Origin of the sequence: Mesomycoplasma ovipneumoniae ATCC 29419, assembly GCF_028885435.1 — a bacterium.
GTDB classification, from domain to species: Bacteria; Bacillota_I; Bacilli_A; order Mycoplasmatales; family Metamycoplasmataceae; genus Mesomycoplasma; species Mesomycoplasma ovipneumoniae.
This window is the reverse complement of the sequence record NZ_CP118522.1, coordinates 922,742-980,412: the sequence shown is the minus strand read 5'-3', so window position 1 is coordinate 980,412 and position 57,671 is coordinate 922,742. Positions and strand designations below refer to the sequence as shown.

Sequence of the window (57,671 nt, the reverse complement as noted above, 5' to 3'; positions counted from 1 at the left end):
CCCTTTTTATTTATAAGAGATTCCATTGTGATGGTAAATCTGTCGACATTAGGCATCAAAGAGCAAATTCCGTTTGATAATTCTTCGGGTAGCATAGGAATTACCATGTGAGGCAAATAAATTGAAGTTCCCCTTTTTTGGGCTTCAATATCAATTGCTGAATCCTGTTTTACATAATGGGCTACGTCTGCAATATGAACTTTTAAGAGAAAATTTCCCTCTTTTGTTTGTTCAATAGAAATGGCATCATCAAAATCTTTTGTATCGTCGCCATCGATTGTTACCACAAGTTCATTTCGTAAATCTACTCTGTTTTTGTCGATATTTTTTATTTCTTGTTCAATTTTTGAAGATTCAGCTAGAACTTCTGTGCTAAATGTATCAGCGATTTCTGATTCAATTATAGGAATTTTTACATGTAAAAAAGGCTCTGATTTGTGTCCAATTTTTTGAATAACATCTAGTTTTAGCACATTTTTTTGATAATCAATAATTTTTACTTTATAAAAATTATTGATTTCTAGATCTTGAGTTGAATTTCAACGAAAGAAAAAATTCCCCTTAAAATTAATAGGTTCAAAATCTCAAAATTTATCGTTTTTAACAACTTTTCCAATTAAAAACTTAGTGTTTCGCTGAATAATTTTAGTAACAACACCGAAAAATTGATCACTTTTGAATCTGTCAACATAAATATTAATTTTGACTTCATCGCCCTCAAGAGCATTTGCAGTAAATCTTCCGGGTATAAAAATATTATTTTTTTGGGCTGGATTTTGTTTATCTTCAACAAAACCAAACGAGGATTGGGTAGCACGGAAAATACCAACCCGAGTTTCTATAAATTTAGGTCAATAATATTTGCCTTCTAGGGTTTTGAAAACCTGGAAATTTTCAATTAAAGCGCTTATTTGGTGTGTCAAATGTTGATTTAAGTCAAAAGGAACGTTAAATTTTCTAACAATTTCAATAAAAGTCTTTTCGTTTTTAAGAAAATTTTTGAGTTTTTCTTGAGATATAATTTCCATGAATTTTACAACAACCTAATTACTAACGATAGAGCTAAAAAAATAAAGCCCAATATAAACATTGCTCATTTTGTGAACTTTTTGATACCACGTTCTTTTGATACTTGGAATAAATCCAAATCACTCGAACCGATTAGCGCTCCTGAGAATGAGTTTGAATGTGGTGACATAATTAGCGAAACTAAAACAATCAGGAAACCAAAAATCGCAATAAAAATAACTAAAACTGTTTTTAACATGATTAACAACCAAAAATAAGTTAAATTATACTATAAAAAGCTAATTTCTAAGCCAAAGTTTTCAAAAAGAAAATTAAAAACTTAAAAAAATTAGAAATTTTATTAAATTCTTTTACTTCAACAATAATATTTTGTTTTTTAAGTAAGTCAATGTGATTCAAAAGCTTGTTTAAAATTTTACCTTTAAAAAATAAATTGGTTTCATACTGAAAAAATAAAGATCTAGCATCTAAATTCGATGTCCCAATCATTCCGATATTATCATCAATAATTATTGCTTTTCCGTGAAAAAAGATTTCCTTAAAAAAGTAAATTTTAGCACCTTTTTTAAACAGTTTGTATGCAAAATAGTGATTAAAAGTTTTGATCAATAAAATGTCATTTCTGCCTGGTATAAAAATTTCTACCTCTATTTTTGCAAGTAAAACGTCCTTAAGTGCGTCAATAATTTTTTGTGTTGGCACAAAATATGGCGAAAAAAGCTTAATATTTTTTTTGGCCGAATAAATACTTTTTAAAATAAAGCCCTCAATTAATGAGTCGGGTAAATTTGGTCCATTTTGAATAACAACGCCTAAATTTTTTATTTTAGTAGACTGGATGCTGTTTTCTTCAAGTTTGCAAAAATTATTAATTTCAGATTTAGAAATATTTTTTTTACCTCACTTTGACCAGTGAAATAGGAAATTTCGGCAATAGCTTTCGACAATTTCGCCTTCAAGTCGAAGATTTAAGTCCATTCAGTATCCATAATTTTTATCAAAACCTGAGTATTCTTCAGAAATATTATTTCCACCAGTATATACAATTTTTCCATCAATTAGAAAAACTTTTCGGTGGTTTCTATAAAAACTTTGACCTGAAATAAAAGGTACTTTGAAGGCATTAAACAAAAGAACTTCAATTTTTTGACTTCTTAATTCAAGTCATTGCCGTGTTTTTATGTAGTAAGTACCAAAAGAATCGACGATAATCTTAACTTTTACACCTTGTTTGCGCTTATTAATTAGCAATCTTTTTAATTTTTTTCAAATAAAGTCGTTTTTTACAATATAAATATCAATAAAAATGAATTTTTTTGCCTTTTGAATGTCGTTAAAAAGTTTTTCAAAAAAACTATGACCATCAACAATTAAATCGCCGGTAAATTTTTGAACAGGAGATAAAAAATATTTACTTGAATAAACCAATAAATCTCGATCAGTTTTAGGAATTTTTTCTAACAACTTTTCATCAGTTTTACTTGAGCCAATAAAATATTGATATTGTGAAAAATAATGCTTAACATTTTGGTGATTTGAGTATTTTCGCCCTAAAAAAATATAAGCAATTGGTCCGATTATTGGCAAAATAGAACAAGCGATCAGCCATGAAATTTTTGCTTCATGTCTTCTTCTTTGTAGCAAAATAAATAAATTAAAAAGCGAGGTAGAACTATAAACTGAAACAAGTGTTAAAATCGCGATTCAATCAAGATTTCTAGACAGAAAAACATATATTATGTAAATAGTTCCGCTAAAACCCGCAAGGAAAATTAATAAAAAAAAATAGTAAAAAATCCATTTTGCTCTTTTGAACATTATGGTATAATTTTACTATATTTCTGAACTTTCCTTTTGATTTTCGTTAAGTTTTTCGGTAATTTGCTCCTTTATTTCATTAAATAATTTTTCATTATTTTCAAGTAACAGCTTCAAATTCATTTTTCCTTGAGCAATATTTTCGCCATTGTATGCAAATCATGATCCTTTTCTGGTAAGAATTCCTAATTCTTCTCCTAAATGAATAAGTTCAGCAGATTTTGAAATACCTTTTGCAAAAACAATTTCAACTAATGCTGTTTTAAACGGGATTGCAAGCTTATTTTTAACAACTTTTATTTTTACGCTATGCCCTGTTATATCATTTCCTGTTGAAATTTGTTGGACTTTTCTAACATCAAGACGAATTGAAGCGTAAAATTTTAGCCCTCTTCCACCTGGGGTTGTTTCTGGGTTTCCAAAAATTACTCCTACTTTTTCACGAATTTGATTAATAAAAATAACTGTTGTACCGTTTTTATTTAATGATGCAGTTATTTTTCGAAGCGCTTTTGACATAAGTCGTGCTTGCGCCCCAATTACTTGATCTTTCATTTCGCCTTGCAATTCTGCCATTGGCACTAAAGCGGCAACCGAGTCTACAACAATCAAGTCAATAGCTTTTGTTTTTGCTAATGTGTCGACAATATCAAGAGCTTGTTCACCTGAATCTGGCTGAGAAAGAATTAAATTATCAATATCGATTCCTAAATTTTTTGCATATTGAGAATCAATTGAGTGCTCAGCGTCAATAAATGCCGCAATTCCGCCGCGCTTTTGAACTTCGGCAATCGCATGCAAAGTAATAGTTGTTTTTCCTGATGATTCAGGGCCGTAAATTTCAATAATTCTACCTTTTGGGAATCCGCCAATTCCCAGAGCCATATCAATGGCCATACTTCCAGAGGAAAAAACTTCAGTGTCAATTGGTGGTTTTTCACCTAAAACCATGATAGATTCATTTCCAAATTTTTTCTTAATATCACTTAAAGCTTGTTTTAATAGTGATTTGTCGTTTATTTCAGTCATTTTTGTCCTTTTTAAATATTGGGTTAAATAATTTTCTTGTTTTTTCTTATTTTAAGTTAATTTTTTTTGTAAAAAAACCTCAAAAGTAGGAAAAATCGACCAATTTTCCTATTTTAAGAAAAAATTAGCAGTTTTTCTTAAAATATTACGCTAGGGCGGAAAAAGAAACATTTATTTTTGTCCTAGCAAGAATTATTAGCTTAAAATCCTAAAAATCTAATAAAATTTATAGTATGAAAAAAATTTCCATTGGTTTTACTAATAAATCTTTTCGCAACGATTCACAATTTATTCAAGAAAAAGTTTATAATGGAATGAATCATCAAATTGATTATTCAATTTTATCAAATTTTGATTTTGTTCCAAAACTAATATCTGATTCAAAAGAAGTGATTATTTGAGAATGAATTGAAGGATCTAATGTCGAAATTACCACTGAATCGCTTGAAAAAATCGCCTGTCAATTAAGGGCAATTCATAATTCAAATTTAGTTTTTCCGCCATCTAACCATGCATTTCGGGTAGAACAATATTTAAAAATTCTAGCTGAAAAAGGGATAAAAAACCCTACAATCGAAAAATATAACCCATTTATCAATGAAATTTTGGTAAATATGGACAAAACCAAACCACTTCATAATGACTTGTGATTAATGAACATGGTTGAAAAAGACAAAAAAATTTATTTTTTAGATTGAGAATATGCATCAAAAGGCGACATACATTTTGATCTTGCATATTTTATAGAATCTGCAAGGTTAGATGATGACCAGGAAAAAATTTTTCTTAATTTCTATGGAAAACTAAATTATAAATTAATATTATTACACAGAATTTTCGTTCTTTACCTTATAATTTTATGAGTAAATGCACAAGAAACTAAATACTTTGACGACACCCCTTACATGGAAAAATTAGATAATTTATACGAACAATATAAATTATGAAAGGAATAAAATGAGATTTATTGATCAAGTTTCAATAGAAATTCAAGCAGGTAGGGGTGGTGATGGGGTAATATCATTCCGCAGAGAGGCTCATGTTGATAAAGGTGGGCCAGATGGCGGAGATGGTGGTAATGGAGGTTCTATTTATTTTATTGGAGATTCTGGTCTAAATTCGTTATTTCCGTTTTATCAAACTAAAAAAATTTTCGGAAATAACGGCGAAAATGGTAGATCAAAAAATAGGACCGGAGCTAATGGCAAGGATATTTTTGTAAAAGTTCCCCTTGGAACACAAGTGTTTTCAAAAAACACTTTGATTTGTGATGTAGTAACTCAAAAAAAATATTTGATTGCCCGTGGCGGCAAAGGCGGTCAGGGCAACACCCGTTTTAAGAATTCAAGAAATAAAGCGCCCCGAATATCTGAAAACGGTGAAGAAGGTCAAAAATTAGTTCTTCAACTTGAACTCAAAGTCATGGCTGATATTGGTCTAGTCGGTAAACCAAATGCCGGAAAATCGACACTTTTATCATTAATTTCTAACTCTAAACCCAAAATTGCTAATTATGAATTTACAACTATTGTTCCGCAACTGGGCATGGTAAAATCTTACAATGATTCATTTGTTGTCGCGGATTTACCCGGTTTAATTTCAGGAGCAAGTTTGGGAAAAGGAATGGGAATTGTTTTTTTAAAACATATCGAACGTTGCCGGGCAATTGCTCATGTGATTGACTTTGGTAGCCCAGAAAAAAACCCGATTGATGATTTTAAAAGTATTAATGCCGAGCTAGCTAATTTTAGCCAAAAATTACTAAAACTAAACCAAATAATAATAGCAAATAAATCTGATTTACCCAGTTTTAAAAAAAATTTTGAACTTTTTCAACAAGAATTTCCCGAAATTCCCGTAATTGAAGCCAGTTTGATTTCAAATAACAGTGTTGAAATTCAAAATATTAAGAGAAAAATGTTTGAACTTATTTTGCAAGCAAATCAAACCGAAAATATTGAACAAACAGAAGAAAAGGAAGATTTTGTTGAATATAATCTTGAGGCACCATTTCTAATTACTAATAAATTTCCAGGATTTTACGAGGTTAGTGGTGAGTTAATTAAAAAAATAGTTAATAAAATACCATTAAATTCTCAGGAAAATATTTTTAGATTTAACTCGAAAATTAAAAATATCGGCTTGTGAAATGAACTTTTAAAACTAGGAATAAAATCAGGGGACACTGTTAAAATTTATAATTTTGAATTTCAATGAAGTTAAAATATTTTGACCTTTATTAATTTTTTTGAGCTAATTTAATTTAATTTTTACAGGAGATATAAAAATGGATGATTTCCGTAAACCTGCAAGATCATTGCGTAAAAAATTAAAAGATCCATCAGAATGGACATTTGTTCAAAAAAAATCACTAGTTGCTTTTTTATTCCTATACCATAAAACTAATAAACTCCATTCACAAAAAGAAAAAGTTTATGAAACTTTAGGAATTACAAATAAAAATGATGATTTACCAATTTCAGCGATTGATAGAGCTCTTTCACTCTTAGAACCTAGATATACCAAGCTTTTAATCAAAGAATTTATTGATAATGACCGTAACTGAATTAAAAAATACTGGTCTAAATCAACATATTATAAAAATATGCACAAAGCAATCGACCAATTTATTATAATTTTAAATCTTTAGTTTATGAATTTAGATCTTATTCCAAGCCAAAGCCCTGAAATTCAAATTGCAAGAAGCTATGGCCAAATTTCTTTTAATTATGCATCAAATTCATCACCTAATGGAATTAGACAATTTGTAAAAATCGAGCGCGACATTGTTTCAAACAGATATACAGTAATTGTTACTGTTTTTTCAAAAATACCGGGAAAAGTGGATGTTTATGTTCAAGTAAATAATTCAATTCCTGCAGGCCCAAAAGTTTTAGATTTATTGCCCGAGCGATTTAATCAAGCAATTTTTACTTTTGGCGGCCTTGATGGCGAAAAAAGTAAGGATAATGCTGACAAATTTCAAAAAATAGATAATATTTTAGTGTATTTGACAAAACATAACGAGCAACAAATGATGCTTGACAATGTGGTAAAAATCCGCAACTTTTCAGATGTACGCAAAGAATATTCTATCCAAAATCAAGGGATTGGCTTTAAACTATTAAAGTCAATAAAAATGGCAAATTTAGGAGCTGATGCCTCGCTTGAATTTTCTAAAACTTATGAAAAAATCGACGAACAAACAGTTTATTTTTTCCCTGTTAAATTTATTCAAGAAAAACATAATATAAATATTTTTAAGGTTGGGGTTGATCCTGAGACTTTTCATGCCGGAAATATCGATCGCCAGATCAATATTTCTGACTTAAAATTGACAAATCTGCCAATAAAATCAGCCACAGCAGCAAAAAATTTTTTAAATTTATCCTTCCAATTTCGCCCAGATATCTATAATAAAAACACAAAACCTGAAATTGTCGAGGGAAAATACATAATTGGGGATATTTTTATAACTTCAAGTACCTTTTATGATTCAAAAGAACGGGTTGTTTTTAGTGGAAATTCACAAATTTCCCAACAAGGATTCATTATTCCTTATAATTTTTCAGGATACTTAAATCCAAAAGTTGAAATGTCAATTAATTCTGATTTTGAAAAAATCAGTGTTGGTTTTTCGCAACAAATACACAAAAAATTGATTGACTATGAAAAGAAAAAAGGAATTTACCGTCTGAAAATCACAAATTATCCGACTCCTTTTATAAAATCTGACGAAATTAAAATTTCTAATCAAGATTTTAAATATGTTGCAACTAATTTTTTAACAATTGAGCAGCTCAGAGATCTTTCTTTTACTAATTTTAAAGAGGATGAAGAAAATCAGTTAGAAGAATAGATGCAAATTACTGCTAAAATTTTATCAGGTCTTCTTGCAACAGGAATTATTGTCGGCGGCGGAATTCTAGGTTGATACTTGTATAACTCAAGAGTTGAAAAATCACTATCACCCTTAAAAAAACAACTAGATTTTGAAGTCAAAAATGAGTCAGAATACAAAGAAAACGATGTTTTTCCCAATATTTATGCCAATGATTTTTACGATACAATAAAAGTAAAACAAGGAAAAGTTTATATTGATGAGTGACTAGTTGAAAATGTTATCAAAGAAATTATTTCAAAAGTTAAAGTATCATTTGGATCTTTGAATTTTCGGTACAAAATTGATGAAAATCAGCAAACAATTTATATAGAAATTCTCTGAAAATATAAAAAGAATAAATTAAATCGAAATTATAAAATTAGCCTATATCAAGATATTTAGTGCTAAATTGTAAAAAAATAAAATAATAGTATAATTATTTTTGTCATATGCCAAAAATAATTGCCCACATTGATATTGATACTTTTTTTGTCTCATCAGAAATTAGACTTGATCCAACATTACAAGGCCAGCCAATTGCTATTTCTCGAAAAGAGGATTTTGCAATGGCTGTTTCTATTTCTAAAGAGGTCAAGCAAAAAGGCTTCAAAATCACAGATAAAACCATATATATTAAAAAAAAGATCCCAAATTTGGTCGTAATCGAACCAAATTTGGCTTATTATCGCTTTTTGTCAAGGCAATTTTTTGATTTTATCACTAAAAACTTTACAAAAAAAATTGAAATTTACTCAATTGACGAGTGTTTTTTGGATTTGACTGATTATTTTCGAGAATTTAAGACAATTTATCAAATGTTGCACTATATTAAGAAAAAAGTGCACAAAGAACTTAAATTACCAATTTCAATCGGCGTTGCTCATAATAAATTATTAGCAAAAATGGCCACAAATTTAGCCAAACACACACGAGAAAAAATCACTGTTATTTCAAGGGATAAAATCAAACCGCTTATTTATTCCCAAAAAATCGAAAAACTTTTTGGAATAGGAATGGTCACGGCTCAAAAACTAAAAAACATTGGAATTTTTACCATCAATGATCTAGTAAAAGCTGGAGTTGATAATGAAAAAATTATTCAAGTTTTAGGCGTTCAGCGTTATGGATTTTTTCAATCCTTGACTTCAACAGGTGACAATATTGTTTCAAACAAGCCTGAGAATTTTAAAAGTGCCTCACATTTTCGCACTTTTTCGCCTTATGCTAGTCCAACAAAAACAGAAACTCTACTTTTAATTTCAGAATTTTTACCAAGTTTGGTCGCCAAACTAGACCAGTTTAACAAAGGGGCAAACCGTGTTGAAGTATATTTTAAGCTAAAAAACAAAGAACAAAACCGTTTTTTTACAGATTTATCTCAACCTTCAAATAATTATGATTTGTTGTACAATAATTTAATTGCACTTGCAAACAAAATCGATGATTTTTCATTATTATTAGGGTTTGGAATTTGTTTGTCAAAAATTTCTGATTATGATATAAGTATGTTAAATACAAGTCCAAAAGTTAAGAATATTATTGCAAGTGTAAATAAAAAAATAGGTTTGAAAAAATTAGTTGTGCTAAAATCATTTAAAAATTAGGCCATTTAAAGCAATGAAATATTTTTATTACTTCTATTTTAAGATTTTTTTAGCAATTGCACTAATTTTATCTTTGGTTGCAATTTGAAATTACACACTAATTTTAGGCTGATTTTTCTCTTTTTTTAGTGTTGCATCCTTTTTGCTTTCAAAACACTTATTTTTTAGCGCCATCACAAAAAAAGCAAAAAATAAAGAAAAAACCTCTTCATTTTTTGCTTTTTTTATTTATATTATATTAATTTTGTTTCAAGCTGGAATTTTGATAGCTATTTTTTTTATTAATAAATCATTTCAAAGAGCTGCTGAAAATAACTTGGATTTTTTACTTGGACCAATAAATATAATTTCTTTTATTTTTGGTTATACAATTTTTCCAATTAGTGCTATAATTTATTTTTTATTATCAAAGCGCAAAAAAATAAAGGAGTAAAAATGGATTTTTTTTCACACTGAAATCAACCGCAATTATTTACTCTTTTTATTTTAGTTATTTTTGTAATAATTTTATCAATTATTATCTTTTTTCACATAAAAAAAGCAAAAGTTGATAAAGCTCCTTCAGCAATAGTTTTATTTGCAGAATCATACTTTTTATTTATTGATGATCTTGTTGAGTCTTCCGGTGAAGGTTATGTAAATAAAGCAAAACCTTACGTTTTTTCTCTTTTTACCTTTTTTTTATTAGGTAATTTATTATCACTGGCAGGTCTTGAGCCAATTTCTACTTCAATTTCGGTAACCCTAAGTTTAGCGATAATTAGTTGACTAGGGATTTTTGTTGTTGGATCAATTTTTGCAAAAAGATATTATATACTTGAATTTGCAAAAAATCCACTCAAAATAATAGGGGCGCCCGCTCCATTAATTTCACTTTCTTTCAGGATGTATGGGAACATAATTTCAGGTTCTGTTTTCTTTTTAATTATTTATTCAGGTGTTCTTTGACTTTACCAAAAAATCCCGCTAGGTGCTTTTGGTAATTTTAATTTACCGGTTGTATTAATTTTCCCACCGTTTCTTATCTATTTTGATATTATCGGCTCGTTGATACAGTCATTTATTTTTGTAATTCTAACTGTTTCATACTGAGGAATGGAAGTAATTCACCCACCACAAAAGCAAAAAACTGAACAAAAAACATTGAACATTGTTCAAACTTAATTATTTTGGAAACAAAATAATTAAGCTATTATAGATTTATTATAAAAAAAGGAAAAAAATGGAATCTGTTATAAATTTCTCGCAAAAAGTTGTTCAAAATTTTCAAGAAACTGCAGTTAACACTGCTAATTCAGGACTAAATGCGACTGCATTTGCATATTTAGGTGCTGGACTTGCAATGATCGGAGTTATCGGTGTTGGTGCTGGTCAAGGCTATGCTGTTGGAAAAGCTTGTGATGCTATTGCAAGAAATCCTGAAGCACAAAAAAAAGTTTTTCGTGTGTTAATAATTGGAACAGCTATTGCAGAAACATCATCAATTTACGCGCTTTTAATTGCCTTTATCCTAATTTTCGTACAAGGTTAATCCAAAAAATTTGTAAGAAATGCAACCAAGTATTAATCAATCATTAAGCGAATTGTTTAAAGGGATAATCCCTAATGTTTATGTAGTTGCTGCAACACTTGCTAGTTTTTTAGTTTTATTTTTAGTTTTGACTTATTTTGTCTATCGTCCACTTAAAAAATATATCAAACAACGTAAAGATTTTCTCCAAAATCACATCGACTCAACAATTCAATCAAATAATGAAGCTAGAGAATTAGCAAAACAATCGCAAAATCATTTAGAAGAAACAAAGCAATATTGCATTGATTTAAAACATGAATCTCAACTTGAGGCAAATAAGCTTATCGAAGACTCTAAAAAACAAGCCACCGAAGAAGCTCGTCGCCTTATTTCTGAAGGTCAAAAAGTTTTAACCGAATATGAAAAAGAAATTGTAAAAAAATATCAGGAAAATATTATTAATGTTGCTGCTGATATAAGTAAAAAATTCTTGATAAATCAAGAGCAAAACAACAAAGACTTACACGAAAAAATGGTTTTAGATCTAGAAAATTTGCTAAAATCTGAGAAAAATATTAGAGAATAAAAATGCACCCACAGGTAAAAAATATTTATGGATATTCTGAGTCGCTCTTAGAAATTTCAATATCTGAAAAAAAAGTAGATCAATTTATAAATGATAGTTTTTATATAATTGATTTAGTTAGCGCCAATTCTTCTTTAATTTCGATTTTGACGTCACATTTTATTTCAAAAAGTGAAAAATATACTTTGATAGAAAAAATTTTTGACTCAAAAATTGACACTTATATGATAAATTTTCTTAAAGTAATATGCAAAAACAATCTTTTTTCACATTATAATCAAATTTTAATTAAATTTATAAAGCTTGCAAATGCTTATTTAGGCCAAAGTTGGGGTCAAATTCAAAGCGCATTTCCACTGTCACCATCAGAAATTGCTAAATTTGAAGACTTAATTTCCCAAAAATTAAATAAAAAAATAGTTTTACGACCAAAAGTAAATCCAAAATTAATTTCTGGAATCAAAATAAGCATTGATAACCATATTTTTGAACATTCACTCTCATCACAGTTGCGCTCACTCAAGCAAAAACTTATAAAAAATATATAAATTTTAAAGGTTTTTTAACATGAATAAAGATATAAATTTAACCGCAATAATTAAAAATGAAATTAAAAATTTCGAATCCAAAATTCAACATGATGATATTGGAAAAGTTATTGTTGTTGGAGATGGAGTTGCGCTTGTTTCTGGGATTGAAAAAGTAAAATTTGGTGAGCTTGTTCAATTTGAAAATAGTGTTTTTGGAATTGCACTTAATCTTGAGCAAGATTTAATTGGTGTTGTTATTATGGGAAATGAAAACTCTGTTTTTCAAGGCTCAACTGTCAAAAGAACAAAGTCTGTCATTTCAATTACAGTTGGTGATCAACTTTTAGGACGTGTTGTTAATGCACTTGGTCATCCAATTGATGGAAAAGGTGAATTTGACAATAGTATAAAATCTGAAATTTTTACAAATGCACCTTCAATAATGGACAGAAAAAGTGTCGACCGCGGACTTCAGACCGGAATTTTAGCAATTGACTCACTAGTTCCGATTGGAAAAGGACAACGTGAGCTAATAATTGGCGACCGTCAAACTGGAAAAACAACAATCGCTATTGACACAATTTTAAACCAAAAAGGCAAAAATGTTTACTGTGTTTATGTTGCAATTGGCCAAAAAAATTCAAGTGTAGCCCAAATTGTTGCCCTTCTTGAAAAAAAAGGTGCCCTTGACTATACAACAGTTGTGGTTTCAGGAGCTAGTGAATTATCACCTTTACAATATTTAGCCCCATATTCTGGAACCTCAATTGCCGAATATTGAATGCATAAAGGCAAAGATGTTTTGATAATTTATGATGACTTATCAAAACATGCTATTGCATATAGAACGCTCTCACTTTTATTAAGAAGGCCACCTGGAAGAGAAGCTTTTCCTGGGGATATTTTTTACCAGCACTCATACCTTTTAGAACGCTCATCGCAATTATCTGATGAAACAGGTGGCGGTTCGATCACCGCTCTGCCAATAATTGAAACTCAAGCTGGCGATATTTCAGCTTATATTCCTACAAATGTGATATCTATCACCGACGGTCAAATTTTTGTTCGCGACAATCTTTTTAATTCAGGGCAAAAACCGGCAATTGATATAGGTCTTTCAGTTTCGCGGGTAGGTTCAGCAGCTCAATCTAAATTGATGAAATGAGCTTCTTCATCATTAAAATTAGAACTGGCACAATATAATGAACTTAAGGCTTTTGCACAATTTGGATCTGATTTAGGACCAAGTTCGCAGTTAATTCTTGACCGTGGGAACAAAATTTATGAACTTTTAAAACAAGAAAATCAGCAACATTTTTCCCAAATTCAGCAAATAATGCTGTTAATTTTAATTAGAGAACATCTAATTGACCAGTTGCAACTTGAATCTATGCAATCTTTTAAGTCAGTTTTTCTTAAATATTTAGATACAGATTCTGAAATTAAGTCAATTTTAGAAAAAATTGATCATAATGTTAATTTAAAAACTGACGATTTAAATTTAATTTTAAATTCAGTAACAAAGTTGATTGAAAATTTTAATTCAGGTCGAAGTTTTTAGTTGGTTTTTTTATAAAAGAGAGCAAAAATGCCTAAATTAAATAGAATTCGCGCAAGATTTACCCAAATTCAAAATATAAAAAAAATTACTGGCGTTATGGAAATGATAGCTAATTCAAAAATTCCCAAAATTAAACGTCAATTTAAGTCATCTCAAGAATATTTTGAAAATTTAGACCATATTATGCAAAATATTTTGGCAAATTTATGCAAAACACCTGAGGAGCTAGTAGCATCAAACTCTGAAAAAAATCTTTACATTGTTTTTGGTTCAAATTTAGGTTTTTGCGGTGCCCTTAATAATCAAATTTTGAAAAAAATTAGTCCTAATTTAACAAAAAATGATGAAATCATTATTTTTGGCAAGAAAATTCATAACTACATATCACTAAGGTATCCTAAAAATATTATCGAATATTTTCCTGGAGTTGAAGAGACGAATTTTTCTGAACCAATTCTTCAAGTGACAAACTTAATAAATAAGGCAATTTCTGAAAAAAAATATAAAAATATTTTCATTTGTTATAATAAATTTATAAATATAATTCAATCAAAGCCAAATATTATAAACTTATTTGATTTTGCAAAAAATAAAACAAAACAAGAGGGCTACGGAATTGAATTTGAACCCAGTGCAGTTGAAGTACTCAAAAAATTAATTCCTTTTTATATAAAATCCCTTTTAGAAAAAATATTTATCGAATCTAAATTAGTTGAGACATCCGCCCGTCGAACTTCAATGGAAAGTGCAACAGATAATGCCCAAGATATTCTTCAAAAATTAGAACTTGAAATAAACTCTAGCCGCCAGTCGATGATCACCCAAGAAATTATCGAAATTATCAGCGGAAAAATGTAGCAAAAGTAGGTGAAAAAATGAAAAAACAGATTAATATAGGTCATATAGTTCAAATTTTTGGTCCTGTTATTGATGTTCAATTTCCAAACGAGCATATGCCTGCAATTCTTTCAGCCCTTGAAGTTGAAGTTGACAATCAAAAAATCGTTTTTGAAGTTGCCCAACATTTAGGCGAAGGAATTGTCCGTGCAATTGCAATGTCAATGACTTATAATTTATCAAAAGGTTTAGAAGTAAAAGACACAGGTTCACAAATTTCAGTTCCGGTTGGAAATCAAGTCTTATCACGAATGTTCAATGTTTTAGGAAATCCAATTGATGGCGGTCCGGCTCTTGATTCAGTTGAAAAAAAACCTATCCATTCAGCTGCCCCGACATATTTAGAGCAAAAAGCCGTAAGTGAAATTTTAGTTACCGGAATTAAAGTCATTGACTTATTAATTCCGTTTGTAAAAGGTGGAAAAATCGGTCTTTTTGGAGGAGCAGGAGTTGGAAAAACCGTTTTAGTTCAAGAACTTATTAATAATATAGCAACTAAACACGGTGGACTTTCAGTTTTTGCAGGAGTTGGTGAGCGTTCGCGAGAAGGAAATGACCTTTATTTTGAAATGAAAGCTAGCGGTGTTTTAGACAAAACTGCCTTAGTTTTTGGTCAAATGAATGAACCTCCTGGTGCCCGAATGAGAGTTGCTCTTTCTGCCTTGACAATGGCCGAACATTTTCGTGACCAAGATAATCAGGACGTTCTACTTTTTATTGACAACATTTTTCGATTTACCCAAGCTGGTTCTGAGGTTTCAACACTTTTAGGTAGAATTCCATCAACAGTTGGCTACCAACCGACACTTTCAACTGAAATGGGTCAACTTCAAGAGCGAATTACATCGACAATTAGGGGATCAATAACTTCAGTTCAGGCCGTTTATGTTCCTGCTGATGACATCACAGACCCGGCGCCTGCAACTACATTTTCGCACCTTGATGCCAAAACAGTTTTAGACCGTGGGATAGCTGCTCTTGGAATTTATCCTGCGGTTGATCCTTTGGCGTCATCTTCAAGAGCTTTAGATCCTAGCGTTGTTGGAAAACAGCATTATGAAGTAGCTAAAAAAGTAGTCCAAATTTTGCAAAGATTCAAGGAATTACAGGATATTATCGCAATTTTGGGTGTTGACGAGCTTAGTGAGTCAGATAAACAAGTTGTTGCAAGAGCCCGCCGAATTCGAAACTTTTTATCCCAACCGTTTTTTGTGGCTCAAAAATTTTCAGGAATTGAAGGCCAGTTCATTAAAATTGAAGACACTGTTAATAATTTTAGCGAACTTTTATCTGGCAAATTTGATAATGTCCCTGAAGAAGCATTTTTATACGTTGGGACAATTAATCAAGCATTAGAAAAGGCAAAAAAGATGGGATGAAGTGAAAACAATTAATCTTAAAATCTTTAGTCAAAAAGGAATCATTTTAGAATCCCAACCAGTTTCAGTTACTGCAAAAACACAACTAGGATACCGTGTTGCCCAATACGGAATCACACCTTTTTGCGGAATAATTTCACCATCGGTTTTGTATGTTTTAAACGAAAAAGAAGAACTCAAATTTAGAATTACCGACGGTGTTATATATGCTTCTAAATCTGAGGTTTTAATTTTTACCCAGGGGGAGCTGCATCCCGCTTAATATTAATAAATTTTTAAATTTTATGCTAAAAATGAGAAAAATTGCTTGTTTTTCCCATTTTTTTCCTTTTTTGGTCAAAAAAAGCTTAAAAATTTAATTAAAAATATGAATCATAAAAACCGCGGAATGTTTCTTGAAAAAATTATTAACAACACAATTGAATTTTATTACCAAAACGACATTGCGATTTTTCACAAGAAAAATCTAGATATTGGTTTTAAAGCAGTTCAAAAAGATTTGACTTTAAATGATGCTTTTGTATTAAAAAAGTCAACCGTTGATTATTATGGAATTTACAAAGGAATTTTTGTTGCCTTTGAAGCCAAAAGTACCAATGAAAACGTCTTAAATTTAAAGCAAATTCCAGAACATCAAATCAATTATCTACATAAAATTAGAAAACATTTTGGTTGTGCATTTTTCATCATTTTTTTTAAACAGCTTGAAAAATTTTACATTTTAAGTGTAGACAAAATCGATTTTTCAAAAAAGTCAATTTCTGCTCATTTTTTAGAAAAAGAAGGCATAGAAATCGCACTTACATACCCTGGAATCATTGATTTTATTGCTTATATTGATCAAATGATTTAAATTATTGTTTATTTTTTATTTTATGGTATAATTTAATTTTTAATTTATATTAGCTCAAAATATCATTAAAATGGATTCAGGTAGATGTGCTTTTTTAAGTTCTATCTGTTAGAAATTTTAAGTAGAAACAACAAACAAAAGGAAATATTCATGGATAAGGCAACAACAGCTAAACAAAACCAAAATATCGAACAAAAAGATAGCCAAATGTTGAACATTGGTGAAATTTCTACTGAAAACTCAACGGAAATTCCTATCGTTTCTAAGCAAAAACTATTAGAAGCTGGTGTCTATTTTGGTCATAAATCATCACAGTGACACCCTAAAATGGCACAATTTTTACTAAAAAGAAAGCGTAATGAAACTCACATTATTGACGTTTTAAAAACTCAAAAAATGTTAGAAATTGCTTATAAATTAGTTGAAAAATTTGCCCAAAAAGGTGCTAAATTTATTTTTGTAGGTACAAAAAAACAAGCAAAAAAAGCCATTGAAGAACAAGCAATCCGTACAAATTCAATATACGTTTCTGGTCGTTGATTAGGCGGAACTTTAACAAACAGTCGTACAATTTTGTCACGTCTTAAAGCAATGGAAGAACTTGAGCAACAAACAGCAGAAAATTTTGAAGGTTATACAAAAAAAGAAATACTTTCAAAACAAAAACAATTAGCTAAATTACAAAAAAATCTTAACGGAATTAAAGGGTTAAAAGACGTTCCACTTTTTTCATTAATAATGTTAGTTGCCGATCCTTTAAAAGATATAATTGCAGTTAAGGAAGCCCGTAAAAAAGGAATTAAAATTATCGGGATAACAGATTCAAATGTTGATCCATCTTTGGTTGACTTTGGAATTCCAGCTAATGATGATTCAACTAAATCAATCACATTAATTTTTACTATTTTAGCTGATGCAATTTCATCAGCAAAAGGTGGTAAAAAACTTTTTGCATATCAGCCTGATGAGCAAATTATTTTGCCAGAAGATCCTGAAAAAGAGCAAAAACAACAAAGATTTCGCCGTAATTCATTCGATAAATTTGAAAAATTTGATAAATCAAAAAGCAAACCAGGCGATAAAAAAGTACAAAATCCTAGCCAGTCTAGCGAATCTAAAATTGCATAATTAATAAAAAAGGAGTAAAAAATGTTAAAAATAGATAAATTAGCAAAAATTAAAGAATTAAGAGAAATTACGGATGCTCCTTTTGTTGATTGCAAAACAGCTCTTGAAAACTCTGATTATGAAATAAATGGTGCTATTAAATGACTTCACGAAAATGGAAAGTCAAAAGCACTAAAAAAAGCTGACCGTATTGCCGCTGAAGGTCTAGTTTTAGCAACTAAATGTCAAAAACATGCTTTAATTTTTGAACTTAATTCTGAAACAGACTTTGTTGCTAAAAACCAAAATTTTGTAAAACTTCAAGGTGAAATTGCCCAATTACTTCTAGAAAATGACTTTGATAATTTAGAAACTGCCTTGACTATTAAAAATCAAGATTCCCGTACAATTGCAGAAATGTTAATCGAATCTACAGCAACTATGGGTGAAAAAATAACTTTGCGTCGGGTACTAAAAACCAAAATTTTAGAAGGACAAAAAGTTGGACTCTATACACACTCTAACGGACAAATTGCTTCTGTTGTTGTTTTAGATGGTGGAAATTGCACTGTTGCAAAAGATATTTCTATGCATGTTTCAGCTCTAAATCCAGAATTTAATTTTGAGTCCGATGTTACTCAAGAAAGACTTGCAGAGATCAATCAAAAAGTTGAAGATTCACTTGCCTTAGATAAAAATTTTGAAAAGAAACCTGAAGAAATTAAGCAAAAAATTAAACGTGGTAAGATTGAAAAAGAATTGTCAGAATTCGTTCTTGAATTTCAACCTTTAGCAACTGATAGTGCCATTACTGTTGGTAAATATTTAGAACAAAATTCTGCTAAATTAGTCCAAGCTGTTCGCTTTGAAGTTGGTGAAGGCATCGAAAAACAAGCTGTCGATTTTTATACAGAAGTTAATTCACAAATAAAAGAAGCTAAATAATTATTAAACTTAAATCAAAAAATATAAAGAAAGGTATAAAATTTTTCCTGTTTTTTTAGGAAAAATTTTCTATTTTTAAAATGTTAGATTTTTTGACCAATAGAATCCAGTCATCTTTAAAAAAAATTCAGAAATCTGTAACCATTAATGAGCAAGATTTAGCAGAAATTATTCGTGAAATTCGTCTTGCTTTACTTGAGGCTGACGTTAATTTATTAGTTGTCAAAAACTTTATTGCTCAGGTTAAAAATCAGGTTTTAACAAACGGGCTGACTTCCAAACTTAATCCCCAACAGGAATTTTTGAAAATTTTACACCAAAATTTAGTTTCAGTTCTTGGAGTTAGTGCAAAACCGATTAATTTTTCCAAAAATCCAACAACAATAATGCTAGTTGGTCTTCAAGGTTCAGGAAAAACTACAACTACAGCAAAACTCGCAGTTTATGCTCGGCAAAAAAATTTTTCAAAAAAAATTTTACTAGTAGCATGTGATACTTACCGTCCTGCGGCGATTGATCAATTGAAACAATTAGGAAAACAAGTTTCAATTGATGTTTTTTATATCGAAAAAACTCCTGTTGAAATTGCAAAAGATGCCCTAATTTATAGCAAAAATAACAATTATGACCTTGTTATTTTTGACACCGCCGGTCGTCTTTCAATTAATTCTGAATTGATGACTGAGTTAGTTGAAATTAAAAAAGCTGTAAAACCTGATCAAATTCTTTTTGTTCTTGATGCCCTTTCTGGTCAAGATATAATAAATGTTGCCGAAACTTTTCATAAAGAAATTAATTTAACTGGCTCAATTATTACAAAATTAGACTCAAATGCTCGTGCAGGTGCGGCCCTTTCAATTACACATTTGCTTAAAATTCCAATTTTATTTATTGGTTCAGGTGAAAAAATTTCTGCCTTAGAACTATTCCATCCTAACAGAATCGCCGATCGAATTTTAGGTATGGGCGATGTAATGTCGCTTTTAGAACAAGCCGAAGAAAATATTGACAAACAAACCGTTAAAAAACTGTCTCATCGTATGTTTTCTGGTCAATTTAATTTAGATGACCTTCTAAATAGTCTTGCTCAAATTCAAAAAATTGGAAAATTTTCGAAAATAATAAAAATGATTCCTGGATTATCGGGCAAAATTAATTCAAGTCAGATTGATGAAGTTGAGGAAAAAATGAAACTTTATAAAATTTTAATCTCATCAATGACTCTTGAAGAACGAAAAAAACCAAAACTTTTAAAAAATCCATCTCGCAGGAATCGAATAATTCGCGGTTCAGGTCGAACAGGTGCTGAATTTAACCGTTTAATTAGTGAGTTTGAATCAATGTCCAAAAGAATGTCTGAATTTTCATCAAAAAATATTAATTTTGATTCATTTTTTAAATAAAAAAGAAAATTAAAAGGATAAATTATGGCCAAATTTGAAAACTACCAATTTTTTATTAATTATCTAAAGAATTTAGGATTTATTTTTCCTAGTTCACAAATTTATGGAGGTTTAGCAAATTCTTATGATTATGGCCACCTTGGTGTTCTTTTAGCTAAAAATATTGAAAATTTTTGGGCTGATTTTTTCATAAACAAAGATCTTAATGCCTTTTTTATTGACACAAAAATTTTGCTAAACCCAAAAGTTTGGCAAGCCTCAGGTCATCTTGAAAACTTTAGCGACTTGCTAGTTGAAAATAAAATTAATAAAAAACGTTATCGTGTTGACCATTTGTTTGAAAATAATTTTCCAAATTTAATTTTTGAAAAATTAAATCAACAAGAAATTCAGCAATATTTGGCTAAAATTGAAAATTACGATGGATCAAAAACTGACTGATCTATTCCTAAAAATTTCAATCTTTTATTCCAAACCGAACAAGGTGTTGTTGAAAATGAAAAAACAACATTATATTTGCGACCTGAAACAGCACAGGGAATCTTTATAAATTTTAAATCACTTTTAAGATTTACTAAAAACACTTTGCCTCTTCGAATTGCCCAAGTCGGAAAATCGTTTCGAAATGAAATTTCACCTGGAAATTTCATTTTTAGGACCCGTGAATTTACTCAACTAGAACAGGAAATTTTTGTCAGACCTGAACAAGCAGATGAAATTTTTCACTCTGAAATTGAAAAAGTTCAACTTTTTTTATCCAAATTAGGTTTTTCGGCAGATTCAATCCGAATTAGCAATCATCAACCCGAAAAATTAGCTCATTATGCAAAAGCAACCACTGATTTTGAATATTTTTTCAATTTTGGCTGAGGTGAACTAATCGGAATTTCCAACCGTGGAAATTTTGATCTTAAAAACCATATGGCTAAAAGCGGTGAAAATCTTGAATTTGTCGATTCTGCAACCGGTCAAAAAATTTTGCCTTACATAATCGAACCATCAATCGGCCTAGACAGACTTATGTTAGCGATTTTAGAGCAAAATTTTGTTCATGACATCGAAAAAGACCGTTATTTTCTTAAATTTCCTTTTATTTTAAGCCCATATAAAGTTGCGGTTTTACCGCTTTTGAAAAAATTTTCACCTCAAGCAGAAGAAATATGAAAAATGCTTGTTAGCCACGGAATTGCCGCAACTTTTTCAAACACAGGAACTATTGGAAAAAGATATTATTATCAAGATTCAATTGGAACTTTTTTTTGCATTACAGTCGATGAAGAAGGAATTCAAAACCAAAGTGTAACAATCAGATTTCGCGATACTTGTGAACAAAAAAGAATAAAAATCACCGAAATTATCCAATTTATAGAGGAAAATTCTTCAAATGAATAAGCAGCAAATTTTAGCTCATATTTTAAAAAACACCGATATTTACGGGTTAATTTCACAAGCAATCCAACTTTCGCCCAATGGAAGAAACACATTTGTTGGACTTTGTCCATTTCACGAGGACACAAATCCGTCACTGTCAGTTTCAATTTCTAAGCAAATTTTTAAGTGTTTTTCTTGTCAAAAAGGTGGAAATATTGTTAGCTTTGTAATGCTTTGAAAAAATTTAAACTTTTTTCAAGCTGTTGAATATCTCAACAAAGAATACAATTTAAACCTTGAATTAGCAAATAATTTGGCACCTGTAAAAGTTTATTCTGAAATTGAACTTCAAGCACTGCGCGCTTTTGAAAATTCAGTTTCGCTTTATCTTTTAGAGCTACTTACAATTACATCAAGAGCCAAAAAAAGCCCTAAAAACCGACAAGAATTGGAAATTTACAACTTTATAAATTCGCGAGGACTTAGTCGCGAAATCATTCAAAAATTCAAAATCGGATTTGCACCAAGTTCATTTTTAAAGCCGCGACTTGTTGATTCAAAATTATTTGATGAGGAAACTTTGAAGGATTATTCACTTTTAAATCAACAAGGTTTTGATTTTTTTCAAAATCGAATTGTCTTCCCTATTGAAAATTTAGAAGGAAAAGTTGTTGGATTTTCGGGCCGTTGCTTGCCTAATACTAAATGTGAACCAAAATATTTAAATTCACCATCAAGTAAGCTGTTTTCTAAATCTGAAATTTTCTACAATTATAAAAACGCAATCGCTGATAATCCCAAAGAAATTTTTATTACTGAAGGTTTTTTTGATGTTATTGCATTTTACAAGGTCAATATTAAAAATGTAATTGCGCTTATGGGTACTTCTTTGACTAAAAAACACTGTGAATTATTGAATAATTTTACAGTTGTCATTGCCCTTGATGGTGATCGGGCTGGTCTTGAGGCTACCTTAAAATCGGCACTCATACTTTCGCAAAACCGAATTAAAACTTACATTATATCAGGTTTTGACGGAAAAGATCCTGATGAGTATTTAAATAATTTTGGTGCCGAGAGTTTTTTAGAAAAACTTTCAGACCGCAAAAATTGCTTTGATTTTGCCTATAATTTTTACAAAAATCAAATCAAAGAAAATTCTAGTGATGAAATTACCGAATTTGTCAACAAATTTACACCGTTTTTACAAAGTTTAAATGCTCAAAATAACCCATTACTAGGCGTTTTTTTGAAAAAAATTTATGAGGACTTAGGTATTGAAAAAAGCGCTTTTCGCTGAAAAAAACAAATTCAGTACCCATCTAAACCTGGTCGGGAACTTGAAAAAGAGTGAGATATTTATGAAAATAAACAACTAAATAAAAGGAATAGATATGAAAACCAGGCGTATCAACTCGAATATGGTGAGTTAAGATTATTTTTAATTGTTTTGAAGGATTTTCTCGAAGGTGATCAGGAAAAATTTAAACAGTTTAAAAGGTTAAATTTTAAATTTTCAGATGCACTTAATAATAGATTTGTTGAAAAATTATACCCTAGTGATAGCAAAAATCCCGAAATTCGCAGGCAAACTATACAAGAAATTGATAAAGCAGGCGATTCATTAAAAGAATATTTATTAAAAGAATATTCACGAATATCAGATCATGACTTTAAAAATTTTAATATACACGAAAAAACAATAGATGACGTTGAATACCTTGTTGAAAGTATTAATGAAAGAAGAAAAAGAGAAAACAACAATAATTTATATCAAAGTTCAAAATATAATGAAAATGATTTTGTAATTGATATGTATAACGATGAAATTTAAGGGGGCGGCGATAATGAAAATTGGTAATAAATTAGCAATAAAAGAACCTAAAAATTCCCAAAAAGCTTATAGTTTTTCTGAAAAAACTACAAATTCAGCAACTAAAACTGCTGAAAAAAAGGTAAAAACTTCACGTAAAAAAACAAAGGAGCCAATCCAAGTAGATTCTAATTTAAATTTGAATGTCGATTCTGACAGTTTGAACACTAAAAATTCAAAAAAAACTATTGCTAATGAAAAAAGAAAAAACTCATATGAACAAATTGAGACTTTTTTTAATGTTATTAAAACAACTAAGCATCAATCTGATTTTCTAAAAAGTATCGAGGCATTCCGAACTAAAACTTTAAATCAATTATCAAAAAATATTAACTCAACCAATAAAACTTTAAAAGCAAAAGTTAAAGTTTCTTCAACCACAAAATCTAAAACCATAAATAATGAGGTTTTAGAATTAGAACAAGAAAAATTAGAAAAATCCAAAAAAAAGACAAAACAAACAAAAACAACAGCAAAAGACCAAAAAACCTCCAAAAATAAGGAACTTTTTGAAGATAACCAAAAACTGGAAAACTCTGATAATCTTTCTGAATCAGCTAATAGTCCCGAGTCACGTTATCAATTTGTTATTGAAAAGTTACAAGAACAATTAGAAAAAAAACAAAAAGAAAAGCAAGCAACGAAAAAAAGTTCGAAAAAAACTGCTGAAAATGTCTTTTTAAGTCACGAAGATGTTTATAAATATATCGAAAATTTAAGCCTTTCAGTTTCAGAGGACGAATTAGACGAGTTTTTTCAAATTTTAATTCAGAAAAAAATAATTAGAGATGAATTGGACAAAGAAGATCTTGAAGACGTTTCAAGTTCAGATTTTGCTGATCAAATCAGTCAAAAAAATTCTAAAAATAAATCAAAGAAAAATCTTGATAATTTAGATGATGACAAAGATTTGAGTCTAGACAGACTTGATGATCAAGAAGATTTTGACGATTTGTCTCAAGATGACAGTGGCGAAATGGAATTTGGCCACTCGGTTGATGAATCGCTAAGAATTCAAGATATTGACGATCTTGATTATATCAATGATGAAACCTCAAGTCAATTTCGCAAACCTAAAGTTTACAGCGATGATGTTTACCGAAATAAACTCACCGACACAAATGACATGATCAAATGATACATGCGTTGAATCGGAAAATACGGAAAATTATTAAGTCAAGAAGAAGAACAAGAACTGGCCCGTAAAATGCAAATTAAAGGGCGAATCGGCAAAAAAGCTCGTGATACCTTAATAAAACGTAATTTAAGACTGGTTGTAAACAGTGCAAAACGCTATAAAAATCGTGGTTTAAATTTTATTGACCTAATTTCTGAAGGTAATTTAGGAATTATTAAGGCCGTTTCAAAATATGACCACACTAAAGGATTTAAATTTTCAACTTATGCAACTTGATGAATTCGTCAGGCAATCACAAGAGCTGTGGCTGATCAGGCAAGACTAATTAGAATTCCGGTTCATATGGTCGAAACTATTAATAAAATTAACAAAGCTGAACGAGAATTACAGCAAGAAAAAGGACTAAATCCAACAGCCGAAGAAATTGCTCAGCGTCTTGGACCTGAATTTACAGCTGAAAAAGTCCGTTATATTAAAAAAATAAATGTTGACCCGATTTCGCTAGATAAAGCAATTTGGAAAGAAGAAGATAGCTCATTTTCTGATTTTATTAAGGATGAAAATTTAATTTCACCAGCCGAATATGCCGAGCGCGAAGAAAAAGCTAAAGTTTTACTTGAAATAATCGAGTCAACGCTTGACTATGACGAAAAAGATTTTATCAAACGCCGTTATGGAGTTGGAGTTGATGAAAATGGTGTCCCATATCAAGCTCATAGTTTTGAAGAATTAGCTGCCATGCGTCGCGTTACAAAGGAGCGAGTACGTCAAATAGAGGGTAAAATTCTTAAAAAATTAAGAACCCCTCAAAAAAGATGGTCACTACGTGATTTTAACTAAAAAAGTATGAAAACAAAACTAATTGGCGATTTTTTGCTTGAAAAATTTCCCTTAGAAAACTGTCAAGACTGAGATAATTGTGGTTGAAATCTCTTTTTTGATACTGAAATTTCTAAGGTTCTTATTTGCATTGATCTTACAAAAAGTGTTTTAGATTTTGCTATTAAAAATAATTATAATTTAATAATTTCCCATCATCCTTTCTTTTTTTATCCCACAAAAAAGGAAGAATTTCAAAATTCGCCATACAAGAGAAAAATTTCCAGCCTTTTAAAAAAACACTCAATTAGCGCGCTCGGTCTCCACACGAATTTTGACTCAAGAGACAACCAAACCGCATTTTCAATCGCAAACCAGTGAGATCTAGATGCAAGCAGCGCTATAAAAATCGATGATTTTAACATTTTAATTGAAAATAATTTAAAGGTCTCAGAAATTTTAAAAAGAATTTCACTAAATAGCAATTTAGCGACTTTTCGAGCTAATTTTTCACAAGATTTTTTGCCAAAAAAAGTGGCAATTCTTCCAGGTTCAGGCGGAATTTTAGCATGTCTTTTAGCAAAAAAACAAAAAGCCAATCTTGTTATAACTTCTGATCTGAAATGATCAGATCAGCTCACGATCAAGCATCATAAAATCAAAGTTTTAGAAATTCCCCACCTTATTGAGCAAGTTTTTACTGATAAAATTGCCGAAATATTACAAGAAAAATTTAAAAACATCGAAATTTACAGTTTTAAATTACCTGAAATTTTAAGCGAGGTTAAAATCAAATGATAAAAATTGGATCACATGTACCTTTTAAAAAACCAGATTACCTTTTTGGTGCAATCGATATTTCTCTAAAAAATAAAGCAAATACAGCAATGATTTTTTTAGGCCCACCTCAGTCAACAATGAGAACTCAACCTGAAAATTATAAATTTGAACAGTATGTCGCTGAATTTTCTAAGCAAATTCCGCCCGCTGATATAGTCGTTCATGCTCCTTATATTTTAAATTTGGCTAATCCATTAAAAGCTAATTTTTCTATTGATTTTTTGGTCAAAGAGATTGAAAAAATGAACTTTATAGGGGCAAAATTCTTGGTTTTGCACCCAGGTTTTTTCACAACCTATACAAGATTAGAAGCAAAAAATCAGCTTGTAAAGTCACTTAAAGTTATACTTGAAAAAACAAAAAATGTTGAAATTTTACTTGAGACTATGGCCGGAAAAGGGACTGAAATGTGCTCAAGTTTTGAGGAAATAGTCGAGATAATTCAAGACCTAAATTCAGAAAGAATTGGGGTTTGCCTTGATACTTGTCATGTCTGAGATGCTGGTTATGATCTTAAAAATTATACTGAATTTCAACAAGAATTAATAAAAACTAAAATAATAAATCATATAAAAGTTATTCACCTAAATGATTCAGCAAATCCGCTTGGTTCAAAAAAAGACCGTCACGCTAATATTGACAAAGGTTTTATTGGTCTTGAAACTCTTCAAAAAATTGTTCATGACCCACTTTTTGATAATATTCCAATCATTTTAGAAACACCTTATGTTGATAATAAGCCAATTTATGATCAAGAAATCGCCCTTTTATTGAAAAAATAGCACTAATTTTGGAGAGTTTTTCTATGACTGATAAAAATAAAATTGATTTTTTTGATGAACTAAAACAAAGAGGAATTTTAAAAGATATCACTAATCCCGATAGATTTTTGAATCTTTCTTCTGAAAACGGAATTTATATCGGCTTTGATCCAACGGCGCCTTCACTTCATTTGGGTAATTACATTTCAATAAATCTTTTACAGCGTCTTCAAAATTTTGGGATTAAAGTTCTTGCCGTTGTCGGTGGAGCCACTGGAATGATTGGCGATCCGTCATTTAAACCTAATGAGCGAAAATTACTTGATTTTGAAAGTGTCAAAAATAACACTGAAAAAATAAAAAACCAGTTAAAATCGTTTAATTTGCCTGTTTTTGATAATTTTGAAATTTACAAAGATATGAATATTTTAACCTTTTTGCGCGATATTGGGAAAAATATTAATATTGCTTATTTGTTGGCTAAAGATTCTGTTTCTTCGCGGATCGAATCTGGACTTTCATTTACAGAATTTTCTTATCAATTAATTCAAGGTTGAGATTTTAAATTTTTAGCCCAAAATCACGACATAATTGCCCAATCAGGGGGGTCTGATCAATGAGGCAACATGGTGACTGGTCTTGATTTTATTAAAAAATCAAACTTAAAAAATAAGGACAAGACCTTTGTTTTTACAACAAATTTACTTACTGATGAAAATAACGAAAAATTTGGAAAAAGTCTTGGAAAACCGATTTGGCTTGATAAAAATATGTATTCACCTTTTAATTTATATCAATTTTTATTGAATCAAAGTGATTCACAGGCCGAAAAAATTATGCTCTGGCTGTCATTTTTAGATCTAGATTCAATCAGGCAATTAATTTCTTTGCACAATCAAAATAAAAAAGACCGAATTTTACAAAAAGAACTAGCAAAAGAGGTTGTTTTTAACATTCACGGGAAAAAAGGGCTTGAAATTGCAGAAAAAATAACCCAAATTTTATTTAATAAAATAAATTATTTTGAAATAACTTTTAATGATAAGTTGGAACTAAAAAAAATTTTGCCTTATTTTAGTGCAAAATTTTTTGACCAAAACAGCCTAATTGAATTTGGTATTTTTAGCTCAAAACGTGAATTAAATGAATTTATTTCACATAAAGCTCTGGAAATTAACGGCATAAAAATTGAATCTTCTTCTGAAATTAATACTAGTTTAGCTGATCAAAATAACCTCTTTTTAATTAAAAAAGGCAAGAAACAATTCTTTATTTTCGAGCTAATTTAAATAAAACTACAAAAAATATTTTATAATATTATAATAAAACTTGATTTACATAAGGGAAATATGGAAGTTGACAGTGTTCGTGAAGATCTAAAAAAATGACAAAATAAATTGCTTGATGTTTCCAAAAGAAATCGATTAATCAATTTTAATTTAAACATCCCAACAAAAACAAGGCCAATAAAACTTGGAATTTTACTGCCTAATTTTAATGATTTTCTTGATAATGTTGTCGAGGCTAAGGCAAAAATATTTTTTCGTTACCCTGAAAAAAAAGCTAAAAAGCAGTCAACTTCAAAATCTAAAAATTTTACACCTCTAACACTAGAAGAACTTCAAGACCAATTAATAAACACTAAAAACATCTCAAATTTGATAATATCAGACTTTCCCGTTGAGCAAGAGAATTTAATTATTAAAAATTTGTACTCAAAATTCAAAAACTTCAAAGAAGAAAAAGCGATAAATATTCTTTATCTTGGTATTGGATTTTTGAAATGATTTGAAAAGGATGATGAAAAAACCCCTTATTATAGTCCTATTTTTTTATTTCCTGCGCAACTTAGCCGAATGTTAGAACAAGGAAAAGAGAAATATTGACTTGAATTTCTTGATAATTCATCATTAAGTATAAATTTAACTCTTCTTAAAAAATTGCAAATTTTAAACTTAGATAGCCAGTTATCTAAATTTAAAATCGATACATCAATCTCAATTAGGGAAAATTTTCTAAATTTTGAAAAATTATTTCACAAAAATAACACTAATTCAAACTGAGAAATAATTCGCTCAATTCAATTAAGCCTTTTTGATTATAGTAAAATTGAAATTTACACTGACTTAGTTGAAAATGAAGAAAAAATAATTAACAATCCTTTTTATAATGAAATAATTGGAAATTCTACCCCAAAACCAAATAATTCTGTTGCCCTTATCGGTGAAAATAATCAAGATACTGTCGTCGGTTCTAGCTCTAATAATGATCTTGCCCCGTCAGATTATTTTCATATTTTGCCGGCCGATTCATCTCAGGAAAAAGCAATTCAGGCAGCAATTCGTGGTGAAAATTTCATTCTTGATGGTCCTCCTGGAACTGGAAAGTCCCAAACAATTACTAATATAATTAATGAATTTTTAGCTAGAAATAAGACAGTTTTATTTGTTTCAGAAAAGTTAGCCGCACTTAATGTTGTTTATTCAAACCTAAAAAAAATTGGACTTTCTGATTCAGTTATAGCAATTCACAACGAAAATATCAACAAAAAAGATGTAGTTGACAATCTTTTAAGCACGCTCGAAAAAGGGGTTAATTCAATATTATTGAATGCTTCAGAGTCTGCTTTAATTGAAAATAATTATATTGAATTACGTCAAAAACTGAATAATTACGGCGAAAAACTTACTCAAATTCGTCCTCCGTTACAAAAAAGTGTTTATGATTTAATTGCTGAATATCAAAATTTGATTGATATTCCAAATTTTGAATTTTCAATTTCAGAAGAAAAGCTAAAAAAAATTGACTATTTTGCCCTTCAAAAAATTGAATGAGGGCTTGGTGATTTATTTCAGAAAATAAAAACTATCAACTTTAATTTAAAAAAACACCCTTGATATGGTTTTAGTCAAAAAACTATTGACGAATTCAAAAAAGACAAATTTAAAACATGAATTTTAAGCTTGACAAATTTAAGTCATACTATTTTCAATAACATCAAAGAGTTTAATTTTTTCTTGATGCATCCAGATCAACATTTAAATAACATTCTTTACTTGTTTGATTTTTTAAAAATTTTAAATAACTTAGAAAAAATTGATTTAGCTGAGCTCGAAAAGTTGCAAAATTTGTCCCAAGAAATTCAAAAATATTCACAAATTTTGCAAATCCAGTCAGAAATTTCAGACTTAGAAAAAAAACTTTACGTTCATTTTAAGCAAATTCCTTTAGACGTTCCTATCAAAGAGTGTTGTCAAATTATTGAAGATCATCTCAATAAAAAACTTAAATTTTTAGACTTTAGATACAAAAAAATTAAACAAAAATTAACTCCGTATTTTAAGAAAGATTTTTCTGACACAACTTTTCTTGAAAACTCATCAGAAATTATTACCTTAAAAAACAAAAAAATCTCGCTTGAAAAATGGCTTTCAACCCTTTTGTTCAAACCTGGTGAAACAAATCCTAGCCAAATCCAGTCAAATTTTTATCAATTAAAGTTTTATAAAAAGTTAAAAATCTTGAATGATACAACAAAAATAAAAGTTCAAGACAAGCAATTTGTTGATTTTTTCCTTGATTCAAAATATACAAGAGAGCTTTTGAATAAAAAATTATTTGAACCTGTCAGTCAATTTGTTGATATTTGGCGAAAATTTTCGCTTGAATTTGATTCAAAAGAGGTTAATTTTAACTTTTTAGAAAAGAAAAAATTTGAAAACAATCTTCAGACAAAACTATATAAAATCGACAAAATTCATGAAATTGCCCAAATTAACGCCAATATTTCCCTTTTATCTGATTTTGGAATTGACGATTTTATAAATAAAGCAATTGAGGCAAACTTAGACATTGATTTTTATAAAACTTTTGCAAAAAAATTTTACAAAATTTTAATAGATCAAATAATTAGCACTGAATTTCATAATTATGACTGACAAACACTAAGTTCAAATCAAAATAAATTCGAGCTTGCCCAAGAAAAATTAGATTTGCTGTCGGCAAAAAGAGTTGATGCCATTCTTCTTGAAAAAATTCCCCAAATTGACTCAGTTTCTGAATATACTCCAGAAATTAGGATTTTAAGACAAGAAGCTAATAAATCTCGACGTTTAATGCCATTTCACGAACTTTTTGTCAGAATTCCGAATTTATTAAGAAAATTAAAGCCCTGTTTGATGATGTCGCCGCTCTCAGTAAGTTCCTACATTAAAAATAGTGATATGGAATTTGATCTTGTTATTTTTGATGAGGCTTCACAAGTAAAACCCGAAAGCGCAATTGGAGCAATTGTCCGCGCAAAACAATATATAATTGCTGGTGACAAAGAGCAAATGCCCCCAACAAATTTTTTTGACACAATTCCTGAAACCGAGGATGAAGAATCTGATTTTACCGACTTCAATGTTTCAGATTATCTCTCAATTCTTGATGTCAGTCAAACATTTCTAAAATCTTACAGACTAACATGACATTATCGCTCAAAGTTTGAAGAATTGATTCAACCTTCTAACATTGAAATTTATAATAATGATTTAGTCACTTTTCCAACAAGTCAAAAACCTCATGATTTACAAGGTATTAAGCTTGTAAAAGTTGAAAATGCGCTTTATAAAGAGCGAAGAAATGAAAAAGAAGCAGATACTGTTATTGAAATATTAGACCAAATTCTTACAAAATATCAAAACAAATTTTCGATAGGAATTGTTACAACTAATTCAGTACAGCGAAACCTCATTTCATCAAAATTAGAAAAATTTAAAGCAAATAAGCCTTATTTTTCCCAGTTTTTTAGCGATGAATCATCTACCGAAATTTTTGTCAAAAATATTGAATCAGTTCAAGGTGACGAGCGCGATATAATCATTTTTTCATTAAATTTTGGTCCTAATGAGCAAAACAAAGTTTCACTTCATTTTGGAGCCATTAACCAAAAAAATGGTTACAGACGTCTAAATGTTGCCTTTACTCGGGCAAAATATTCAACAATAATGGTTACATCACTTGATCCTGAGCAAATTGATTTAGAAAAAGTCCGCACACGTGGTGCAAGTTTTCTTAAAAAATATCTAGAAATTGCTAAACATAATTTGTTTGTAGAAAACAAACCGGATAATACTTCAGAATCACAAGTAAGTTTTGAAGATTCTGTCTACAAAGAATTAACCAATATGGGCCTAAAAGTTGTAAAAAACGTCGGATATTCAGATTACAAAATCGATTTAGCAGTCTTAAATCCGCAAAATGAAAATAGTTATTTACTAGGAATTCAATGCGATGGGTCTGGTTATTTAAAGCATAAAAACGCCCGTGATCGTGAAATTTTGTGAAAAAATGTCCTTATGTCTCGCGGTTGAAATATCCTTAGAATTTGATCACTAGATTGATTCCAAAATAGAGGCAGTCAACTTAAAAAAATAAAAAAAATAATAAAAAAACTTAAATCTCAAGAAGAAAAACCGCTGGGTGTTGAAGAAAATCCTTCTGATTTATTGCCAAAAACAGCTGAACAACTTAGCGCCCCATTAGCTATTGTTAAAAAAAGGCAACCAATTGATTTTAGGTCCTTTTTTGAAAAAAGATTTTTATTTACGGATGAAAATTTGACTGACTTATGAAATCAAACTAAAACCGAATATTCTTTTTTTGAGGAAATTTTTAAAAGAGTTAAAATTCTCAGTAAGCTAGAACACCAAAAAATTGTCCTTTGATTAAACGGAAATTCAAAAATTACCAACTCTATAAAAGCAAAAAGCGTGAAAATTGCACATAATTTTATAGAAAACAACGTTATTTTTGAAAGTCCATCGCATTATTTTTTAAAAAATGTAACAAAATATAATTTTTTCCTTGAACCAAAAAGACCAATAAGAGAAATACATTATTTTGAAATTAAGGATTTGATTATAACAATAATTCAAAAAACTAAATCAATTTCAAAAGAGGATATATATTCATTAATTCTCGAAGTAACCGATTTTTCTTTCCTAAAGAAAAAGACTCGCGACTATTTAGATCAATGTTTTCAAAAATTACTTGATGATAAAATAATTTTTGAAAACAAAGGAGAAACTTTTTCCTTAGTAAATCCTTAATTTTTCCCTTTTTTCAAAAAAATCATTAAAATTACATTATTAAGTGAAAAACATACGTTTTTAGTGCTCATGTGGTATAATTTATCTTTAAATATTGAGGTTTGGTCTAATGAAAAAAGCTTTAAAAATTCTCTTTCAAACATCCACACCATTTCTCTTATACGCTGGAATTATTTCAAGCGCAGTTGTTTTTAGTGCAAAAAATACTAATTTATCACCAAATTTGTTGAAAAAATCAGAAACTGGGTTGTTAAAAGAATTAAAATATTTAGCATTAGGCGATTCGCTTAGCTCAGGTTTTGATTGAGAAAGTAATCTTGACGGCCGCGGAAAAATGACTGACGGTTCTATTAGCGGGATCTCTTTTCCTGCTTTTTTCGCCAATTTTGCCCAAAGTATTCAACCTAATTCTGTAAAATCTTTTAAAAATTTAGCACTAAATAATTCCTCAATTTCAGATTGAATTTATCTTCTTGATCCAAAAAATAATATTATAAGTGATGAAAATCTTGTTAATTTAAGGAGCCAAACTTACAATTCTTCAAATTTTGCCGACACAATTCGCTCAGTATTTGAAAATTTTAGTGGCGATTTTTCAAACTTAAGAAATGAAATCCGAAACGCTAATTTAATTACAATTTCAATTGGTTTTAAGGACTTTCTTAATACATTTAATAGTACTTTTTTTGACAATGTTCTTTCAGGTAATACATCCCAAAATTCATACGAGACAATAGCAACAAATATTAATTACGCATTTGTAAAAATTAAGCATAACTTGAAAAGGTTAATAACTTTAATTAAAAATATTAATCCTGAAACTTACATAAATTTAATTGGATATTATAATGAACATACAAAAATTGATAAATTTTTAAATGATTTACTTAAAAATTATTTGCTAGAATTTGAACCTAATTTACTTTCAGTAAGTCGTCTAAACGATGAAATAAAAGAAGTCTCACAACAAATGGGCGTTAATTTCATAAATCCATTTTTCGAAAAATCTTGAGATGGAAAATCAGACCCGTTTTTTGATACAAATTTAGATTTCAGACCTCAAATAAAAGCTAACAAACAAATAGCCCAAAATTTAATCATTTCATTAGCTTTGTCCCCAAAAAGTCTTAATAAATCTACAAAACGCGATGAAAACGATGAAATTTTACTAACTAATTTTTCTGCTAATAACTTAGATTCTCAACAACTAGATTTTGGCTCCAACAAGGAAATTTTAGAAAAAATCACTGTTAACGGTTCGCTTCAAAATTTTATTAATGAAAATTCTAGTTTTGAAGAAAAAAGCATCAAAGATCTACATACAATTTCATTTCAGCAGCCAGAATCAGCAAATTATGCCAGTGCTTTGACTCAATTTGTTGGCTTTTTTGATTCTGAACAGAGCGATATTGTCAACGTATTTAAAGATTTAATTAACACTTTTTCCAATAGATCTCAACCAAATTTTGAAGCATTCAATAACGTTGTTGAAGTAATTTTAAAAAGTGATTTTTTCACAAATTTAACACAGTATGCTCAGCAATTTATTGCAAATTCTGCTACCCAAAATGTTGAACAAAATGAATCTGATGACAATTTAGACCAAGAAAGTTCTGACTTATCTGCATCAAACCAAACAAAAACATCCCCTGATTTATTAAGTTTTTTGAAAGAAAAATCCCTTTCTCAGGAAAATATTCTCGGACTTTTAAAGGAAATTTTGTCTAGCGAATATGTTCAGAGCCACCACACTAAAACAGTTAATTTATTTTATAATTTACTATTTAACCAACCGGCAATTTCTAAATTATTAGTTAGCTCAATTTCAACTCAAGAAAATATCCAGCAAGTAATAAAAGAAGTATTTCAATTTAATTCAGTTCAAAAATTTGTCACTTTTATTTTTACAGAACTAATAAACAATAATCAAGATTATGTATCAGCTAAATCTTTTAGTCAAGTATTGTATTTATTTTTACAAAATTCAAATAATTACAATAAATCAGTCGCTTTTATTAAAAATTTTGTAATAGAAGCTCTTAAAAGACCTAATTTTTTGAATGCTATTTTTGAGACTTTATCAACTCAATTTGGCTTTAATATTGAAAAAGAAGACATAAATTCGCTTATAACTTTGATTACAAGCGTTAGCGACATATTAGTTAATACTAAAACTTTCAAAAATTTAATTGATTTGTTATCTAATGAAGTTATTTTTGGAATAAAAAGTGGTGTAAGCAATAATCAGACCGATTTTTCTTTCTTTTCGAATATTCTTTCTAATTTAACCAATAAAGTTAGTGATTTTATCAAAGATAAGGCAAATATTTATAATCTTTTCCAAGATATTATCTCTTTTTCACCTTCAGCTAAACAACTAGATTCTGTTAAGTCTTTGCTTGGCAAATTTTTACCATTTATTTCAAAAATTAATTTAAGTTTTATTCTTGACAAAAATTCTGAGAATTATCAGGCTTTAAATTTAATTTTTGAGTCTTTTTCAGATTTCCTGGCACAAGACAACTTTAAAGAATTAAATGATTTAATTAGTGCAATTATGGACGATGTTTTCTTGGTTAATAACTATAAATATCAAAATAGTCACGATTTATACGGTATAATTTTTAATTTATTATCTAATAATTCCCAAAAATTAAAGCCAATTTTGTATAAGTTTATTGAACAAAACCTTAACAACACCAAAGTTTTAGATGCACTTAAGTCTCTTTTTGCTAAAATTTTGCCACACGAATTTCTTGAGAAACTTGACCAAACCAATCAGTCAAATTATTTTAAAAAGCTAATTGACTCTGTTTTTGAGGTTATTTCTGAATTAACTATTGAATATAATACCAAAATTGAGCTAACGAAAAACAACGGTTTTATCAAACAAATAGACAAAAAATTAGAAAATAATTTAGATTTTAATCACTTATTAGACAAACTCAAAAGCAAAAAGTCATAAAAAAACAACTACTATTTAAACTCAATGCAAATAGAAAACTCGTTTTTATTTACGTTGAGCCTAAAAAAATATATGAAGTTTTAAAAGAACAATAACCAAAAGCCCTAAATTTGTAGATTTCTAAACGGGTAAATTTAAGACATACCATCATATTTAAAAATATAATGGAAAAATTCGCATTTTCTGATTTTTTTATAGCAAAAACATAACTAATTCCCCCTTAATTCTATCTCAAAATTTATTAATTTATTCTTAGTGAGATTTATTATAACATAATTTTTTCCTAGACCAAGCATTTTTTTTTTTTTTTGCAAAATCTTAATTTTAAAACTATAAAAATTAAGGTTTTAGCGTCAAAAAACCCGGATTTACCGGTATTTTTTCATATTTATATCCACTAAAAAGTGAATTTTTGTCATCAAACAGGTAAACTTGGGACAAACTTAAAAGCAAAAAACCATAAATTTAAATTTTTTTAATTTCAAAAAATTTTAAATTATTTTATTCATGCAATAGACTTTTTAGTGTATTTTTTTTCATTTTTGATTTTACAAACATATCAACTTTTTCTTGTACATTTTGAAAAAAATTAAAAACTTTTTGGTCAAGTTTTACAATTTTTCCTTTTTGGTCAATTATATGGCTAGTTTTGTGCTTTTTATTTTTAACAAGTCCAAAAATAGGTGCCTGAATTCCGATATTTTTTAGAACACTTGCAATCACGTTGACTTGATTACTTGCGCCGTCAACCAAAATTACATCGGGTTTAAGCGAGTTTTTAATTTTAAAGTATTTTTCAAACCCTTGTTTCATATAGTTCGTGTCGCCCTTTTTAGACCCGGAAAAATTAAAAAAACGACTATAACTAGGCTCATATGATCCATCGATGTAGAAAATAATTCCTGTTGTTGGGAAATTTTTTTCTGTTTTTTGGGCAGTTTTTTCAACATTTTGTACAAAAGTTAAAAAAGAATTGTCTATTGCCATTATTTTGTTGGCACTTTTTATTTTCAGATTTTGCTTAATTAATTCCAAAATTTCAAAATTTTGGACTTTATTTTGATTTTTAGCTTGACTAGCGATAAAATCAAAGTGATTTTCCTTTAAATTGTCCAAAATTTGCTTATATTGTTTACTTTTTGCAATTTTTAGCTTAATTTTGCTGTCAAAAAAATCCAAATATTTATCAAGGCTAAAATCAACTATTAATTTGTCAGGCGAAATATGATTTTTATAGTATGAATTTAAAAAATTAACTAAAGTCTCAAAAGTATTTAGAACAATTTCGAGATAAAAATGCTTGTTTGATAAAAAAATACCGTTTCGGTAAAAGGCAAAACTGACAACCAAAGAGTCAGAATCAAGACTAGAAAAACAAAGAAAATCAAGATTTTCTGCGTTATTTAGGTCAATATTTTGCTCTTGACTTCTTGCATTTTTAAGTCCACTGATAGCATCAAAATATTCTTGGGCCAGTTCAAAGTGAAAATTTTGCTTAGCAGCTTCTAATTTTTCCTCAAGAAGTGCGATTTCGTTCCTTTTTTGCAGTAAATTTTTGCAAAAAAGGAACTTTTGTCGAAAAAATTCTACATCTTGATTAGAGGCTTTTTCACCTTTTTCATATAAGGCTTGGCTTTCAAGAAACTTTTTTAAGGCAAAAGCGTATTTTTTACTTGGAAAAGGGCCATAAAAAAAGACATTTGGATCATTTTTCCTTCTAGGAACTTTATAAACGAGCGTAATTTTTAATTGCTTAATTAATTCTAATTTTATATAAGGATATCCAGAGTCATCTTTTAGTTTGATATTATAAATTGGCTGATATTTGCTAATATATTCTTTTTCAAGGATTAGTGCTTCTTTTTCGTTAGCAACAATGTCATATTCAATTTTTCTAATTTTTTGTATTAGCAAGAAAGTTTTATAAGAATTTGTTGACCCTTTTGCATATTGATTGACTCTTGAGTGCAAATTTTTTGCTTTGCCAACGTATAAAAGTGAACTATTTTCATCATAAAAACGGTAAACACCTGTTTTTTTAGGCAGATTTGTACTCTTAATTAGTTGGTCAAAATTTTCCATAATAGTCCTCTAATAATAAAATTATAATTAATTTTTTCAAATACTGTTATGATTTAGCAAAAATTTGATATAATTATTATTTAAACTATTGGATTACTTGGAGGAAGAATATGGATTTTGAATCCTATAAAAGAACGGCAGAACCTAAAATAAAACAGATCAAAAAAGTTAGCAAAATTTTTTTAGCACTTTTTTTCACCTTTTTACTTGTTTTTATCGGCCTTTTGACTTATTATATACTTCAAGTCAATGGCGATGAAGGATTTCGAACCGAATTTGTCGAGGCAACTTGACTTGCAATAGCATTATTGTCAGCTGTAATTGCAATAGTTTTTTTAGTTTCTTTTTTTATCGGAATTTATAAAATAAAAGCGATGAAAAAAGTTGAGAAAAATATCGAAAGTCAACTAAAAGAACTTTAAAATTTTTAATTTAAGTTCAAAAAAACCCTTGAATTTATTGCCTTTTTTATTTCTTTAAAAAAAATTAGCACTTTTTGCTTGTGAGTGCCAAAAAATATGTTATACTATTTGTTGTCAAACAAAAAAGACAAATTTTATTCTTATTTTTTTAAATGAAAGGAAAACATAATATGGCAAAAGAAATAATTTTAGGTATTGACTTAGGAACAACAAACTCAGTTGTTGCAATTATCGAAAATCAAAAACCTGTTGTTCTTGAAAATCCTAACGGAAAAAGAACAACTCCTTCTGTTGTTGCCTTCAAAAATGGTGAGGAAATTGTTGGTGATGCTGCAAAACGTCAACTAGAAACTAACCCTGAAGCAATCGCATCTGTTAAAAGATTAATGGGTAGCGATAAAACTGTTCGTGCTAACCAAAGAGACTACAAACCTGAAGAAATTTCAGCAAAAATTCTTGCATATTTAAAAGAATATGCTGAAAAAAAGATTGGTCACAAAGTTTCAAAAGCTGTTATCACAGTTCCTGCTTATTTTGATAATGCTCAACGTGAAGCGACAAAAAATGCCGGAAAAATCGCAGGATTAGAAGTTGAAAGAATAATTAACGAACCAACAGCAGCCGCACTTGCATTTGGACTTGACAAAACAGAAAAAGAAATGAAAGTGCTTGTTTATGACTTAGGTGGTGGAACTTTTGACGTTTCAGTTCTTGAATTATCTAACGGAACTTTTGAAGTTTTATCAACAAGTGGTGATAACCATTTAGGTGGTGATGACTGAGATAATCAAATTGTTGAATGAATGGTTAAAAGAATTAAAGAAGAGTACGATTTTGATGCAAAAAGCGACAAAATGGCACTTACTCGTCTAAAAGAAGAAGCTGAAAAAACCAAAATTAACCTATCAAATCAAAGTGTTTCAACAATTTCCTTACCATTTTTAGGTCTAGGAAAAAATGGTCCAATTAACGTTGAACTTGAACTAAAAAGATCAGACTTTGAAAAAATGACAGCTCACCTAATTGACCGAACAAGAAAACCAATCGTTGATGCCTTAAAACAGGCTAAAATTGAAGCAAGTGAGCTTGACGAGGTTCTTCTTGTTGGTGGATCAACACGTATGCCAGCTGTTCAGACAATGATTGAACACACTTTAAATAAAAAGCCAAATCGTTCAATAAATCCTGATGAAGTTGTTGCAATTGGAGCTGCAATCCAAGGTGGAGTTCTTGCTGGTGAAATTAGTGATGTTTTATTATTGGACGTTACTCCTTTAACTTTAGGAATTGAAACCTTAGGTGGAGTTTCAACCCCATTAATTCCAAGAAATACAACAATTCCGGTAACAAAATCACAAATTTTCTCAACAGCTGAAGACAATCAAACCGAAGTTACAATTTCTGTAGTTCAAGGTGAAAGACAACTTGCTGCTGATAATAAAATGTTAGGACGCTTTAATCTTTCAGGAATCGAGCCTGCTCCTCGTGGTCTTCCACAAATTGAAGTTAGTTTTTCAATTGACGTTAACGGTATTACAACTGTTTCGGCAAAAGATAAAAAAACTGGAAAAGAACAAACAATTACAATTAAAAATACTTCAACTTTATCTGAAGAAGAAATTAACAGAATGATTCAAGAAGCCGAAGAAAATCGTGAAGCTGATGCAATCAAAAAAGATAAAATTGAAACAACAGTTCGTGCCGAAGGTCTTATTAATCAACTTGAAAAATCAATAACTGATCAAGGTGAAAAAATTGATCCTAAACAAAAAGAACTTCTTGAAAAACAAATTCAAGAACTCAAAGATCTTTTAAAAGAAGAAAAAATTGACGAACTAAAAACAAAATTAGACCAAATTGAGCAAGCAGCCCAAGCTTTTGCCCAAGCAAGCGCTCAACAAGCTAACAGTGCAAGTGAAACTGATTCAGATTCAAACACAATTGATGCTGAAATCAAACAAAATTAAAACCTAAAATTTATAAAAAACACACTTGCTTTTTGGCGGTGTGTCTTTTTTATATTAATATTTAAGACTTTTGCTTTAAAAAGTCTTAAATTTTTATTATTTTTCCCAAAATAATAAAAAAGTTTTTAAATTTAAAAAAGGAAATGTCAATTTTATGGCAAAACAAGATTACTATAAAACTTTAGGAATTGACAAAAACGCAACATTATCTGATATTAAAAAAGCCTATCGAAACTTAGTTAATATTTACCACCCTGATAAAAACACAAAAAAATCTGCTGAAGAACAAAAACAGGCCGAAGAAAAATTCAAAGAAATTCAAGAAGCTTACGAAATTCTTTCTGATGATTCAAAAAGAAGTCAGTATGACCGTTATGGCCATTCTGCATTTGATCAACAAGCCGGCGGTGGTTTTTCTGGATTTGGCGGTTTTGATTTTGCTGATATTTTTTCAAGTTTTACTTCGGGTTTTGGCTTTGGCGGCTCAAGGCGAAGCCAAAAATATAGCGGCCCTTTAAAAGGTGAAAATTTAACCGCCCGAATTTATATTAGCTTTATTGAGTCAATTTTAGGAACAAAAGTCAGCCAAAAGCTCACTAAATATTCTCAGTGTGACCAGTGTAAAGGTACAGGTGCAAATTCTGATTCAGACATAAAAACTTGCTCCAACTGTCATGGACAAGGTGTTCAAACCGAAGTTATTAACATTCCCGGATTTGGCCGTATGCAAAACCAAACAACTTGCTCGGTGTGTTCAGGTAGTGGAAAAACTGTTACAAAAAGTTGCAAAAAGTGCCGTGGAAAAACAATAATTGAAACCAAAGAAGAAATCGAAATTTCAATTCCCGCCGGAATTAGAGACGGAATGTTCATTCGGGTTGCAGGATTTGGTGGCCCTGGTCATAAAGGTGGACCTTCTGGGGATCTAAATATTGAAATTAATGTCCGCCCGCACAAATACTTTTCAAGATCAGGGAATGACATTCATGTAGAGATGCCAGTTTCGATAGTTGATATTATTAATGAAAATAAAGTTGAGGTTCCTAGTCCAACTGGAATGAAAAGTTTACAGCTTTATAGTCATTATAAATCAGGTCAGACGGTAATTATTGCCCGAGCAGGTGCGCCTGATCCCCAAAATCAACGAATAATCGGTGATTTACGGGTAAAATTAGTTTTTTATGTTCCTGAATTTAACAGTCGACAAAAAAACGAACTCAACCAAGTTTTTAGCCAAATAAAAGATAAAGTCAAAGCAAAATGGCTAAAAGAGTTTCAATAATTTAAAAAACAATTTATAATTTCAAATAAATTGTTTAGGGAATCAATTTTATATGTCTTTTAAAAAAATAAATATTGCAATTGACGGACCTTCAGGGGTTGGAAAATCTAGTATTGCCAAGCAAATAGCACTAAAATTTAACTATTTATTTATAAATACAGGTGCACTTTATCGTGCGGTTGCCTTATTTTGCCAAAATCACAAAATTAATGCTGAAAAAGAAAGTCAAGTCACAAAAAAATGAGATCCTAATGTTTTGTTACTTGATGCAAAAGGTGATGTTTGGCTTGAAAATCAAAATGTAACTGAATTGCTACGTGATGATTTAATTTCAAAAAATGCGGCAATAATTGCTCAGTATGGCAAAATTCGCGCTGATATCACCCAGCTTTTACACGATTTTCAAAGAAATAACAAAGGAATTGTCGTTGAAGGTCGCGATACAACTTATAATATTATGCCAGATGCAGATTTAAAAATTTTTCTTTGAGGCGATGCCCAAACGCGCGCAAAAAGGCGCTTAAAGCAAAATGCTTGTTTAAATTTGGAAACAAATTTTCCTGAAGTTCTAAAATCAATCGAGCGTCGGGACTATCTTGATATGTCACGGAAAATAAATCCACTAAAAAAAACGATTGATTCAATTTTTATTGACACAACCAATTTTAATCAAGATGAAATTGTCGAGCAAATTTCTAAATTAGTCCTGAGAAAAATTTCGCAACTGGAAAATTAATTTCTTTTTTACTTTAATTATGAAAAACTTAGTCGCCCTTGTTGGCAAAGCAAATGTCGGAAAATCAACACTTTTTAATCGAATAGTTGGAAAAAAAATTTCAATTACCGATCCAACCCCAGGTGTTACAAGAGACCGAATTTACGAAAATGCGCGCTGAAATAGCAAGGATTTTATCTTAATTGACACAGGTGGAATTCAAATTGAAACCAAAAATTTTCAAGAACTAATCAGAATTCAGCTTCAAATCGCAATTGAAGAGGCCCAAATTTTAATTTGAGTTCTTGATGGAACAGCCGGAATTGATTCTGAAGATCATTTTGTCCTGAATTTATTGCGAAAATCGCAAAAAAAGATAATTTTAGTGGCAAATAAACTTGATAATTCCAAAAATTTTGATCCAAGTATTTATGAACTTGGATTTGAAAAAATTTTTGGAATTTCAGCCCTGCACGGCCAAGGTGTTGGTGATTTACTTGATTTTTTAGTTGGTAATTTTGAAAAAACTGCTAAAAACCAGCAATCTTTTTTTAAATTAGCAATCATTGGCAGACCTAATGCTGGAAAGTCTAGCCTTTTAAATCGAATTTTAGGTCAAAATCGTTCAATAATTTCTGACATTCCCGGGACTACGCGTGATTCGATTTCGGGACTGTGAAAATTAGAAGGCCAGACTTTTGAAATAATTGACACTGCCGGAATCAAAAAAAAATCTAAACTAGTAGAATCTGTTGATTTTTACGCGCTTATACGTGCTTTTCGGTCTTTGGATGATGCTGATTTGAGTTTGATTTTAATCGATGCTACCCAAGATATTCATCATTTTGACCTTAGAATTGCTGGATATGCCTGAGAAAGAAACAAACCGATTATAATTGTTATTAATAAATGAGACTTGATCGAGAAAAATACCTTAACTCAACAGCAATTTGTTAAAAAAATACGTGAAAAATTTAAATTTCTCGATTGAGCCCCAATAGTTTTTATTTCAGCAAAAACCGGTGAAAAAATTCACAAACTTGCTGAACAGATTTTTGAAACTAAAAAAAATTTGTCAAAAAAAATACCAACAAACCACTTAAATCAATTTTTAATGGAAATTCAGCTAATTCAACCCCACCCGAATGTCAATGGGAAAAAGGTATTTTTTAATTTTATTAGCCAAATTAGCGCTAAAATTCCGAGTTTTGTTTTTTTTGTAACTGACAAAAATTTGGTTCATTTTTCATACCAGCGCTATATTGATAACCAAATTCGAAAATATTTTGATTTTTTTGGCTGTCCAATAAAAATTATTTATAAAAATATAAAAAAAAGTGGTAAAATAAGTTAAAATTAAAGCGATTTAATAAGAATGGAGCACAAAAAATGAACAAAAAAGAACTAATCGAACAAATTGCTACCGAAACAAATTTGCCTGTTAAAAATGTTGAGCTTGTTTTAAATCAATTTTTTGGAATAACAGCTGATGTTGTAAAAAAACAAGGCAAATTGGTTATAAATTCTTTTGGAACATTCCAAGGAGTTTTTAAACCTGCCTCTTCATCTTTTAATCCGCTCACCAAAAGTCAGATTACAGTCGAAGCTAAAACAACAATAAGATTCAAACCTTCAAAAGTTTTAAAAGATTATATTGCCTAAAAAGGTTGTAAATGTTCAAAAAAAAACGAAAAAAAGGTAATTTTAAGTATAAAACTGCAAATCAAGTAATATATGGTAATGTTGTTTTACAAAAACTAAAAGAAATTAAGTACGGTAAAAAAATAGCCCTATTTTTACTTCTTTTTACTCTGGTTGCTGTTCTTGCCTTAATAATTATTTTTATTGTTTTTCATTTTGCTGGAAGTGGAAATAATATCCAGGAAGTCGTTTCGCGAAGCTAAATGGAAAATACAAAAATTCGCAATTTTGCAATAATTGCCCATATTGACCACGGAAAATCCACTCTAGCTGACCGAATTCTTGAGTTTACAAACACAGTTTCAAAGCGTGAATTAAAAGATCAGCATCTTGATTCGATGGACCTTGAAAAAGAGCGAGGGATCACAATCAAACTAAATGCTGTTCAAATACGTTATAATTCTTATATTTTTCACCTAATTGACACCCCAGGACATGTCGATTTTACTTATGAAGTTTCCAGGTCACTTGCTGCAACCGAAGGTGCACTGCTTTTAGTTGATGCAAGTCAAGGAATTCAAGCCCAAACTTTAGCCAATGTTTATTTAGCCCTTGAGAATAATTTAGAAATAATTCCAATTATCAATAAAATTGACTTGCCTTCGGCAAATGTTGAAAAAGTTAAGCAAGAAATTGAGTCAACAATTGGAATTTCAGCACAAAATGCAATTCTCATTTCAGCAAAAAACGGCATTGGGATTGAAAATGTCCTCGAGGCAATTGTAAAATATATCCCGCCTCCTAAATATTCAAGCGAAAAAGATCCTTTAAAAGCTTTGGTTTTTGATTCTTATTTTGATATTTATCGTGGTGTTGTAATTTTTGTTCGGGTTGTAACTGGAAAAATTAGTGTTGGAAATACTTTTAAATTTATGGCAAATAATTTAAAATTTTCCGTAATTGAACTAGGAATTTCTAATCCAAATCAGGTCAAAAAAAATGAACTAGTTGCTGGCGAAGTTGGTTGAATTGCCGCCTCAATCCGTAATGCAAAAGATGTAAATGTTGGTGATACAATAACTTTGGTCGAAAATCCGGCCGACTCGCCGCTTCCTGGTTATAAAAAAATGGTGCCGGTGATGTATACAGGATTTTATCCTATTGATTCACAACAATATAACCTTTTAAAAGACTCGCTTGAAAAAATTTCGCTTTCAGATTCATCAATAATTTATGAGCCAGAGTCATCAAAAGCGCTTGGTTTTGGTTTTCGCATCGGGTTTTTAGGCCTTTTACATATGGAAATTTTGCAAGAACGGCTTGAAAGAGAATTTAATGTCGGCATTATTGCAACCGCACCTTCGGTAGAATTTGAAATAACTCGCACTAACGGTGAAATTCAAAAAATTTCCAATCCAAGTTTGTTTCCTGAACCTAATTTTATTAGTGAAATTAGGGAACCTTTTATTTTAGCGAAAATTTTTCTTCCTGATGAATTTTTAGGGGCAATTATGGGACTTTGTCAAGATCGCCGTGGAATTTACGTTGATCTTGAATATATTGATGATTTTCGTCGCCGTTTAATTTATAAATTACCTTTAGTTGAAGTGATTTTTGACTTTTTTGATCGTCTAAAATCACTTTCAAAAGGATATGCTTCCTTTGAATATGAGCTAATTGGATTGCAACCTTCAAAATTAGTTAAGTTAGATATTTTACTTAATGGTCAAAAAATTGATGCCCTTTCAATGATAGTTCATAAAGATTTTTCTTATCCAAAAGCGCGTGATTTAACGCAAAAATTAAAGGAAATAATTCCAAGACATTCATTTGAGGTGCCAGTTCAGGCAGTTATTGGTTCAAAAGTTATTGCCCGTGAAACAATTAAGGCTTATCGTAAAGATGTTACTGCCAAATTATATGGTGGTGATGTTACAAGAAGAAAAAAACTTTTAGAAAAGCAAAAGGCCGGAAAAAAACGAATGAAATCATTCGGAGTTGTCGATGTTCCTCAAGAAGCATTTTTAGCAATTTTAAAAACTAACATTAACGAAAAATAGTGTATAATTTTACAAAAGGGGAAAAATTTAGGAAAAATATATTAGTTTTTTCTACTTTTGTGAAATTATGAAAAAAAGACAGAACTTTAATAACAGCAACTACCATAAACGACCTAGTTTTACAAATTCAGCCTACCGTGAGTCAAGGTACTATAAAAACGTGCAAAATCGTCCTAATGTTCAAGAAGATTTTGATGATTCAGATGAATATTTTGCCCAAAAAAATCATTACCGACCAGAATATAGAAGTCCGCAAAATTATTCAAACCATTTAATCGAAGAAAATTATTATCAGGCAATGGAACAAAAAACTCTTCAACAAGAGGCAAATGCTTTTATTTCAAAAGAAGTGAGAAAAATTTTTGGGCTTGAATTAATTTTTTTACCACTAAAGGCACTTTTTTGATTGCTAGCTTTTTTAGCAATACTAACTGTTTCATTGCTTTGAGTTTATGAGTATATTCCAAGTTGAAATTATGAGCAAAAATATTTACCACTTTTGATAATTCCGGGAATTATCGGTGCAATTATAATATTTTTATTTGTAAAAACCATGCTAGACTACCGAGCAATTAAAAAATCAGTTGAATATTTCCGCTCACAGCTTCGAAATAATTCTCACAGACTTGAAATGCCGCCAATGATTCCTTGATTAGTTAAAAAATTGAATCAAAAAGAGGTAAATGCAATTTGATTGGCTGCTTTTAGTTTGCTTGGAACAGCAATTTTAGGTTTAGTTTATTGAATTACTTTAAAATATTATCCAGAAAAAAATATTCAATTTTCAACCGAATTTATTATAAGCATGGTCTCAACTGGCGGATTTTTTATTTTAATGCTTGTTTATGACTTAACGCTTCGTCGGCGTTTATCAAATATTGAAGCAATTTTTGGGCATGTTTACCGTAAAAATATTAATATTGAATCAATCCGCTTTCGTCGTCACATGCTTTGAGCAATTTTTACAATAGTTATTTTCCTAATTTTAAGAAAAATTGCAAAACGTAAAAAGATAATTACTTAATTAATAAAGTCAAAATTCAAAAACATCCTCAAAATGGATGTTTTTTTGTTTAAACTAATATAAATATTAGATTTTAGTTTCTATTAAGGTCAAAGTGTTGTCAATAAATAATTGTTCCAAGTTTGACAGTTTGACGGCAAAATTAACTTTTTAGTGAATATAAATATGCAAAAATGCTGGTAAATCCATATTTTTTGACCTAAAATCTTAATTTTTATTATTGTAAAATTAACTTTTTGCAAAAAACAAAAAAGTAAAAAACATAAATAAGTTAGTATATAAACTAGTCCCGAGTTTCCCAGTTTTAAGGCAAAAATTCACTTTTTAGTGAATATAAATATGAAAAAACACCCGTAAATCAGTGTTTTTTGATTTTAAAATCTTAATTTTTATTACTATCATTTACTAGCATTTTAAGTAATTTTATGGTATAATTATAGATTATGAAAAAACAAAATAAAGATGGTTTTATTGAAATAAACAAATTGTTTGGCAAAAAACCTAAATATTTTAAGGAAATTTCAAACGTGAAATTTGAAACAAGTTATTTGAAAACAATCAATTAACTGAGGTTGGTTTAGTAACGATGTTGTAAAAATTAAGGCAAAGGGTTGAATTTAACACTTTAGATCAGCAAATAACATTTAAAAATCGAGATGGCGTTCCTAGTGACCCGAATATTTGAAATAGGTATGATTTTTACTTTGATATCTTAATAAATCACTAAAAAAAATTGTAAGTAACTTTTACCAAAAAACTTAAAAAACTGCCTAAAACCAGATGCTTTTTTAAAATTACCTTATGAAACTGGGAAACTTGGGAAAAACATAAATAAGTTAGTATATAAACTAGTTGTTTGAATTTTTTTCTACTAATTTTAAAAAAAAGTTTTATAATAATGGTATGAAAAGTCCAATAAGTACTAGTGGGAAAAACAAATCTCCACGCAAACCAAAAAGAAAATATACAATTAACGATCTTTCTGAAAATGATCGTGGAGTTTATCAAGACATAATGGAGACTGTTCTTAGAAGATCCGGAATTGACCCTGCAATTATTTTTGAGGAGCTTAAACGACGAAAACAAGAACTAGAACAAGAGCAAGAACTAGAACAGCAACAAGGAAAAGATAAAGAACAGGATAAAGATAAAATCGAAAATTAGGCTAGTATAAAAACTAGTTGTCTGAATTTTTCTACTAATTTTCAAGAATTTCTACTTAATACTTTATATAAAATAGTTGTGTTTTTACCTTCATTTAATAGAAAAATTATTAATTTTAAGATATTTAAAAATTTAATTTTTCACATGCCCTTTAATTAAATAACTGATTCTATTAATAAAATCATCATAATCATTTATTATTACGGAATTTTGGATTTGAGTTTCTATTGGTTTTAGTATATTTGAAAATTCAAGAGCATTGAAACAATTATCAAGGTGAAAATTAGCGACCGTTTTATAATCCTCAAAATTTTCAATTTCATTTATATTATTGTGTTTAGATTTATTTTCTAAATTTAAGCAAGCAAAATTGATAATTACAATTAAAACTTTATTAGGTATATGTCTAAAATCTGATTGATTTTCAGTTGAAAGTTTTGCATATTTAAGAAAGTTCTTATAATTTAATTTTTCCCATTTTTTGTTGATTCTATTTTTAGAAAAATAAGGAATCTGTTCAAAAATAATTAAGATCTGAAAATATAATTTATCATTTTGACTACGAATATTGGCGGTTTCTCCAAGCATATTTTCAAAATAATTTATTGAATTTTGTAAATAATTTTGCACAACAAACTTAAGACCTATACCAGCAATTATTTCGTTTTTATATTCAATTCCAATATCTACTTTTTTATCATAATACCGGCCGATCATTTTAGCTTCTTTTTGAAATTGATTTCCGTTATCAAAACCTAATGAATATATTTTAAAATCTTGGTCTAAGTTTTGCAACATTGAATTAGCAACAAAACTATGAATTATCTTTATTTTTTCATTCGATCTTGACGACCCTTTATGAAGATAAGATATAAAACTTTCTTTAATTATTTCTAAAAAGTCATTATTTAATTTTTTCATTTACGTCCCTAACATAAAGTCTAAATATTTTTTAACATCTTTTGTTGAAAAAGTATAATAACCACCATTTTTGTACTTTCCTAATAATTCTACAAAGTCAAGAAAAACTTTACTTTGTAATTTTTCAGCAATTGATTTATAGTCAATTTTCTCACTTATAATGTAAAAACCACTATAAATACAGGTATTTTTTTGAATTAAACTTATTTTTAAAGGTTTGTTTTCCTTGACTAATGAATTTAGAACCAACCTTTCTTTATCAGTGTCTGAAATAGCTTGTCTTCGACCAAAACTATATCAAAAATTCTTATTTAAATGGTCAAAACTACGTTTTTGAAGTTTTTCTTTGAAAAAATTAAGGTGTTCAAAAATTTCAAGTTGCTGTTTTAATTCAGAATCTGAAATAATTTGGAAATTTTTGGTATTATACGGAAAAATAATTTTTGCTCATTTGCCATTTGATGCTTTTAAAACGGGCAAAATATATTTAGAATTAAAGTTAAAATCGCCAATAAAAACTGAATCAGCTAAAGTTGCCAAACCATTTTTGACACTAATATCACTTTTTTTCTTGTTGTAAATAATTTCTTTTAGAAAAGTTAGCTTTTCTGGGGTTGAAAAATAAAAATTGTTATCTAAATAAAATTGTTCATATTCTAATTTAGAAACAAGAAAAATTGAATTTGTTTTACTGTCAAAATTAAAATAATCGACCACTTGATTTCTAGCCGATTTGTCAATTGTGAAAATTGTTGTATAAGTTGTTGCCTTAAAAAATTGGTGATGTTTATGATCGACAACTGATTTTATGATTTTATTTTTGTATAAAAATTCCCGAAAAATTGAGCCTGCTTTGGATGTAAAAAATGAAGATGGACTAACATAAGATAAAATTCCATTTTCACTTAACATTTTAATACCAATTTCATAAAAAGCAAGGTAAATATCTGTCATACCAATCGTTGAAAAATTAAAATTTTTCAACAATTTATTATTATCTAAATTATGAATGCGAATATAAGGTGGATTTCCGACAACAAAATCCATTTTTCCGTTAAAATGTTCGATTTCAAGGGTATTTTTAGCTTTAAAATCTCAGTTTACTCCTTCAATTTTATAATTTTGAACAACTAAATTTGCTCGGAAAATAGCATTTTTTACATGTTTTTCATCAATATCAATTCCATGAATATAAGTTTCTAATTGATGTTTAAGAGATTTTAAATTAGAATTTTCTCTAAAAAAGGCTTTGCAATAGCGTTCAATAATTTTAACTAAAAATTGACCATTACCGCAACTGTTATCGATAATATGTTTTTTAAGTATGTTTTCTTTGTAACCAGCTTGATCTAAAATAAGGTCAACCAATAAATCTGGTGTAAAAACTTGCCCATTTAATTTTTGACTAACATTCTCATGCATAATAAATTTTTTATTTCTTATTTTATTTTAAATTACGAAGTTAATTTAAAATTATACCAAAACAAGTAAATAACCCAATAAAATTGTAATCTATAAAATTTTTGAGTGTTTAAAACCTCTTAAAACCTTATAAAAATTAAATTTTAAATACAAAAAATTTAATTAGTCATTCTAGAATAAGCGGCACTAAAAAAATAGCAGCCAAAACTAGACCAATATGCTTGATGATTAAGCGATAATCATCAAATGGTGAAATCGTAACACTAAAAGAATAAGTTAATACTCAAAAAGAGTATCAAAAAATAATAAAATTTATAAAAACTGAAAATAGATAAATAATTAGAAAACGAACTTGCCGTTTTTTAATAATAGGATTTAATTCAGCGCTTTTTGTATTAAATGAGAAGACGTGTAAAAATATATTAAAATAATAGGAAGGCAAATATACTCTAGTAGTTAATCACAAACCATCAATCAAAACGAAAATATTTTCAATGATTTTATCAGGGTTATATCTATCTTTTTTTCTTACGTTGACTCAAATATAAACACTTTTTTTCTTTATAAGATTATAATTTTTTTCAAAATCAAAATTAGCTAAGAAATCAAATTGTTTATTTATATCTAATTTACCTAAATTTTTTTTACATTTCTTTATTAGGTAAAAATTAAAAATTTTTTGGAAAAAACTACACAAATACGAATAAGGCAACAACAAAAGCGAGTAAAAAATTGCTTCGATAAAATGTCGAAAAAAGTAATTATCAAAAACTTTTGTATTAAAATGAATTAAAAAATCAAATTTAAGCGTAAAAATTAGTACTAAAATAACTAAAAAAAGTGGTGCTGGATAACTTATTAAAAACAGTGTGAATAGCAAAACAAAGTGTTTGATTGTTTTTTTATCAGGATTAAATTTAAATACAAGAAAAAAGAACAACCTAAAATACAAAATATTACCTAAAATAGGTACTTTTGAAAATTCTCTAGGAATTTTCAAATTAATAAATTTTTCAACAGTCAATCAGAAATACATTTTTACAAAACAAATTTCCTTAAATTAAATTAATAAACTAGTTAAACTAGCCTAAGAATCAACCATTTTGCCTTTAATAATACTATCAAAAAATAAAAATTTATTTCTCAAATAGTCAAAAAGTTATTCATAATTTAGGATGATAAATCGCCGTGGGTAGCATGAGAAAACCAAAAATTATACTAAATAAACCAGAAAGTAATAATTGTTTTGCTTCGTCATTAGTATCATTTAAATTGCCATTTATTTCAGATACGTTTTCCATTATAAAATAATATACTATTCAAAACGGATATCAAGTTAATATAAGTTGTATAAAAACAAAAGTAAAATAAACGTATAAAAAGATTCTCCAGTTTTTTTTAGAAATATTTGAATTTGTAAATTCAGTAGCGTTGAACAAAAAAACTTCCAAAATTATATGTGCAAAATATTTTGGCAAATTTCAGTTAACTTTTCACCATCAACTTTGGATAATAATAAAAATATTTTCAATTATTTTTTCTGGATTATACCAATGTTTTTTTTCAACACCCATATAAAATTTTCGTTGACATAGAAATTTATAATGTTTAGTATAATTAAAATTGTTTAAAAATGAGAATTTATTATTTGTGTCCAATTTGCCAAGATTTTTTTTAACTTGTTTTACCAAGTATAAATGAAAAATTTTTTGAAGAAAACCTGAAAAATAGGAATAAGCCACAATTAAAAGTGAGTAGCCAATTATTTCGATCAAATGCCGAATAAAATAATTATTAAAAAATTTTAAATCTAAATTCCTTAGAAAATCAGCATTACCGGTAATTAACAATGTTATTATAACTAAGAAAAGAGGGGCTGGATAACTTATCAAAGAAAGTACTACAAATAAAAAGTAATGTTTTATTGTTTTTTTATCAGGGTTAAATTTAAAAACTAAAAATGAAAATAGTTTAAAATACAAAGTATTACCTAAAATAGGAATTTTTAAAAATTTTTTCGGTATTTGAAGGTTTATAAATTTTTCAACTGTTAATCAAAAATTCATTTTAAGACATAATCTCCAATTTGGGTCGTAATCAAATTTGTACTGGTTAATGCCACTTTTGCTGCAAATTGTCCTTTTCTTATTTTTTTTATTTTGATCGTGCTTGAATATTTTGCCTATTGATAGGTCATCTGACCCGATTCTAAAGGTTTTACATGCCACTTTGTTTTAATAGACGACTAATTTTTAAGCAAATTAATAATTTGCATTATCAAATAAATAAAAGCAATTCGTGCTGAAGTGTGCTTTTCAAGAACGTCCTCATTTTTGAATGTTAAGAAACTAATTGAGGATTGCTTGAATAAATTACTTTCATAATTCGAAGTAAAGGAAATAATATTACAATTTTTAGATTTCATTGTTTGAACTAATCGATCTATCTCTAAATGCATACCAGAAAAACTAAAGAAAACACAAACACTAAAATCCACAGATTTTTCCACTCATTTCTGCTGAACTTCAAAGTCATAATGATAATCGACATAATATTGTAATTTCGATAAATAATTAGCAAAAATCTGAATTATTTCTAAATTTGATCCCTTACCAAAAAATATAATATGCCGCACCTTCTTTAACAAGGCAACAAATTTTATAATAGAATCATGATTTATCTTGTAAAGATTATCGAGATTTTTACTAATAAGAGAATGATATAGGCTAACTGTTGTATTTTTGCCGGCAATTTTGTTGTTCGAAAAACGGCTTTTTTGAATTTGCATATAAGAATAATTACGGTCAAGCGCTGGCAATAAATCCTTTAGCCCTTTAAAACCGAGTTTTTTGCAAAATTTTATTACCGAAGCTGTTGAACAATTAGCATTTTTAGCAATTATACTTAATTTTAAAGTCATAATTTTGGCGATATTTGAAATCAAAAATTTAGCAATTTCCTTATCAATAAAATTATGATTTTGCTTAGAAAACCACAGTAAATCATTCATCAAATTACTATCCATTTTATAAAATTATACAATATAACAATTTATTATAGTAACATAAAATAGTATTAACGCATATAGCGATAACTTGATAAAGCTTGTGATCAAAGACTTTTTAAAAAAGGAATTTTGATCACAAATTTTGCTAGTATAGGATTTTTGATTGCTTTTTTAGAATTTTTCATACCATTAATACAGATTTTTAGTGTAGAGCTAAATGTTACAGATTTTTACACTACTATCAAATTTAGCAAAAAATAGTAATTTTTGTTTTAATTTGTAAACTTAATTTTAAAGCAATGAAAAATTAACATGCTAATTTTAAAATTAGAATTGGTATAGAAAATACCAACTAATTTTTAGCAAATTAACAATTTGCATTTCAGATAAACACAATGGCTAATGAAATTTAATTTTCAAAATACCATTAACATTAAAAAACTAAACAAAGATTATTGTATAAATCAATTTAATAATTTGAAAATATTGATAGATTTTAACCTTTTCCAAAGCATTATATGCTTGATATTTTCAGTAAAATCACTATTTTTACAATAAAATCGCGACTTAAACTGTAAAAAATTGATGAAATTCTTGTTAATGTGAGCACGATTTAAACTAATAATTCTATTTTATAAACAATTTTGTTATCACACGAGCATTTTTTTGGGCTACTAATAAGGATGATCACGACCAAAGGGTGGTAAAAATCCTTGAATTCTTTAACTTTAATTTTACAAAATTTAACTGCTCAAAAATCTAGAATTTCTTCATCAATGAAAATATGATTCTGCCTTGGTGGTCGATCAAATTATTAATCAAATTCACATATACTCCACAAAATTGTATCGATATTAAGGAGGTTTTATGGCAAATTTAATCAAAACTATTAAAACTAAAATTCAGTCGTTTGGCGGACTTTTAGGACAAATGATAATGCCAATTATCGGTATTTTTATTGCCTGAGGTCTACTTACATCTTTTTTTATTCCCACAGGTTGAACACCGAATAAAGATCTTGCAGCCATGGTAGGTGTTGGAATTACTTATATAATTCCAATTTTAATTTGCTTTCTTGGTGGTTATAAAATTTACAAAATTCGCGGTGGTGCAATTGCTGGAGTTGTAGCAATTGGTGCGGTAGCTGCTGGTCAGTCAGAAATTTTTATAAATATCACTGGCGGAACAGCACCAATGTTAGTTGCAGTTATGCTATTTGGTCCGATTTCAGCACTTATTTTGAAACACACAGAAAAATTTTGAATTAATAAAATTCCAAGTGGCTATCAAATGTTAGCAAATAATTTCTATCTTGGAATTCTCGGATTTGTGCTTTTATTCCCCGTTTATTATTTGTCAATTTATTTTATTGGTTACTTTATTAAATCACTCGGGTTTTTGACCCAAAAAATGGGAGAGTGAAAGTTATATCCTTTAATTGCCTTAATTGTTGAACCTGCAAAAATACTTTTTCTAAATAATGCAATAAATCACGGTGTTTTTACAACTTTAGGAACAATTCAAGTAACTGAAACTGGCAAGTCAATTTTATTTTTATTAGAATCAAATCCTGGACCAGGATTAGGGCTTTTATTATTCTATCTAATTTTTTCAAAAGAAAAACAAATTAAAGGACAAACGGCTTCCTCAATTCCAATCCATTTTTTGGGCGGGATTCACGAGGTTTATTTTCCTTTTGCTATTTTAAGACCAGTTTTAATTTTATCACTAATTGCTGGAGGTATTTTTGGAAATTCAATCTTGCAAATTTTTAATGTTGGCGCAGTTGCTCCTGTCTCACCAGGTTCGGTTATTGCTCAGTATATCCAAGTTGAAAAATCGACAAATTCATTAGTTGGTATTACAATTGCGATTTTCGGATCTGCTATAGTGACTTTGATAAGTGCCTGAGCTATCAATTTTTTAACAAAACTACTAAATAAAAACAAGCAAAAAACTGAAAATTTAGACATTAATCATACAAAAAAATTGATTGAAACTGAAAAATTAAAAACAAAGAGCGCTCAACAATTAAATCCTAAAAAGATTGTTTTTGCTTGCGATGCCGGCATGGGTTCTTCTGTAATGGCTGCTTCAATTTTAAGGAAAGTTTTAAAAGATAATAATGTTGTTGACATTGAAGTTTCTAATTTAGCGATTGCCGATTTAACTGGTGAAGAAGAGCTTATTATCACAATCCAAAGTTTAGAAGATCGTGTTAAAGTTAAAAATTCCAAAGCTAAAATTATTTCCCTAAGTCAATTTTTAGATAGAAAATCCTATGAAAATATAGCTGCACAACTTAAAAATAACCAAGAAAATAAGGAAAATTTCTAATGAAAGTTGTTCATTTTGGAGCCGGAAATATCGGTCGCGGATTAATTGCAAAATTATATCAAGAAAATCAATTTGAAATTATTTTTGTTGATGTTAATGATAAATTAATTAATGAGCTAAATCAAAAAGGATTTTATTATGTTATTAACTTTGAAAATGGCCAAAAATATAAAGTGAGAAATTATTTTGCTATTAATCTAAATGATGAAGAAAAATTATTAATGCATTTAAAAAACGCCGATCTGATTTCGACTTCTGTTGGATCCGAAAATTTAATTCATTTGAGGTCAATTTTTGCAAAATTAGCAAAAATTGAGCAAAAAAGTAAACAAATTATCTGTTTTGAAAACGGATTTCGAGTTAGCAGTAACTTTAAAAAAAGTCTTGAAAACTGTAAATTTTGGCAATTTGTTGACACAACAATTGATCAAATCGCCCCGAGTTCGACAGATTTAAATGTTTATACCGAAACCTACTCAGAAATTATTATTAAAGAGGATAACCAAAAAATTAAACTAAAGGGAGTAAAATATCTAGAAAATTTAGACTATTTTATTTTACGAAAATTATTTTTTGTCAACACTTTGCACTCGGGAATTGCATATTTGGCATATATTTTAAAATATAATTATATTCATGAAGCTTTAAATTCACCAGTAATTCAAAAATACATTAGTCAACTAAAAATTGTTTTAATTAAAGTGCTTTCATTCCAAAATACCTTAATTAATCAGAGCGAACTTGAGAAATATTTTGAAAAAACAATTAAAAGATTTGAAAATCCAATTCTACAAGACTCAATTATACGCGTTGCTCGGAACCCGATCACTAAAATAGGAAAAAATGAAAGATTTAATTTGTTATTGAAATATGCAAAGAATGCAAAATTTGAACCAAAAGAATTAGAGATAATTTATAGAACTTTTGCAAATATTCTAAATTATGACTCAAAACAGGATATCCAAGCAATGAAAATGCAGGAAAACCTTGCAAAAAATTCCGAAAAATTTTTAAAAATGCAAACAAATTTAGAAGATTTTGAAATCAAAACAGTCCTTAAATTTTATGATAATATAAAAGGGGGAAATAAATGGATTTAAAAATAGAAAATATCCAATTAAATCAAACTATTGAGTCAAAAAAGGAAGCATTTACAAAATTAATTGAAATTTTCCAAGCAAAAAATTGCTGTAAATATGAATATTTACAATCAATGGAAAAACGTGATTTAGAATCATCAGTTGCTCTTGGAAACTATCTTGCCCTAGTGCATGGAAATTATGAAAGTAATGATTTAATTTTAAAAAATTGTATCGAAATTATTCACCTAAAAAATACGCTATACTGAGATGATCAACCAATTAGATTTATTATTGGGTTAGCCGTAAAAAATGCTGATCAGATTAATTATATAGAAAAAATAGGGCTTGCATTTATTGAAATTGAGAAAGTGGAAGAAATTTTAAATAGTCAAAATTTAACTAAAGAAAAAATCCTTAACTGAATAAATCAAGCTTAGAACTTAAGTTTTACTAAAATTAATTGGTTTTTTGGTTGACTAGTGCTTTTGCCAAAAAACAATCTGATTGATAGTTAAAAATTTTTGTTGTTTTTGGAGTTGATTAATA

At 28.9% G+C, this 57,671-nt stretch carries 50 protein-coding genes and 1 pseudogene (1 of these 51 cut by a window edge); 41 read left to right on the top strand and 10 right to left on the bottom strand.

The features are described from left to right. The 4 genes in view from rnr to recA are tightly spaced (at most 47 nt apart) and all read right to left on the bottom strand, a layout consistent with a single transcriptional unit that may run on beyond the window. On the bottom strand, positions 1-1,028 hold the 5' portion of the coding sequence (gene rnr / locus PWA39_RS03710) for a ribonuclease R (protein WP_069099129.1). It extends 1,063 nt beyond the left edge of the window; 1,028 of the gene's 2,091 nt are visible here — the first part of the coding sequence; its start codon is at positions 1,026-1,028; the stop codon falls past the left edge of the window. Positions 1,029-1,033: 5 nt separating this feature from the next. Beyond that, positions 1,034-1,267 carry a preprotein translocase subunit SecG gene (gene secG, locus PWA39_RS03705; RefSeq protein ID WP_075949690.1) on the bottom strand — a complete coding sequence of 78 codons (234 nt, stop codon included), beginning with the start codon at positions 1,265-1,267 and terminating at the stop codon, positions 1,034-1,036. Positions 1,268-1,314: 47 nt separating this feature from the next. Beyond that, entirely contained in the window at positions 1,315-2,847 is a 1,533-nt protein-coding gene (locus tag PWA39_RS03700; RefSeq protein ID WP_069099128.1) for a phospholipase D-like domain-containing protein, read from the bottom strand. A gap of 15 nt (positions 2,848-2,862) precedes the next feature. Beyond that, the gene (gene recA / locus PWA39_RS03695) at positions 2,863-3,876 is read right to left on the bottom strand and encodes a recombinase RecA (RefSeq protein WP_044284112.1); all 1,014 of its coding nucleotides are present in this window, start codon (positions 3,874-3,876) and stop codon (positions 2,863-2,865) included. Positions 3,877-4,109: 233 nt separating this feature from the next. Here recA and PWA39_RS03690 point away from each other — a divergent pair, with 233 nt between their 5' ends. From PWA39_RS03690 to PWA39_RS03560, 27 genes are all read left to right on the top strand, one after another. After that, positions 4,110-4,832 (top strand): phosphotransferase, encoded by a 723-nt coding sequence (locus PWA39_RS03690; RefSeq protein WP_069099127.1) that lies wholly within the window; start codon positions 4,110-4,112, stop codon positions 4,830-4,832. A 1-nt stretch (position 4,833) separates the two neighbouring features. After that, positions 4,834-6,099 carry a GTPase ObgE gene (gene obgE, locus PWA39_RS03685; RefSeq protein ID WP_069099126.1) on the top strand — a complete coding sequence of 422 codons (1,266 nt, stop codon included), beginning with the start codon at positions 4,834-4,836 and terminating at the stop codon, positions 6,097-6,099. A 64-nt stretch (positions 6,100-6,163) separates the two neighbouring features. After that, positions 6,164-6,526 carry an MG284/MPN403 family protein gene (locus tag PWA39_RS03680; RefSeq protein ID WP_044284109.1) on the top strand — a complete coding sequence of 121 codons (363 nt, stop codon included), beginning with the start codon at positions 6,164-6,166 and terminating at the stop codon, positions 6,524-6,526. A 3-nt stretch (positions 6,527-6,529) separates the two neighbouring features. Further along, entirely contained in the window at positions 6,530-7,735 is a 1,206-nt protein-coding gene (locus PWA39_RS03675; protein ID WP_069099125.1) for an MHO_1580 family protein, read from the top strand. Then, a complete protein-coding gene (locus tag PWA39_RS03670; RefSeq protein ID WP_069099124.1) occupies positions 7,736-8,161 on the top strand; it encodes an MHO_1590 family protein in 426 nt (141 codons plus the stop codon). It begins immediately after the preceding gene. A gap of 47 nt (positions 8,162-8,208) precedes the next feature. Next, positions 8,209-9,363: a Y-family DNA polymerase gene (locus PWA39_RS03665; RefSeq protein ID WP_069099123.1), complete on the top strand. Its 1,155-nt coding sequence runs from the start codon at positions 8,209-8,211 to the stop codon at positions 9,361-9,363. A 13-nt stretch (positions 9,364-9,376) separates the two neighbouring features. Beyond that, positions 9,377-9,796, top strand: coding sequence for a hypothetical protein (locus PWA39_RS03660; RefSeq protein WP_069099122.1), 420 nt, complete (start codon positions 9,377-9,379; stop codon positions 9,794-9,796). A 2-nt stretch (positions 9,797-9,798) separates the two neighbouring features. Further along, positions 9,799-10,527, top strand: coding sequence for a F0F1 ATP synthase subunit A (locus PWA39_RS03655; protein WP_069099121.1), 729 nt, complete (start codon positions 9,799-9,801; stop codon positions 10,525-10,527). 58 nt (positions 10,528-10,585) lie between these two features. Further along, positions 10,586-10,894 carry a F0F1 ATP synthase subunit C gene (locus PWA39_RS03650; protein ID WP_069099120.1) on the top strand — a complete coding sequence of 103 codons (309 nt, stop codon included), beginning with the start codon at positions 10,586-10,588 and terminating at the stop codon, positions 10,892-10,894. 19 nt (positions 10,895-10,913) lie between these two features. Next, entirely contained in the window at positions 10,914-11,462 is a 549-nt protein-coding gene (locus PWA39_RS03645) for an ATP synthase F0 subunit B (RefSeq protein WP_069099119.1), read from the top strand. A gap of 2 nt (positions 11,463-11,464) precedes the next feature. Then, positions 11,465-12,010: a F0F1 ATP synthase subunit delta gene (locus PWA39_RS03640; RefSeq protein ID WP_069099118.1), complete on the top strand. Its 546-nt coding sequence runs from the start codon at positions 11,465-11,467 to the stop codon at positions 12,008-12,010. Between the two features lie 19 nt (positions 12,011-12,029). Then, on the top strand, positions 12,030-13,553 hold the full coding sequence (gene atpA / locus PWA39_RS03635) for a F0F1 ATP synthase subunit alpha (RefSeq protein WP_044284100.1): 1,524 nt from the start codon (positions 12,030-12,032) through the stop codon (positions 13,551-13,553). A 27-nt stretch (positions 13,554-13,580) separates the two neighbouring features. Further along, positions 13,581-14,411: an ATP synthase F1 subunit gamma gene (atpG, locus tag PWA39_RS03630; protein WP_069099117.1), complete on the top strand. Its 831-nt coding sequence runs from the start codon at positions 13,581-13,583 to the stop codon at positions 14,409-14,411. A 17-nt stretch (positions 14,412-14,428) separates the two neighbouring features. Further along, positions 14,429-15,844: a F0F1 ATP synthase subunit beta gene (gene atpD / locus PWA39_RS03625; RefSeq protein WP_069099116.1), complete on the top strand. Its 1,416-nt coding sequence runs from the start codon at positions 14,429-14,431 to the stop codon at positions 15,842-15,844. Then, positions 15,831-16,091: an ATP synthase subunit epsilon gene (locus PWA39_RS03620; protein ID WP_044285688.1), complete on the top strand. Its 261-nt coding sequence runs from the start codon at positions 15,831-15,833 to the stop codon at positions 16,089-16,091. Before atpD ends, PWA39_RS03620 begins: the two co-directional genes overlap by 14 nt. A 105-nt stretch (positions 16,092-16,196) precedes the next feature. Then, the gene (gene recU / locus PWA39_RS03615; RefSeq protein ID WP_069099132.1) at positions 16,197-16,682 is read left to right on the top strand and encodes a Holliday junction resolvase RecU; all 486 of its coding nucleotides are present in this window, start codon (positions 16,197-16,199) and stop codon (positions 16,680-16,682) included. 150 nt (positions 16,683-16,832) lie between these two features. After that, positions 16,833-17,810 (top strand): 30S ribosomal protein S2, encoded by a 978-nt coding sequence (gene rpsB / locus PWA39_RS03610; RefSeq protein WP_197724067.1) that lies wholly within the window; start codon positions 16,833-16,835, stop codon positions 17,808-17,810. A 21-nt stretch (positions 17,811-17,831) separates the two neighbouring features. Continuing rightward, the gene (gene tsf / locus PWA39_RS03605) at positions 17,832-18,734 is read left to right on the top strand and encodes a translation elongation factor Ts (RefSeq protein WP_069099115.1); all 903 of its coding nucleotides are present in this window, start codon (positions 17,832-17,834) and stop codon (positions 18,732-18,734) included. Between the two features lie 80 nt (positions 18,735-18,814). Continuing rightward, the gene (gene ffh, locus PWA39_RS03600) at positions 18,815-20,137 is read left to right on the top strand and encodes a signal recognition particle protein (protein WP_069099114.1); all 1,323 of its coding nucleotides are present in this window, start codon (positions 18,815-18,817) and stop codon (positions 20,135-20,137) included. A 24-nt stretch (positions 20,138-20,161) separates the two neighbouring features. After that, entirely contained in the window at positions 20,162-21,529 is a 1,368-nt protein-coding gene (locus PWA39_RS03595; protein ID WP_069099113.1) for a glycine--tRNA ligase, read from the top strand. Further along, the gene (gene dnaG / locus PWA39_RS03590) at positions 21,522-23,342 is read left to right on the top strand and encodes a DNA primase (protein WP_069099112.1); all 1,821 of its coding nucleotides are present in this window, start codon (positions 21,522-21,524) and stop codon (positions 23,340-23,342) included. Before PWA39_RS03595 ends, dnaG begins: the two co-directional genes overlap by 8 nt. Positions 23,343-23,991: 649 nt before the next feature. Then, positions 23,992-25,359, top strand: coding sequence for an RNA polymerase sigma factor (locus PWA39_RS03585; RefSeq protein WP_069099130.1), 1,368 nt, complete (start codon positions 23,992-23,994; stop codon positions 25,357-25,359). A 6-nt stretch (positions 25,360-25,365) separates the two neighbouring features. Continuing rightward, positions 25,366-26,139: a Nif3-like dinuclear metal center hexameric protein gene (locus PWA39_RS03580; RefSeq protein ID WP_069099111.1), complete on the top strand. Its 774-nt coding sequence runs from the start codon at positions 25,366-25,368 to the stop codon at positions 26,137-26,139. Continuing rightward, positions 26,133-26,960 carry a deoxyribonuclease IV gene (locus tag PWA39_RS03575; protein ID WP_069099110.1) on the top strand — a complete coding sequence of 276 codons (828 nt, stop codon included), beginning with the start codon at positions 26,133-26,135 and terminating at the stop codon, positions 26,958-26,960. Before PWA39_RS03580 ends, PWA39_RS03575 begins: the two co-directional genes overlap by 7 nt. A 23-nt stretch (positions 26,961-26,983) precedes the next feature. Next, positions 26,984-28,228 (top strand): tyrosine--tRNA ligase, encoded by a 1,245-nt coding sequence (gene tyrS / locus PWA39_RS03570; RefSeq protein WP_069099109.1) that lies wholly within the window; start codon positions 26,984-26,986, stop codon positions 28,226-28,228. A 60-nt stretch (positions 28,229-28,288) separates the two neighbouring features. Then, positions 28,289-33,034 carry a DUF4011 domain-containing protein gene (locus tag PWA39_RS03565; protein WP_069099108.1) on the top strand — a complete coding sequence of 1,582 codons (4,746 nt, stop codon included), beginning with the start codon at positions 28,289-28,291 and terminating at the stop codon, positions 33,032-33,034. 109 nt (positions 33,035-33,143) lie between these two features. Then, the gene (locus PWA39_RS03560; protein WP_069099107.1) at positions 33,144-35,999 is read left to right on the top strand and encodes an SGNH/GDSL hydrolase family protein; all 2,856 of its coding nucleotides are present in this window, start codon (positions 33,144-33,146) and stop codon (positions 35,997-35,999) included. A gap of 501 nt (positions 36,000-36,500) precedes the next feature. Here PWA39_RS03560 and PWA39_RS03555 read toward each other — a convergent pair. Then, positions 36,501-38,081, bottom strand: coding sequence for a GIY-YIG nuclease family protein (locus tag PWA39_RS03555; protein ID WP_069099106.1), 1,581 nt, complete (start codon positions 38,079-38,081; stop codon positions 36,501-36,503). 110 nt (positions 38,082-38,191) lie between these two features. Between PWA39_RS03555 and PWA39_RS03550 the strand changes: the two genes are divergently transcribed. The 11 genes and pseudogenes from PWA39_RS03550 (at position 38,192) to PWA39_RS03500 (ending at position 48,356) form a co-directional block, all read left to right on the top strand. Beyond that, positions 38,192-38,503, top strand: coding sequence for a hypothetical protein (locus PWA39_RS03550; RefSeq protein WP_044284085.1), 312 nt, complete (start codon positions 38,192-38,194; stop codon positions 38,501-38,503). A gap of 170 nt (positions 38,504-38,673) precedes the next feature. After that, positions 38,674-40,470 (top strand): molecular chaperone DnaK, encoded by a 1,797-nt coding sequence (gene dnaK, locus PWA39_RS03545; protein WP_069099105.1) that lies wholly within the window; start codon positions 38,674-38,676, stop codon positions 40,468-40,470. 154 nt (positions 40,471-40,624) lie between these two features. Then, positions 40,625-41,752, top strand: coding sequence for a DnaJ C-terminal domain-containing protein (locus PWA39_RS03540; protein WP_069099104.1), 1,128 nt, complete (start codon positions 40,625-40,627; stop codon positions 41,750-41,752). A gap of 52 nt (positions 41,753-41,804) precedes the next feature. Next, positions 41,805-42,488 (top strand): (d)CMP kinase, encoded by a 684-nt coding sequence (gene cmk, locus PWA39_RS03535; RefSeq protein WP_069099103.1) that lies wholly within the window; start codon positions 41,805-41,807, stop codon positions 42,486-42,488. A 19-nt stretch (positions 42,489-42,507) separates the two neighbouring features. Then, positions 42,508-43,821, top strand: coding sequence for a ribosome biogenesis GTPase Der (gene der, locus PWA39_RS03530; RefSeq protein WP_069099102.1), 1,314 nt, complete (start codon positions 42,508-42,510; stop codon positions 43,819-43,821). Positions 43,822-43,856: 35 nt separating this feature from the next. Then, positions 43,857-44,129, top strand: coding sequence for an HU family DNA-binding protein (locus PWA39_RS03525; RefSeq protein ID WP_069099101.1), 273 nt, complete (start codon positions 43,857-43,859; stop codon positions 44,127-44,129). 11 nt (positions 44,130-44,140) lie between these two features. Further along, positions 44,141-44,371 (top strand): hypothetical protein, encoded by a 231-nt coding sequence (locus PWA39_RS03520; protein WP_069099100.1) that lies wholly within the window; start codon positions 44,141-44,143, stop codon positions 44,369-44,371. Beyond that, positions 44,372-46,168 (top strand): translation elongation factor 4, encoded by a 1,797-nt coding sequence (gene lepA, locus PWA39_RS03515; protein WP_044284079.1) that lies wholly within the window; start codon positions 44,372-44,374, stop codon positions 46,166-46,168. Positions 46,169-46,235: 67 nt separating this feature from the next. Continuing rightward, positions 46,236-47,192, top strand: a complete 957-nt coding sequence (locus PWA39_RS03510; protein ID WP_081311127.1) for an MSC_0882 family membrane protein — start codon at positions 46,236-46,238, stop codon at positions 47,190-47,192. A gap of 443 nt (positions 47,193-47,635) precedes the next feature. Next, a pseudogene (locus tag PWA39_RS03505) lies at positions 47,636-47,919 on the top strand (IS1634 family transposase); the annotation flags it as partial. Positions 47,920-48,095: 176 nt separating this feature from the next. Then, complete coding sequence (locus tag PWA39_RS03500; RefSeq protein ID WP_069099578.1) at positions 48,096-48,356, top strand: hypothetical protein; 261 nt, start codon at positions 48,096-48,098, stop codon at positions 48,354-48,356. Between the two features lie 132 nt (positions 48,357-48,488). Here PWA39_RS03500 and PWA39_RS03495 read toward each other — a convergent pair whose 3' ends face one another. The 5 genes from PWA39_RS03495 to PWA39_RS03475 form a co-directional block, all read right to left on the bottom strand. Further along, the gene (locus PWA39_RS03495; protein WP_069099576.1) at positions 48,489-49,277 is read right to left on the bottom strand and encodes a hypothetical protein; all 789 of its coding nucleotides are present in this window, start codon (positions 49,275-49,277) and stop codon (positions 48,489-48,491) included. After that, positions 49,278-50,699: an Eco57I restriction-modification methylase domain-containing protein gene (locus tag PWA39_RS03490; RefSeq protein WP_069099575.1), complete on the bottom strand. Its 1,422-nt coding sequence runs from the start codon at positions 50,697-50,699 to the stop codon at positions 49,278-49,280. It lies immediately after the preceding gene. A 136-nt stretch (positions 50,700-50,835) separates the two neighbouring features. Beyond that, the gene (locus PWA39_RS03485; RefSeq protein ID WP_069099574.1) at positions 50,836-51,735 is read right to left on the bottom strand and encodes a hypothetical protein; all 900 of its coding nucleotides are present in this window, start codon (positions 51,733-51,735) and stop codon (positions 50,836-50,838) included. 100 nt (positions 51,736-51,835) lie between these two features. Further along, positions 51,836-52,765 (bottom strand): hypothetical protein, encoded by a 930-nt coding sequence (locus PWA39_RS03480; RefSeq protein WP_069099573.1) that lies wholly within the window; start codon positions 52,763-52,765, stop codon positions 51,836-51,838. Positions 52,766-52,944: 179 nt separating this feature from the next. Then, positions 52,945-53,709, bottom strand: coding sequence for a MurR/RpiR family transcriptional regulator (locus tag PWA39_RS03475; protein WP_240534042.1), 765 nt, complete (start codon positions 53,707-53,709; stop codon positions 52,945-52,947). Between the two features lie 864 nt (positions 53,710-54,573). Between PWA39_RS03475 and PWA39_RS03470 the strand changes: the two genes are divergently transcribed. The 3 genes from PWA39_RS03470 to PWA39_RS03460 are packed head-to-tail and all read left to right on the top strand — an operon-like array spanning position 54,574 to position 57,562. Beyond that, complete coding sequence (locus tag PWA39_RS03470) at positions 54,574-56,043, top strand: PTS transporter subunit EIIC (protein WP_069099571.1); 1,470 nt, start codon at positions 54,574-54,576, stop codon at positions 56,041-56,043. Next, entirely contained in the window at positions 56,043-57,143 is a 1,101-nt protein-coding gene (locus PWA39_RS03465) for a mannitol-1-phosphate 5-dehydrogenase (RefSeq protein ID WP_069099570.1), read from the top strand. Before PWA39_RS03470 ends, PWA39_RS03465 begins: the two co-directional genes overlap by 1 nt. After that, a complete protein-coding gene (locus tag PWA39_RS03460) occupies positions 57,134-57,562 on the top strand; it encodes a PTS mannitol transporter subunit IIA (protein ID WP_069099569.1) in 429 nt (142 codons plus the stop codon). Before PWA39_RS03465 ends, PWA39_RS03460 begins: the two co-directional genes overlap by 10 nt. The last annotated feature ends 109 nt before the right edge of the window (positions 57,563-57,671 follow it).